56 protein-coding genes and 4 pseudogenes are annotated in these 55,587 nt (G+C 59.6%); 41 read left to right on the forward strand and 19 right to left on the reverse strand.

Going from position 1 to position 55,587, the window contains the following annotated elements; all coding sequences use genetic code 11:
* The 8 genes and pseudogenes from ACQKPC_RS23640 to flhB form a co-directional block, all read left to right on the forward strand.
* A pseudogene (locus ACQKPC_RS23640) lies at window positions 1–94 on the forward strand (hypothetical protein); the annotation flags it as partial.
* Between the two features lie 4 nt (window positions 95–98).
* Window positions 99–524 (forward strand): annotated as a pseudogene (locus ACQKPC_RS23645) (FliM/FliN family flagellar motor switch protein); the annotation flags it as partial.
* Between the two features lie 66 nt (window positions 525–590).
* Window positions 591–1,049: a flagellar motor switch protein FliN gene (fliN, locus tag ACQKPC_RS23650; RefSeq protein WP_008072631.1), complete on the forward strand. Its 459-nt coding sequence runs from the start codon at window positions 591–593 to the stop codon at window positions 1,047–1,049.
* Window positions 1,050–1,508, forward strand: coding sequence for a flagellar biosynthetic protein FliO (gene fliO, locus ACQKPC_RS23655; protein WP_427626680.1), 459 nt, complete (start codon window positions 1,050–1,052; stop codon window positions 1,506–1,508). It abuts the gene before it with no gap.
* On the forward strand, window positions 1,508–2,266 hold the full coding sequence (fliP, locus tag ACQKPC_RS23660; protein ID WP_427626682.1) for a flagellar type III secretion system pore protein FliP: 759 nt from the start codon (window positions 1,508–1,510) through the stop codon (window positions 2,264–2,266). The genes fliO and fliP overlap by 1 nt, the downstream gene beginning before the upstream one ends.
* A complete protein-coding gene (fliQ, locus tag ACQKPC_RS23665) occupies window positions 2,263–2,532 on the forward strand; it encodes a flagellar biosynthesis protein FliQ (RefSeq protein WP_007948918.1) in 270 nt (89 codons plus the stop codon). The genes fliP and fliQ overlap by 4 nt, the downstream gene beginning before the upstream one ends.
* A gap of 3 nt (window positions 2,533–2,535) precedes the next feature.
* Window positions 2,536–3,318, forward strand: a complete 783-nt coding sequence (gene fliR / locus ACQKPC_RS23670) for a flagellar biosynthetic protein FliR (RefSeq protein WP_427626685.1) — start codon at window positions 2,536–2,538, stop codon at window positions 3,316–3,318.
* Window positions 3,319–3,321: 3 nt separating this feature from the next.
* Complete coding sequence (gene flhB / locus ACQKPC_RS23675) at window positions 3,322–4,461, forward strand: flagellar biosynthesis protein FlhB (RefSeq protein WP_063342918.1); 1,140 nt, start codon at window positions 3,322–3,324, stop codon at window positions 4,459–4,461.
* A gap of 4 nt (window positions 4,462–4,465) precedes the next feature.
* Here the strand turns inward: flhB and ACQKPC_RS23680 are convergent, their stop codons facing one another.
* Window positions 4,466–4,633, reverse strand: coding sequence for a hypothetical protein (locus ACQKPC_RS23680; RefSeq protein WP_427626687.1), 168 nt, complete (start codon window positions 4,631–4,633; stop codon window positions 4,466–4,468).
* Window positions 4,634–4,693: 60 nt separating this feature from the next.
* Between ACQKPC_RS23680 and flhA the strand changes: the two genes are divergently transcribed.
* The 14 genes from flhA to ACQKPC_RS23750 all read left to right on the forward strand — a co-directional run bounded on the left by flhA (window position 4,694) and on the right by ACQKPC_RS23750 (window position 19,122).
* Entirely contained in the window at window positions 4,694–6,823 is a 2,130-nt protein-coding gene (gene flhA / locus ACQKPC_RS23685) for a flagellar biosynthesis protein FlhA (RefSeq protein WP_427626689.1), read from the forward strand.
* An 11-nt stretch (window positions 6,824–6,834) separates the two neighbouring features.
* Window positions 6,835–8,163, forward strand: a complete 1,329-nt coding sequence (flhF, locus tag ACQKPC_RS23690; RefSeq protein ID WP_427626691.1) for a flagellar biosynthesis protein FlhF — start codon at window positions 6,835–6,837, stop codon at window positions 8,161–8,163.
* Between the two features lie 116 nt (window positions 8,164–8,279).
* Window positions 8,280–9,110, forward strand: coding sequence for a flagellar synthesis regulator FleN (fleN, locus tag ACQKPC_RS23695; protein ID WP_003222917.1), 831 nt, complete (start codon window positions 8,280–8,282; stop codon window positions 9,108–9,110).
* Complete coding sequence (gene fliA, locus ACQKPC_RS23700) at window positions 9,107–9,847, forward strand: RNA polymerase sigma factor FliA (RefSeq protein WP_427626694.1); 741 nt, start codon at window positions 9,107–9,109, stop codon at window positions 9,845–9,847. The genes fleN and fliA overlap by 4 nt, the downstream gene beginning before the upstream one ends.
* Before the next feature lie 168 nt (window positions 9,848–10,015).
* A complete protein-coding gene (locus ACQKPC_RS23705) occupies window positions 10,016–10,387 on the forward strand; it encodes a chemotaxis response regulator CheY (RefSeq protein ID WP_008072643.1) in 372 nt (123 codons plus the stop codon).
* Between the two features lie 30 nt (window positions 10,388–10,417).
* A complete protein-coding gene (locus tag ACQKPC_RS23710) occupies window positions 10,418–11,206 on the forward strand; it encodes a protein phosphatase CheZ (RefSeq protein ID WP_008072644.1) in 789 nt (262 codons plus the stop codon).
* A gap of 54 nt (window positions 11,207–11,260) precedes the next feature.
* Window positions 11,261–13,501, forward strand: coding sequence for a chemotaxis protein CheA (locus tag ACQKPC_RS23715; protein WP_427626697.1), 2,241 nt, complete (start codon window positions 11,261–11,263; stop codon window positions 13,499–13,501).
* A 49-nt stretch (window positions 13,502–13,550) separates the two neighbouring features.
* Window positions 13,551–14,684: a protein-glutamate methylesterase/protein-glutamine glutaminase gene (locus ACQKPC_RS23720; protein ID WP_427626699.1), complete on the forward strand. Its 1,134-nt coding sequence runs from the start codon at window positions 13,551–13,553 to the stop codon at window positions 14,682–14,684.
* The gene (locus ACQKPC_RS23725) at window positions 14,684–15,424 is read left to right on the forward strand and encodes a flagellar motor protein (protein WP_427626701.1); all 741 of its coding nucleotides are present in this window, start codon (window positions 14,684–14,686) and stop codon (window positions 15,422–15,424) included. Before ACQKPC_RS23720 ends, ACQKPC_RS23725 begins: the two co-directional genes overlap by 1 nt.
* A 12-nt stretch (window positions 15,425–15,436) precedes the next feature.
* Window positions 15,437–16,330, forward strand: coding sequence for a flagellar motor protein MotD (gene motD / locus ACQKPC_RS23730; protein WP_427626703.1), 894 nt, complete (start codon window positions 15,437–15,439; stop codon window positions 16,328–16,330).
* Window positions 16,331–16,373: 43 nt separating this feature from the next.
* Window positions 16,374–17,162, forward strand: a complete 789-nt coding sequence (locus ACQKPC_RS23735) for a ParA family protein (RefSeq protein WP_030130563.1) — start codon at window positions 16,374–16,376, stop codon at window positions 17,160–17,162.
* 117 nt (window positions 17,163–17,279) lie between these two features.
* A complete protein-coding gene (locus ACQKPC_RS23740; RefSeq protein WP_427626705.1) occupies window positions 17,280–18,155 on the forward strand; it encodes a CheW domain-containing protein in 876 nt (291 codons plus the stop codon).
* An 88-nt stretch (window positions 18,156–18,243) separates the two neighbouring features.
* Entirely contained in the window at window positions 18,244–18,729 is a 486-nt protein-coding gene (locus ACQKPC_RS23745) for a chemotaxis protein CheW (RefSeq protein ID WP_008072653.1), read from the forward strand.
* On the forward strand, window positions 18,730–19,122 hold the full coding sequence (locus tag ACQKPC_RS23750) for a DUF2802 domain-containing protein (RefSeq protein WP_427626708.1): 393 nt from the start codon (window positions 18,730–18,732) through the stop codon (window positions 19,120–19,122).
* A gap of 90 nt (window positions 19,123–19,212) precedes the next feature.
* Here the strand turns inward: ACQKPC_RS23750 and ACQKPC_RS23755 are convergent, their stop codons facing one another.
* Complete coding sequence (locus ACQKPC_RS23755; protein WP_427626710.1) at window positions 19,213–19,542, reverse strand: EscU/YscU/HrcU family type III secretion system export apparatus switch protein; 330 nt, start codon at window positions 19,540–19,542, stop codon at window positions 19,213–19,215.
* A complete protein-coding gene (locus ACQKPC_RS23760; protein WP_427626711.1) occupies window positions 19,539–21,113 on the reverse strand; it encodes a flagellar hook-length control protein FliK in 1,575 nt (524 codons plus the stop codon). Before ACQKPC_RS23760 ends, ACQKPC_RS23755 begins: the two co-directional genes overlap by 4 nt.
* 196 nt (window positions 21,114–21,309) lie before the next feature.
* Between ACQKPC_RS23760 and ccmA the strand changes: the two genes are divergently transcribed.
* The 10 genes from ccmA (at window position 21,310) to ACQKPC_RS23810 (ending at window position 28,675) form a co-directional block, all read left to right on the forward strand.
* Window positions 21,310–21,945 (forward strand): cytochrome c biogenesis heme-transporting ATPase CcmA, encoded by a 636-nt coding sequence (gene ccmA, locus ACQKPC_RS23765; RefSeq protein ID WP_427626713.1) that lies wholly within the window; start codon window positions 21,310–21,312, stop codon window positions 21,943–21,945.
* Window positions 21,942–22,610, forward strand: a complete 669-nt coding sequence (gene ccmB / locus ACQKPC_RS23770) for a heme exporter protein CcmB (RefSeq protein ID WP_427626715.1) — start codon at window positions 21,942–21,944, stop codon at window positions 22,608–22,610. Before ccmA ends, ccmB begins: the two co-directional genes overlap by 4 nt.
* Before the next feature lie 75 nt (window positions 22,611–22,685).
* Window positions 22,686–23,441 carry a heme ABC transporter permease gene (locus tag ACQKPC_RS23775; RefSeq protein WP_063342926.1) on the forward strand — a complete coding sequence of 252 codons (756 nt, stop codon included), beginning with the start codon at window positions 22,686–22,688 and terminating at the stop codon, window positions 23,439–23,441.
* Window positions 23,438–23,614 (forward strand): heme exporter protein CcmD, encoded by a 177-nt coding sequence (gene ccmD / locus ACQKPC_RS23780; RefSeq protein WP_007894243.1) that lies wholly within the window; start codon window positions 23,438–23,440, stop codon window positions 23,612–23,614. The genes ACQKPC_RS23775 and ccmD overlap by 4 nt, the downstream gene beginning before the upstream one ends.
* Window positions 23,611–24,066: a cytochrome c maturation protein CcmE gene (gene ccmE / locus ACQKPC_RS23785; RefSeq protein ID WP_008026817.1), complete on the forward strand. Its 456-nt coding sequence runs from the start codon at window positions 23,611–23,613 to the stop codon at window positions 24,064–24,066. The genes ccmD and ccmE overlap by 4 nt, the downstream gene beginning before the upstream one ends.
* Window positions 24,067–24,069: 3 nt before the next feature.
* Window positions 24,070–26,058: a heme lyase CcmF/NrfE family subunit gene (locus ACQKPC_RS23790; RefSeq protein WP_427626718.1), complete on the forward strand. Its 1,989-nt coding sequence runs from the start codon at window positions 24,070–24,072 to the stop codon at window positions 26,056–26,058.
* Window positions 26,055–26,591, forward strand: a complete 537-nt coding sequence (locus ACQKPC_RS23795; protein WP_427626720.1) for a DsbE family thiol:disulfide interchange protein — start codon at window positions 26,055–26,057, stop codon at window positions 26,589–26,591. The genes ACQKPC_RS23790 and ACQKPC_RS23795 overlap by 4 nt, the downstream gene beginning before the upstream one ends.
* Window positions 26,588–27,061, forward strand: a complete 474-nt coding sequence (locus tag ACQKPC_RS23800; RefSeq protein WP_007894247.1) for a cytochrome c-type biogenesis protein — start codon at window positions 26,588–26,590, stop codon at window positions 27,059–27,061. The genes ACQKPC_RS23795 and ACQKPC_RS23800 overlap by 4 nt, the downstream gene beginning before the upstream one ends.
* Window positions 27,054–28,256 carry a c-type cytochrome biogenesis protein CcmI gene (gene ccmI, locus ACQKPC_RS23805; protein ID WP_427626723.1) on the forward strand — a complete coding sequence of 401 codons (1,203 nt, stop codon included), beginning with the start codon at window positions 27,054–27,056 and terminating at the stop codon, window positions 28,254–28,256. The genes ACQKPC_RS23800 and ccmI overlap by 8 nt, the downstream gene beginning before the upstream one ends.
* Before the next feature lie 14 nt (window positions 28,257–28,270).
* Window positions 28,271–28,675: a hypothetical protein gene (locus tag ACQKPC_RS23810; protein ID WP_008073026.1), complete on the forward strand. Its 405-nt coding sequence runs from the start codon at window positions 28,271–28,273 to the stop codon at window positions 28,673–28,675.
* A gap of 56 nt (window positions 28,676–28,731) precedes the next feature.
* On the opposite strand, the pseudogene ACQKPC_RS23815 reads toward ACQKPC_RS23810, so the two are convergent.
* Window positions 28,732–29,251, reverse strand: a pseudogene (locus ACQKPC_RS23815) (PIN domain-containing protein); the annotation flags it as partial.
* A gap of 317 nt (window positions 29,252–29,568) precedes the next feature.
* On the reverse strand, window positions 29,569–30,036 hold the full coding sequence (locus ACQKPC_RS23820) for a helix-turn-helix domain-containing protein (protein WP_192345737.1): 468 nt from the start codon (window positions 30,034–30,036) through the stop codon (window positions 29,569–29,571).
* A 270-nt stretch (window positions 30,037–30,306) separates the two neighbouring features.
* Here ACQKPC_RS23820 and ACQKPC_RS23825 point away from each other — a divergent pair, with 270 nt between their 5' ends.
* The gene (locus ACQKPC_RS23825) at window positions 30,307–30,519 is read left to right on the forward strand and encodes a type II toxin-antitoxin system HicA family toxin (protein ID WP_427626725.1); all 213 of its coding nucleotides are present in this window, start codon (window positions 30,307–30,309) and stop codon (window positions 30,517–30,519) included.
* Window positions 30,519–30,923, forward strand: a complete 405-nt coding sequence (locus ACQKPC_RS23830; RefSeq protein ID WP_007894254.1) for a type II toxin-antitoxin system HicB family antitoxin — start codon at window positions 30,519–30,521, stop codon at window positions 30,921–30,923. Before ACQKPC_RS23825 ends, ACQKPC_RS23830 begins: the two co-directional genes overlap by 1 nt.
* A 90-nt stretch (window positions 30,924–31,013) precedes the next feature.
* On the opposite strand, the gene ACQKPC_RS23835 is transcribed toward ACQKPC_RS23830, so the two are convergent.
* The 9 genes from ACQKPC_RS23835 to gcl form a co-directional block, all read right to left on the reverse strand.
* Window positions 31,014–32,219 (reverse strand): MFS transporter, encoded by a 1,206-nt coding sequence (locus ACQKPC_RS23835; protein ID WP_063342933.1) that lies wholly within the window; start codon window positions 32,217–32,219, stop codon window positions 31,014–31,016.
* Window positions 32,220–32,404: 185 nt separating this feature from the next.
* Entirely contained in the window at window positions 32,405–33,403 is a 999-nt protein-coding gene (locus tag ACQKPC_RS23840) for a sulfate ABC transporter substrate-binding protein (protein WP_008073033.1), read from the reverse strand.
* 106 nt (window positions 33,404–33,509) lie between these two features.
* A complete protein-coding gene (locus ACQKPC_RS23845) occupies window positions 33,510–34,334 on the reverse strand; it encodes an ion transporter (protein WP_427626728.1) in 825 nt (274 codons plus the stop codon).
* Between the two features lie 21 nt (window positions 34,335–34,355).
* Window positions 34,356–35,270, reverse strand: coding sequence for an urea transporter (locus ACQKPC_RS23850; protein ID WP_427626730.1), 915 nt, complete (start codon window positions 35,268–35,270; stop codon window positions 34,356–34,358).
* Between the two features lie 139 nt (window positions 35,271–35,409).
* Complete coding sequence (gene pyk, locus ACQKPC_RS23855) at window positions 35,410–36,825, reverse strand: pyruvate kinase (RefSeq protein WP_427626732.1); 1,416 nt, start codon at window positions 36,823–36,825, stop codon at window positions 35,410–35,412.
* A complete protein-coding gene (locus ACQKPC_RS23860; RefSeq protein ID WP_427626734.1) occupies window positions 36,815–38,095 on the reverse strand; it encodes a glycerate kinase type-2 family protein in 1,281 nt (426 codons plus the stop codon). The genes pyk and ACQKPC_RS23860 overlap by 11 nt, the downstream gene beginning before the upstream one ends.
* Window positions 38,096–38,266: 171 nt before the next feature.
* The gene (locus tag ACQKPC_RS23865) at window positions 38,267–39,157 is read right to left on the reverse strand and encodes a 2-hydroxy-3-oxopropionate reductase (protein WP_008073038.1); all 891 of its coding nucleotides are present in this window, start codon (window positions 39,155–39,157) and stop codon (window positions 38,267–38,269) included.
* Between the two features lie 211 nt (window positions 39,158–39,368).
* Window positions 39,369–40,151, reverse strand: coding sequence for a hydroxypyruvate isomerase (gene hyi, locus ACQKPC_RS23870; RefSeq protein WP_427626736.1), 783 nt, complete (start codon window positions 40,149–40,151; stop codon window positions 39,369–39,371).
* Window positions 40,152–40,289: 138 nt separating this feature from the next.
* Window positions 40,290–42,065 carry a glyoxylate carboligase gene (gene gcl / locus ACQKPC_RS23875; protein ID WP_007894263.1) on the reverse strand — a complete coding sequence of 592 codons (1,776 nt, stop codon included), beginning with the start codon at window positions 42,063–42,065 and terminating at the stop codon, window positions 40,290–40,292.
* A 266-nt stretch (window positions 42,066–42,331) separates the two neighbouring features.
* Here gcl and ACQKPC_RS23880 point away from each other — a divergent pair, with 266 nt between their 5' ends.
* Entirely contained in the window at window positions 42,332–42,772 is a 441-nt protein-coding gene (locus ACQKPC_RS23880) for a GlcG/HbpS family heme-binding protein (RefSeq protein ID WP_427626738.1), read from the forward strand.
* A 210-nt stretch (window positions 42,773–42,982) separates the two neighbouring features.
* A pseudogene (locus tag ACQKPC_RS23885) lies at window positions 42,983–43,441 on the forward strand (REP-associated tyrosine transposase).
* Window positions 43,442–43,554: 113 nt separating this feature from the next.
* Here ACQKPC_RS23885 and ACQKPC_RS23890 read toward each other — a convergent pair.
* Window positions 43,555–44,160, reverse strand: coding sequence for a TetR/AcrR family transcriptional regulator (locus ACQKPC_RS23890; RefSeq protein ID WP_427626740.1), 606 nt, complete (start codon window positions 44,158–44,160; stop codon window positions 43,555–43,557).
* Window positions 44,161–44,294: 134 nt separating this feature from the next.
* On the opposite strand from ACQKPC_RS23890, the gene ACQKPC_RS23895 reads away from it, so the two are divergent.
* Window positions 44,295–45,209, forward strand: a complete 915-nt coding sequence (locus ACQKPC_RS23895; RefSeq protein WP_427626742.1) for a DUF808 domain-containing protein — start codon at window positions 44,295–44,297, stop codon at window positions 45,207–45,209.
* A gap of 174 nt (window positions 45,210–45,383) precedes the next feature.
* On the opposite strand, the gene ACQKPC_RS23900 is transcribed toward ACQKPC_RS23895, so the two are convergent.
* On the reverse strand, window positions 45,384–46,172 hold the full coding sequence (locus ACQKPC_RS23900; RefSeq protein ID WP_218394209.1) for an MlaA family lipoprotein: 789 nt from the start codon (window positions 46,170–46,172) through the stop codon (window positions 45,384–45,386).
* The gene (locus ACQKPC_RS23905) at window positions 46,165–47,463 is read right to left on the reverse strand and encodes a serine/threonine protein kinase (protein WP_192345748.1); all 1,299 of its coding nucleotides are present in this window, start codon (window positions 47,461–47,463) and stop codon (window positions 46,165–46,167) included. The genes ACQKPC_RS23900 and ACQKPC_RS23905 overlap by 8 nt, the downstream gene beginning before the upstream one ends.
* Before the next feature lie 223 nt (window positions 47,464–47,686).
* Between ACQKPC_RS23905 and ACQKPC_RS23910 the strand changes: the two genes are divergently transcribed.
* Window positions 47,687–48,055: a hypothetical protein gene (locus tag ACQKPC_RS23910; RefSeq protein WP_427626745.1), complete on the forward strand. Its 369-nt coding sequence runs from the start codon at window positions 47,687–47,689 to the stop codon at window positions 48,053–48,055.
* 83 nt (window positions 48,056–48,138) lie between these two features.
* Here ACQKPC_RS23910 and ACQKPC_RS23915 read toward each other — a convergent pair whose 3' ends face one another.
* Window positions 48,139–49,734, reverse strand: coding sequence for a beta (1-6) glucans synthase (locus ACQKPC_RS23915; protein ID WP_427626747.1), 1,596 nt, complete (start codon window positions 49,732–49,734; stop codon window positions 48,139–48,141).
* A gap of 286 nt (window positions 49,735–50,020) precedes the next feature.
* On the opposite strand from ACQKPC_RS23915, the gene ACQKPC_RS23920 reads away from it, so the two are divergent.
* The 3 genes from ACQKPC_RS23920 (at window position 50,021) to ACQKPC_RS23930 (ending at window position 53,045) form a co-directional block, all read left to right on the forward strand.
* Window positions 50,021–50,872: a glycine betaine ABC transporter substrate-binding protein gene (locus ACQKPC_RS23920; protein WP_427626748.1), complete on the forward strand. Its 852-nt coding sequence runs from the start codon at window positions 50,021–50,023 to the stop codon at window positions 50,870–50,872.
* Between the two features lie 206 nt (window positions 50,873–51,078).
* Window positions 51,079–51,390, forward strand: coding sequence for a DUF485 domain-containing protein (locus ACQKPC_RS23925; protein WP_008026759.1), 312 nt, complete (start codon window positions 51,079–51,081; stop codon window positions 51,388–51,390).
* Window positions 51,387–53,045: a cation acetate symporter gene (locus tag ACQKPC_RS23930; protein WP_427626751.1), complete on the forward strand. Its 1,659-nt coding sequence runs from the start codon at window positions 51,387–51,389 to the stop codon at window positions 53,043–53,045. Before ACQKPC_RS23925 ends, ACQKPC_RS23930 begins: the two co-directional genes overlap by 4 nt.
* 1,004 nt (window positions 53,046–54,049) lie before the next feature.
* On the opposite strand, the gene gltA is transcribed toward ACQKPC_RS23930, so the two are convergent.
* A complete protein-coding gene (gene gltA / locus ACQKPC_RS23935) occupies window positions 54,050–55,336 on the reverse strand; it encodes a citrate synthase (protein WP_008071464.1) in 1,287 nt (428 codons plus the stop codon).
* Window positions 55,337–55,587: the final 251 nt, after the last annotated feature.

Consider the following 55,587-nt stretch of genomic DNA (forward strand, 5'->3'; position numbering starts at 1 on the left):
GGACGGTGAAAACCGTCGCGAAGCGGTGGCGTCGATGCCGGGCGTCGAGCGCCTGACCATCGACCTGTTGCTGGAAGAAGCGGCCAAGTGGGTTGGGGGAAGTGAACCCGGCCATGGCCAACATCGTCGGCCCGAGCGAAGCCGTTGTGGTGTCGACGTTCCATATCGAGCTCGATGGTGGTGGCGGCGACCTGCACGTGACCATGCCGTACTCAATGATCGAGCCGGTGCGCGAAATGCTCGACGCCGGCTTCCAGTCGGACCTCGACGATCAGGACGAGCGCTGGATCAACGCCTTGCGCCAGGACGTGCTGGACGTCGATGTACCCATCGGTGCCACCGTTGCCCGCCGCCAGCTGCGCCTGCGCGACATCCTGCACATGCAGCCGGGGGATGTGATCCCGGTCGAGATGCCGGAAGAAATGATCATGCGCGCCAACGGCGTACCGGCCTTCAAGGTCAAGATGGGCTCGCACAAGGGCAACCTCGCGTTGCAAGTGATCGAGCCGATCGAGCGCCGCTGACCGGCGCTCCACCCCCCCCTTTAATTGACTGCTCTTGATTGAGCAGGTGCCCGCCGAGGACAAATGATGAACGACGATATGAACGCCCAGGACGACCAGGCACTGGCTGATGAATGGGCAGCGGCCCTGGAAGAAACCGGTGACGCCGGGCAGGACGATATCGATGCCTTGCTGGCCGCCGACGCCGCCGGTTCGCCGTCCAACCGTCTGCCGATGGAAGAGTTTGGCAGCGTGCCGAGGAACAACGATCCGGTGACGCTGGACGGTCCGAACCTGGACGTGATCCTCGATATTCCGGTGTCGATTTCCATGGAAGTCGGCAGCACCGATATCAACATCCGCAACCTGCTGCAACTCAACCAGGGTTCGGTGATCGAGCTTGACCGTCTGGCCGGCGAGCCGCTCGACGTGTTGGTTAATGGCACGCTCATCGCCCACGGTGAAGTGGTGGTGGTCAACGAAAAGTTCGGCATCCGCCTGACCGACGTGATCAGCCCAAGCGAACGCATCAAGAAGCTGCGCTGAGTGAAAAAGGTTCTGGGTTTTGTGCTGGGGTTAGCGCTGGCCTTGCCGTTCAGTGTTCTGGCTGCCGAACCGGTTGCGACTGCGACAGCGGCCGCTGCACCGGCTGTCAGCAGCGGTGTGGCCGGACAATTGACGCAACTGGTGTTCGGCTTGCTGCTGGTGCTGGGGTTGATCTTCTTCCTCGCCTGGTTGCTGCGCCGGGTCCAACAGGCCGGACCGGCCGGCAAGGGGCAGGTGATCGAGCTGATCGGTTCCCGCGCGCTAGGTCCTCGTGACCGTTTGATGCTGGTGCAGGTCGGCAACGAACAAATCCTGCTCGGCCTGAGCCCTGGCACCATTACCGCGTTGCATGTACTCAAGGAACCGGTGCAGGTGCCGGAAAATGCCGAGAAAGCCACGCCGGAATTTGCCCAGCATCTGCTGAAGATGCTCGGCAAGGATCAGAAGGATAAGAAGTAATGGGTGCGTTACGCATCGTCTTGACGCTGGCCCTGATGCTGGCCGCGCCGCTGGCGTTCGCCGCCGATCCGTTGTCGATCCCGGCAATCACCTTGGGCACTAACGCCGAAGGCGCTCAGGAATATTCGGTCAGCCTGCAAATTCTGCTGATCATGACTGCGCTGAGCTTCATCCCGGCGTTCGTCATGCTGATGACCAGTTTCACCCGGATCATCATCGTGTTCTCGATCCTGCGTCAGGCCCTGGGCTTGCAGCAGACTCCGTCGAACCAGATCCTCACCGGCATGGCGTTGTTCCTCACCATGTTCATCATGGCGCCGGTGTTCGATCGCGTGAATCAGGATGCCTTGCAGCCGTATCTGGCGGAGAAACTCACCGCTCAGGATGCCGTGGCCAAGGCCCAGGTGCCGATCAAGGACTTCATGCTGGCCCAGACTCGCAGTAGCGATCTGGAGTTGTTCATGCGCCTTTCCAAACGCACCGACATCGTTTCGCCTGATCAGGCGCCGCTGACGATTCTGGTTCCGGCGTTTGTCACCTCGGAGCTTAAAACCGCGTTCCAGATCGGCTTCATGATCTTCATCCCGTTCCTGATCATCGACCTGGTCGTGGCCAGTGTGCTGATGGCCATGGGTATGATGATGCTCTCGCCACTGATCATTTCCCTGCCGTTCAAGATCATGCTGTTCGTGCTGGTGGATGGGTGGGCGTTGATCATTGGCACGTTGGCCAGCAGCTTCGGCGGCGTTTCACCATGACGCCGGAAGTTGCCGTAGACATCTTTCGCGAAGCGTTGTGGCTGACCACCATGATGGTCGCCGTGCTGGTGATCCCGAGCTTGTTGGTGGGGCTGTTGGTGGCGATGTTCCAGGCGGCCACCCAGATCAACGAACAGACCCTGAGCTTCCTGCCGCGCCTGCTGGTGATGCTGGTGACGCTGATCGTTGCCGGTCCGTGGCTGGTGCAGACTTTCATGGAATACATCCTGCAGCTGTACGGCAGTATTCCTCAGGTCATCGGCTAAACCATGTCGCTGCTGCAGTTGACCGATACCCAGATCAGCACCTGGGTGGCAACGTTCATGTTGCCGTTGTTTCGCATCGGTTCGCTGCTGATGGTCATGCCGATTTTCGGCACGACGCTGGTGCCCACGCGCGTGCGTTTGTACTTCGCGCTGGCGATCACCGTGGTCATTGCGCCGGGGCTGCCGCCCATGCCCGCCGTCAATGCGCTGGACTTGAGTGCGCTGCTGCTGATTGCCGAACAGATCATCATCGGTGCGGTACTGGGATTCTCCTTGCAGCTGTTCTTCCAGGCTTTCGTGGTTGCCGGGCAAATTGTTGCGATCCAGATGGGCATGGGCTTCGCCTCGATGGTCGACCCTACGAACGGTGTGTCGGTGGCGGTGATCGGGCAGTTTTTCACCATGCTGGTGACCCTGCTGTTCCTGTCAATGAACGGCCATCTGGTGGTGTTCGAAGTGCTCACCGAAAGCTTCACCACGCTGCCGGTCGGCGGCGGCTTGATGGTCCATCATTTCTGGGAATTGGCCGGCAAACTCGGCTGGGTACTGGGTGCGGCGCTGTTACTGGTGCTGCCTGCGATCACGGCGTTGCTGGTGGTCAACATTGCGTTTGGCGTGATGACCCGTGCGGCGCCGCAGTTGAACATCTTCTCGATCGGCTTCCCGCTGACGCTGGTGCTCGGGCTGTTCATTGTCTGGGTCGGTCTGGCAGACATTCTCAATCAGTATCAACCGCTGGCCTCCGAGGCTTTGCAGTTGTTACGCGAACTGGCACGGGCGCGCTGAGTCATGGCTGAGAGCGAAAGCGGTCAGGACAAAACAGAAGACCCCACGGAGAAACGTAAAAAGGACTCCCGTGAGAAGGGCGAAATTGCGCGCTCCAAGGAGCTCAATACCTTGGCGGTCATGCTCGCCGGCGCCGGTGCGCTGCTGATTTTCGGTGGTGCATTGGCGCAGGATATGATGGAACTGATGCGGATGAACTTCACGCTCTCGCGGGAAGTGATTCTGGATCAGCGCAACATGGGTACCTTCTTGCTGCACTCGGGACAGATTGCCCTGTTGGCGATTCAGCCGGTGATGATCACTTTGCTGTTGGCTGCGTTGATCGGCCCGATCTCTCTCGGTGGCTGGCTGTTCGCGGCCGGCTCCATGGCGCCCAAGTTCAGTCGCATGAACCCCGGCGCGGGCCTGAAACGGATGTTCTCGGCCAAGGCTTTGGTTGAGCTGCTCAAGGCTCTGGCGAAGTTTTTCATCGTCTTGTTCGTGGCGTTGGCGGTCCTGTCGTCGGACATCGATGATCTGTTGCGCATCGCCCACGAGCCATTGGACATGGCGATCATTCACAGCTTGCAGGTGGTCGGCTGGAGTACCTTGTGGATGGCTTGCGGGCTGATCATCATCGCGGTGGTCGACGTGCCGGTGCAGCTCTGGGAAAGCCACAAGAAGCTGCAGATGACCAAGCAGGAAGTGCGTGACGAGCACAAGGATCAGGAAGGTAAACCAGAGGTCAAGCAGCGCATTCGCCAGTTGCAACGCGAGATGTCGCAGCGGCGGATGATGGCGGCCATTCCCGAGGCCGACGTGGTCATCACCAACCCGACTCACTATGCCGTGGCGCTCAAGTACGACCCGGACAAAGGCAATGCGCCGGTGCTGTTGGCCAAGGGTAGCGATTTCCTTGCCTTGAAAATCCGCGAAATCGCCGTGGCCAACAATGTGCTGCTACTCGAATCGCCGGCGCTGGCGCGTTCGATCTACTACTCCACCGAGCTGGAGCAGGAAATCCCCGGCGGGCTTTATCTGGCGGTCGCCCAAGTACTGGCCTACGTCTACCAGATTCGCCAGTACCGCGCCGGCAAGGGCAAGCGTCCGGATCCGCTCCAGGATGATTTGCCGATTCCACCGGATTTGCGCCGCGATTCCTGACAGATCAAAAGATCGCAGCCTTCGGCAGCTCCTGCACGGATCGTGATTTACCCGCGATGTTGCGGTGTGAACCTAATCCGTAGGCGCTGCCGAAGGCTGCGATCTTTTGATCTTCCGCACTTGAAAACACCTCTATTCCAAACCCCGGCAAAAGTTGGAAGGCTTCTTGCAATAGCCGCCCTGCGCCTGCTTCAGGCGTCAAAAGTTTGCTTTAAAGGAACGGGGAAAACCGGTGGATCGCACTCAGTTAATCAACACTGCACGCACAAACGTTGCCGACCTCAGTCGGGGCAATCTGGGCGTGCCGCTGTTGCTGCTGGTCATGCTGGCCATGATGATGTTGCCGGTGCCGCCGTTCCTGCTGGACGTGTTTTTCACGTTCAACATTGCCTTGTCCATCGTCGTATTGCTGGTCTGCGTGTACGCCTTGCGGCCGCTGGATTTTGCCGTGTTCCCGACCATTCTGCTGGTGGCGACGTTGTTGCGACTGGCGCTGAACGTGGCCTCGACACGGGTGGTAATGCTCCACGGTCAAGATGGCCATGCCGCCGCCGGTAAGGTGATCCAGGCCTTCGGTGAGGTGGTGATCGGCGGTAACTACGTGGTTGGTATCGTGGTCTTCGCGATTTTGATGATCATCAACTTCGTCGTAGTGACCAAGGGTGCCGGGCGGATTTCCGAGGTGAGCGCGCGTTTCACCCTCGACGCAATGCCGGGCAAACAAATGGCCATCGACGCCGACTTGAACGCCGGCCTGATCGATCAGAACCAGGCGAAACTGCGCCGGATGGAAGTGGCCCAGGAAGCCGAGTTCTACGGTTCGATGGACGGTGCCAGCAAGTTCGTGCGCGGTGACGCCATCGCCGGCCTGCTGATTCTGTTCATCAACCTGATCGGCGGCATGGCGGTCGGTATCTTCCAGCACGGCATGACCTTTGGCGATGCCGGTCGGGTGTATGCCTTGTTGACCATCGGTGACGGTTTGGTGGCGCAATTGCCATCACTGCTGTTGTCGACTGCCGCCGCGATCATGGTGACCCGGGCTTCCGGCTCGGAAGACATGGGCAAGCAGATCAATCGTCAGATGTTCGCCTCGCCGAAAGCCTTGGCAGTGGCCGCTGGCTTGATGGCGGTGATGGGCCTGGTGCCGGGCATGCCGCACTTCTCCTTTTTGAGCATGGCGGCCCTGGCGGCCGGCGGCGCTTACCTGTTCTGGAAGAAGCAGAACACGGTCAAGGTTCAGGCCCTGCAAGAGGTCAAGCGTCAGCAGGAACTGTTGCCATCGCCGGCCCGCGCCCAGGAAACCAAGGAGCTTGGCTGGGATGACGTGACCCCGATCGACATGATCGGCCTGGAAGTCGGCTACCGCCTGATCCCGCTGGTGGATCGCAACCAGGGTGGTCAGTTGCTGGCACGGATCAAGGGTGTGCGTAAAAAGCTGTCCCAGGACCTGGGCTTTCTGATGCCGACTGTGCATATCCGCGACAACCTCGACCTGGCGCCAAGCGCCTACCGCCTGACCCTGATGGGCGTGATCCTGGCCGAGGCCGAGATTTACCCGGACCGCGAACTGGCGATCAACCCGGGGCAGGTCTACGGCACGCTCAACGGCATTACCGCCAAAGATCCGGCTTTTGGTCTGGAGGCGGTCTGGATCGAAATCAGCCAGCGTGCCCAGGCGCAATCCCTCGGCTACACCGTGGTCGATGCCAGTACAGTCGTGGCAACCCACTTGAACCAGATTTTGTACAAGCACTCCAGCGAGCTGATCGGCCACGAAGAAGTCCAGCAACTCATGCAATTGCTGGCCAAAAGCTCACCGAAACTGGCTGAGGAGCTGGTGCCGGGGGTGGTTTCGCTGTCGCAGTTGCTCAAGGTCTTGCAGGCATTGCTGGCCGAACAGGTGCCGGTACGGGACATTCGCAGCATCGCCGAAGCCATCGCGAATAACGCCGCCAAGAGTCAAGATACTGCCGCTTTGGTGGCCGCGGTGCGCGTCGGCGTATCCCGCGCAATCGTCCAAAGCATTGTAGGCACTGAGTCGGAGCTGCCTGTGATCACCTTGGAGCCAAGGTTGGAACAAATATTGCTCAATAGTCTTCAGAAGGCAGGACAAGGCTCGGAAGAGGGCGTTCTGCTGGAGCCAAGCATGGCAGAGAAACTGCAACGTTCGTTGATCGAAGCGGCGCAGCGTCAGGAAATGCAAGGTCAACCGGTGATTCTGCTGGTGGCCGGTCCGGTTCGCGCGATGCTCTCGCGATTCGGCCGACTGGCAGTCCCGGGTTTGCATGTGTTGGCTTACCAGGAAATCCCTGACAACAAGCAAGTGACCATCGTTGCGACAGTAGGGCCCAACGGCTGAGGTAGTGGTTTATGCAAGTTAAGCGTTTTTTCGCCGCCGATATGCGTCAGGCCATGAAACTGGTTCGTGATGAGCTGGGCGCTGATGCCGCCATCATTGGCAATCGCCGGATTGCCGGCGGTGTCGAGCTGACGGCTGCCCTGGATTACAAATTGTCGGCGCTGGCCCCGCGTGTTCCGAACATGGAGCTCGAGGACGAACTGCGCAAGACCCAGTCGCGGATCGTCACCGCCCAGGCCGAGCTGAGCCTGCGTGGCGATGGCGAGAGCGACAACAGCACCAATCGCCAATTGTTCGCCGGCCTGCCGCTGACCGCCGCCGAGCCACTGATCGAACCGACTTACGCTGAACCTCGTCGTGCTGCACCAGCCCCCGCACCAGCCTCCGGTGGAGTTGACCCGCGAGCCTTCGATTCGATGCGTTTCGAGCTCAACAGCTTGCGTGAACTGATGGAAGTGCAACTTGGCTCGCTGGCCTGGAATCAGCTGCAAGGCAGCCGTCCGGCCCAGGCTAACCTCTGGCGTCGCCTGCAACGCATCGGTCTGTCCGGCCCGTTGTCGCGCGATTTGCTGGCACTGATTACCGATATTGAAGAACCCCGTCAGGCCTGGCGCATGTTGCTCGCGCACCTGGCGCGGATGATCGCCACGCCGGAAGTCGAGCCACTGGAAGAGGGTGGTGTGATTGCCATGGTTGGCCCGGCAGGCATGGGCAAGACCACCACGCTGGCCAAGCTCGCAGCGCGTTATGTGCTCAAGTACGGCGCGCAAAACATCGCGCTGGTGAGCATGGACAGCTATCGCATCGGCGCTCAGGAACAGCTCAAGACCCTGGGCCGCATCCTCAACGTGTCGGTCACCCATGTCGACCCGGGTCAATCGCTGGTGCAGGCGCTGGAACCTTTGCTGCGCAAACGCGTGGTGCTGATCGATACCGCCGGCCTTCAGGCCAGCGACCCGGCATTGCGCATGCAGCTCGAAAGCCTGGCTGGACGTGGCATCAAATCAAAAAATTATCTGGTCTTGGCAACCACCAGCCAGAAACAGGTTCTAACTGCCGCTTATCACAGTTACAAACGTTGCGGCCTCGCCGGCTGCATCCTGACTAAACTGGATGAAACGGCAAGTCTGGGCGAGGTGTTGAGCCTGGCTATCAGCCATGAGTTGCCGGTGGCTTACCTGACCGATGGTCCGCGGATTCCGGATGATTTGCATCTGCCGCGTCGTCATCAGTTGGTCAGCCGCGCCGTTAGCGTGCAAATGCAGGAAGAACCCAGCGAAGAAGCCATGGCTGACATGTTCGCTGATATTTACCACAGTCCGACCAAGCAGGTTGGCTGAGGTACTAATGAACAGTTTTTGTACCTACATCGATGGTCTGCCATGCATTGTTCCGTTGATGAACGCGCAGCCAGTAATGTGGCCTCCGTCTAAGTAAGACAAGGTAAAGAAATAACATGGGCAGCATGCATCCCGTACAGGTGATCGCGGTGACCGGCGGCAAAGGTGGCGTCGGGAAGACTAACGTGTCAGTGAACTTGTCCCTGGCTCTAGCTGAGCTCGGCCGGCGCGTCATGCTGCTGGATGCCGATCTGGGACTGGCGAACGTCGACGTCCTGCTGGGACTGACACCCAAACGCACCTTGGCCGACGTGATCGAAGGCCGCTGTGAGCTGCGCGACGTACTGTTGCAAGGGCCCGGCGGCATCCGCATCGTCCCGGCGGCGTCCGGCACCCAGAGCATGGTTCATTTGAGCCCGGCCCAGCATGCCGGCCTGATCCAGGCCTTCAGCGACATCGGCGACAACCTCGACGTATTGGTGATCGACACCGCTGCGGGTATTGGTGACTCGGTAGTCAGTTTCGTTCGCGCAGCCCAGGAAGTGCTGCTGGTGGTGTGCGATGAGCCGACCTCGATTACCGACGCCTACGCGCTGATCAAATTGCTGAATCGCGACTACGGCATGAACCGCTTCCGCGTCCTGGCCAACATGGCGCAGAGCCCGCAGGAAGGCCGCAATCTGTTCGCCAAGTTGACCAAGGTCACGGATCGTTTCCTCGACGTCGCCTTACAATACGTCGGTGCCGTGCCTTACGACGAAAGCGTGCGCAAGGCCGTGCAGAAGCAGCGTGCTGTCTACGAAGCCTTCCCGCGTTCCAAGTGCGCCCTGGCGTTCAAGGCCATTGCGCAGAAGGTCGATACCTGGCCACTGCCGGCCAACCCGCGCGGGCACCTGGAGTTTTTCGTCGAGCGCCTCGTGCAACAGACCGCAGGACCCGTCCTATGACAGCCAGTGGTTACAACCTCTACAAGAAGTCGGCACGTGACGCGCAGTACGAGCTGATCGAGCGTTACGCGCCACTGGTCAAACGCATTGCCTATCACTTGCTGGCGCGTTTGCCGGCCAGTGTCCAGGTCGAAGACCTGATCCAGGCCGGGATGATCGGCCTGCTTGAAGTATCAACCAAATACGACGCCAGCAAAGGCGCGAGCTTCGAGACGTACGCGGGCATTCGAATCCGCGGCGCGATGCTCGATGAAGTGCGCAAGGGGGACTGGGCGCCACGTTCGGTTCACCGCAATACCCGCATGGTCAGCGACGCAATTCGCTCGATTGAAGCTAAAACCGGCCGTGACGCTAAAGATCACGAAGTTGCGGCCGAACTCCAATTGAGTCTTGACGATTATTACGGGATTTTGAACGACACCCTCGGTAGCCGGTTATTCAGTTTCGACGATCTGTTGCAGGACGGCGAACACGAAGGGCTGCTCGAGGATGGCGCCAGTGCTCATCTCGAGCCGTCGCGCGATCTGGAAGATGAACGCTTCCAGGCAGCGCTGGCGGACGCGATTGCCAATTTGCCGGAGCGTGAGCGACTGGTGTTGGCGCTGTACTACGACGAAGAGTTGAATCTCAAGGAAATCGGTGAGGTCCTGGGGGTCAGCGAATCGCGGGTCAGCCAGTTACACAGCCAGTGCGCGGCCCGTTTGCGGGGGCGTTTGGGGGAGTGGCGAGCGCGCTGACAGGCAGTGTGGGGACACTGCGAACGAGGTGGGTACGGCATTTTGCTGCATCGGCCACGGCCCGTTGTAATCCATACAACTGTTGAGTGTTACGCCGAATTGATTGAACGGCGCGTTCAGGTGCTGCGCGCGTTTTAAGACTGCTTGGAGGTCGAATTGGACAAGAATATGAAAATCCTCATCGTTGATGACTTCTCAACGATGCGGCGGATCATAAAAAACCTGTTGCGTGACCTTGGGTTCACCAACACGGTCGAGGCGGATGACGGTATTACCGCGATTCCGGTCCTCAACAGCGGGAGCATCGACTTTCTGGTAACGGACTGGAACATGCCCGGCATGACCGGTATTGATCTGCTGCGCCACGTGCGTGCCGATGAAAAACTCAAACACCTGCCGGTGTTGATGGTCACGGCCGAAGCCAAGCGCGAGCAAATCATCGAAGCCGCTCAGGCGGGCGTGAACGGCTATGTGGTCAAGCCATTCACGGCTCAAGCGTTGAAAGACAAGATTGAAAAGATCTTCGAACGCATCGGTTGATGTGCAAAGCCAGTCCGTCACGGGGGAGCTATGGAGCATAACGAATCTTCACAGGGCGATTTTGAGTCGACCCTGAAAAAACACGCGGTCGAACTGGTCGAAAGCCTTGAAAAAGGCAGGTTCGGCGACGCTGTGCAACTGATCCATGAGCTCAACCAGACCCGTGACCGCGGCCTGTATCAGGAAGTGGGCAAGCTCACCCGCGAGCTGCATAGCGCGATCGTCAATTTCCAGATTGACCCGCACATGCCGCAAGCCGAGGAAGTGTCTCAGATCACGGATGCCACCGAGCGCCTGGGTTATGTGGTCAAGCTGACCGAGGCCGCGGCCAACCGCACCATGGACCTGGTGGAAAACGCCACGCCGCTGATCAACAGCCTGAGCGACGAAGCTCAGGCGCTGAGCACGGATTGGGGACGGTTCATGCGTCGCGAAGTCGGGGCCGAAGAGTTCCGCGAGCTGGCCCGGCGGGTCGATGGTTTCCTGACCCGCAGCAGTGAAGACAACCGCGTCGTGTCGAGCAACCTCAACGACATTCTGCTGGCCCAGGATTATCAGGACCTCACCGGTCAGGTGATCAAGCGCGTGACCCAGTTGGTCACCGAAGTTGAAAGCAACCTGCTCAAGCTCGTGCTCATGGCCAGTCAGGTCGACCGCTTTGCGGGCATCGAACATGACCGTGAAGCGATGCTGGCTGAAAAAGATCCGCAAAAACATCTCTCTCAGGGTGAAGGTCCGCAGATTCATGCCGATAAAAGAGAAGACGTTGTGTCCGGTCAGGACGATGTGGACGATTTGTTATCCAGCCTAGGATTCTAGAGTTTTAGCATTTTAGGTTTTTTAGGTTTTTAGACCTCAGGAGCACCCCCCTTAATGAGCTTCGGCGCCGATGAAGAGATCCTTCAGGATTTCCTGGTTGAGGCCGGCGAGATTCTAGAGCAACTGTCCGAACAGCTGGTCGAGCTTGAAAGCCGACCGGATGATGCGGATTTGCTCAATGCAATTTTTCGCGGTTTTCACACTGTAAAAGGGGGCGCCGGCTTCCTCCAGCTCAACGAGCTGGTGGAGTGCTGTCACATCGCCGAGAACGTGTTCGACATCCTGCGCAAGGGTGAACGACGCGTCGACTCGGAACTGATGGACGTGGTTCTCGAGGCACTGGACGCGGTGAACGGCATGTTCAGCGAAGTCCGCGAACGCAGCCCGATCACGGCTGCCACGCCTGAGTTGCTTGCCGCGTTGGCCCGTCTGGCCGAGCCGCAAACCGCCGATGAGTCGGCACCGGTCGCCGAGGTGGTGGAAGAACCTGCCGCTGAAGAATCGGGCGACATCACGGATAACGAATTCGAACAACTGCTGGACTCGCTGAATGCCGTCAAGGCTCAAGCCGAGGCTCCAGCGGCTGCGCCAGTGCCGACCAGCGATGCCTCGGCCAGCGACGAAATCACCGATGCCGAGTTCGAGTCGTTGCTCGATCAATTGCACGGCAAAGGCCAGTTCGCCCCCGATGCAGTGGTTGCGGCGCCCACCGCACCGGCGGCCCCGAAAGCGCCAGGCGACAGCTCCGATATTACCGACGACGAGTTCGAAGCACTGCTCGATCAGTTGCACGGCAAAGGCAACTTTGCGGTCGATGCATTGGAGTCGGCGATTGCTTCGGCTCCGGCGCCGGCTGCGCCAACCGCTAAAGCGGCCGGCGACGATCTGATCTCCGATCACGAGTTCGAATCACTGCTCGACGAATTGCATGGCAAAGGCAAGTTTACCGAGGTTGGCACTGGCGCAGTGGTTTCTGCTCCTGTCGCCAAGGCGCCAGCACCGGTTGCGAAACCTGTGGCCAAAGCGCCCGAGCCAAAAGCCGAAGCGCCGAAACCGGCCGCCGCTGCTGCACCGGCACCTGCTCGTGCCCCGGCCGCACCGCCACCGGAAAAACCGGCCAGCGAAGCCGAGACCACCGTGCGGGTCGATACCGCGCGTCTCGACGAGATCATGAACATGGTCGGCGAGCTGGTACTGGTGCGTAACCGCCTGGTCCGCTTGGGCCTCAACAGTGGCGACGAAGCCATGTCCAAGGCCGTGTCGAACCTCGACGTGGTCACGGCCGACCTGCAAACCGCGGTCATGAAGACCCGGATGCAGCCGATCAAGAAAGTCTTCGGGCGCTTCCCGCGTCTGGTTCGCGACCTGGCTCGCCAGCTCAAGAAAGAGATCAACCTGGAGCTGGTCGGCGAAGAAACCGACCTCGACAAGAACCTCGTCGAAGCCCTGGCCGACCCGCTGGTCCACTTGGTGCGCAACTCGGTCGACCACGGTATCGAAGAGCCGGCTGAGCGCGAAGCGATGGGCAAGCCTCGCAGCGGCAAGGTGATTCTGTCCGCGGAACAGGAAGGTGACCACATCCTGCTGTCCATCTCCGATGATGGTAAAGGCATGGACGCCGATGTCCTGCGCGGTATCGCCGTGAAGAAAGGCCTGATGGACAAGGATGCGGCGGACCGTCTCAGCGAGACCGATTGCTTCAACCTGATCTTCGCGCCGGGGTTCTCGACCAAGACCGAGATTTCCGACGTCTCCGGGCGCGGCGTGGGCATGGACGTGGTGAAAACCAAGATCGCCCAGCTCAACGGCACCATCAATATCTACTCGACCAAGGGCAAGGGCTCGAAGATCGTCATCAAGGTCCCGTTGACCCTGGCGATCATGCCGACGCTGATGGTCATGCTCGGCAACCAGGCGTTCGCGTTCCCGCTGGTGAACGTCAACGAGATCTTCCACCTCGACCTGTCGCGCACCAACGTGGTGGACGGCCAGGAAGTGGTGATCGTGCGGGACAAGGCGCTGCCGCTGTTCTACCTCAAGCGCTGGCTGGTCAGCTCCGCCGCTCACGAAGAGCAGCGCGAAGGCCATGTGGTGATCCTTTCGGTGGGCACTCAGCGGATCGGCTTCGTCGTCGATCAACTGGTGGGCCAGGAAGAAGTGGTCATCAAGCCATTGGGCAAAATGCTCCAGGGAACCCCGGGCATGTCCGGCGCCACCATTACCGGTGACGGCCGCATTGCGCTGATTCTCGATGTTCCGAGCATGCTCAAGCGTTACGCCGCACGGCGTATTTGATTCTGCGGGAGCGGGGCGACTGAGCCTCGCCCCGTCTAACGGAGTGTTTATGGCAGTCAAAGTCCTGGTGGTGGACGATTCGGGGTTTTTCCGCCGCCGCGTCTCGGAAATTCTTTCAGCGGATTCCAATATCCAGGTCGTCGGTACGGCGACCAACGGCAAAGAGGCGATCGATCAGGCGCTGGCGCTCAAGCCAGACGTGATCACCATGGACTACGAGATGCCGATGATGGATGGCATCACCGCAGTGCGGCACATCATGCAGCGCTGCCCGACCCCGGTGTTGATGTTCTCCTCGCTGACTCACGAAGGCGCGCGGGTTACCCTCGATGCGCTGGACGCTGGTGCGGTGGATTTCCTGCCGAAGAATTTCGAAGACATCTCGCGTAACCCGGAGAAGGTCAAGCAACTGCTGTGCGAGAAGATTCTCAGTATCTCGCGCAGTAACCGTCGTGTCGGCGCCTACAGTGCCCCGGCTCCAGTGGCCGCACCAGCCCCGACGCCTGCGCCTTCGAGCGTCAGCAGCTACGGCAGCAGCAGTGCGCCTGCGCGTCCGGCCCCGGCACCGATTCCGGCTCGCAGCCATGCAGCGACGTCGGCGTCGCCAGCGCCGAAACGCAAAGCTTACAAACTGGTCGCCATCGGTACCTCCACCGGCGGCCCGGTTGCCCTGCAACGGGTACTGACGCAGTTGCCGGCCAACTTCCCGGCACCGATCGTATTGATCCAGCACATGCCGGCAGCCTTCACCAAGGCCTTCGCCGAGCGTCTGGACAAGCTGTGCCGCATCAGCGTCAAGGAAGCCGAGGATGGCGACATCCTGCGTCCGGGCCTGGCGCTGCTGGCGCCGGGTGGCAAGCAGATGATGATCGACGGCCGTGGTGCGGTGAAAATCCTGCCGGGCGATGAACGTCTGAACTACAAGCCTTGCGTGGATATCACCTTCGGTTCCGCGGCCAAATCCTACGGCGACAAAGTTCTGGCGGTGGTACTCACCGGCATGGGCGCCGACGGTCGCGAAGGCGCACGTCTGCTCAAGCAGGGCGGCAGTGCGATCTGGGCTCAGGATGAAGCCAGCTGCGTGATCTACGGCATGCCCATGGCGATCGTCAAAGCCGAGCTCGCGGACGCGGTGTACAGCCTGGACGATATCGGCCGTCACCTGGTCGAGGCGTGTCTCTGATGGATGTACTCAGCCTTATCGGGATCATCATGGCGTTTGTCGCCATCATTGGCGGCAACTACCTTGAAGGCGGTCACCTCGGCGCGTTGGCCAACGGCCCGGCAGCGTTGATCGTACTCGGCGGGACCGTTGGCGCAGCGCTGCTGCAATCACCGATGAGCGCCTTCAAGCGCGCCATGCAGATTCTCGCCTGGATTCTGTTTCCACCGCGTGTGGATCTGGCCGGCGGCATCGATCGCGTCGTGAACTGGAGCCTGACTGCCCGCAAGGAAGGTTTGCTCGGTCTGGAAGGGGTGGCCGACGCCGAGCCCGATAGCTACTCGCGCAAAGGTCTGCAACTGCTGGTGGACGGCGCCGAGCCGGAAGCGATTCGCAGCATTCTGGAAGTGGATTTCTACACCCAGGAAAGCCGTGACATCGAAGCCGCCAAAGTTTTTGAAAGCATGGGCGGCTACGCGCCGACCATTGGCATCATCGGTGCGGTGATGGGCCTGATCCATGTCATGGGCAACCTGGCCGATCCATCGCAGCTGGGCAGCGGCATTGCCGTCGCCTTTGTCGCCACCATCTATGGCGTGGCCAGTGCCAACCTGATCTTGCTGCCGATTGCCGCCAAGCTCAAATCCATCGCGTTGCGACAGTCGCGTTATCGCGAGATGTTGCTGGAAGGGATCCTGTCGATCGCCGAAGGTGAAAACCCTCGCTCTATTGAGTTGAAGCTTCAGGGCTTCATGGATTAAGGGAATAACCTCATGGCTCGTCGTCGGCAACCTGAAGAACACGTAAACCATGAACGCTGGCTCGTTTCATACGCCGACTTCATTACGTTGCTGTTCGCTTTCTTCGTGGTGATGTACTCGATTTCTTCGATCAACGAAGGCAAGTACAAGGTCATTTCCGAGGCGCTGATCGGGGTATTTACCGACTCTGATCGCGCCCTCAAGCCGATCCCGATTGGTGACGAGCGACCGAAGACCGTGACCCCGGCCAAGCCGCTGGTCAAGGACAGCGAACAGATTGACGCTGGCATCGCCCAGGCTGCCAACGATCCGCTCAAAAGCATTGCCGATGACATCAGCGCGGCGTTCGGCGACTTGATCAGTTCCAAGCAGATGACCGTGCGCGGCAATGAGTTGTGGGTCGAGATCGAGCTCAATTCCAGCCTGTTGTTCGGCAGCGGCGATGCGATGCCCAGCGACATCGCCTTCAACATTATCGATAAGGTCGCCGCGATCCTGAGGCCGTTCGACAACCCGATCCACGTCGAAGGCTTTACCGACGATCAGCCGATTCGCACCGCGCAATACCCGACCAACTGGGAACTGTCCTCGGCCCGTTCGGCAAGCATCGTGCGCATGCTGGCGATGCAGGGTGTGAACCCGGGGCGCCTGGCGTCGGTGGGTTATGGCGAGTTCCAGCCGGTGGCCAATAACGCCACCGCCGAAGGCCGGGCGCGCAACCGTCGGGTGGTGTTGGTGGTTTCACGAAATCTCGATGTACGCCGCAGCCTCACGGGTACCGGAACGGCTCATGCACAACCGGATGCCGCGTTGAAGCGGGCTGGCACACAAACTGCACCGGCTCCGGTCAAGTCGCCGGGACGAGAGAGCGCCGTCAATTCTCCGTCACCCGCATTAATACGTTGAGCTATTTCTCGGTCGACCTTTTTGACCGGGAGGAACAATCCGAATGAGAGTCTGGGCAGTCGCCAATCAAAAGGGTGGTGTCGGTAAAACCACTTCCTCCATCGCTTTAGCCGGTTTGCTGGCTGAGGCGGGCAAGCGCGTGGTTGTGGTCGATCTCGACCCCCACGGCTCCATGACCAGCTATTTCGGTTACGACCCCGACAGCCTGGAACACAGCAGCTACGACTTGTTTCTGCACAAGGGCAGTGTGCCGCAAGGCTTGCCCGGTCAGTTGCTGATGCCCACCAGTGACGAACGCATTTCCCTGTTGCCATCGAGCACCGCGCTGGCAACCCTTGAGCGCCAGTCGCCGGGCCAGAGTGGTTTGGGCCTGGTGATCGCCAAGAGCCTGGCGCAGTTGTGGCAGGACTTCGATTACGCGGTGATCGACAGCCCGCCGTTGCTCGGTGTGCTGATGGTCAATGCCTTGGCGGCCAGCCAGCAGTTGGTGATTCCGGTGCAGACCGAACACTTGGCCGTCAAAGGCCTGGAACGCATGGTCAATACCCTGGCGATGATCAACCGTTCGCGCAAACAGGCGCTGCCGTTCAGCATCGTGCCGACCCTGTTCGACCGCCGCACCCAGGCGTCCCTCGGCACCCTTCGCGTGCTGCGCGACAAGTACCCGGAAGAAATCTGGCAAGGCTACATTCCGATCGACACCCGCTTGCGTGACGCGAGCCGGGCAGGGCTGACGCCCTCACAATTCGACGGCAAGAGCCGTGGCGTTCTCGCTTATCGCGCACTGCTCAAGCATCTGCTGGCGGCGCAACTTGTTCCGCAGGTGGCGTGAGATGAACTCAATCCCTGTAGGAGCTGTCGCAGGCTGCGATCTTTTGATCTCGCTTTGTGACATCTTCGAATCCGCCAAACGATCGCAGCCTTCGGCAGCTCCTACGATGGTGTGCGCATGAATCGGCCGGTGAAGATCACCTCGCGTCCGCAACTGGCCCTCCAGTCCTATCTGGACGCATTGCTGCAGGACGCGACCGAAGAGTTGCCGCCAGAAGTGGAGGCGCTGCCCGAGGTTATCGAGGTTATCGAGGTTGAGGCCGCGCTGGATGAGTTCCAGGCTGCCGTGCTTGAAGAGCAGGCCCGTGATGCGCAGAAACCGGCCGTGGCCGCTGCACCCATCGTTGCGCCAGTGGTGAAAGCAGCGGTGGCCGTGATCGAAGCACCGGCACCGATTCTGGCGCCCGTGTCGACGATTGCACCCCTGCTGCAAGCGTTGGTGCCGCCGTTGGTTGAAGTTCATCTGCCGCCAAGCAACACGCCGCCACCGGTGGAAACCGACGGTCGTCCGGCATGGGCTGCCGAGCCCTTCGAATGCCTGTTGTTCGACGTCGCCGGGTTGACCCTGGCGGTGCCACTGGTGTGCCTGGGATCCATTTATTCCCTGGCCGGTCACGAGCTGACGCCGTTGTTCGGCCAGCCGGAATGGTTCCTCGGGATCCTGCCGAGCCAGGCCGGCAACCTGAAAGTGCTGGATACCGCGCGTTGGGTCATGCCGGACCGCTACCGCGATGATTTTCGCCAGGGCCTGCAATACGTTATTTCGGTTCAGGGCTACGAGTGGGGGCTGGCGGTGCATCAGGTCAGCCGCTCATTGCGCCTGGACCCGAACGAAATCAAATGGAGAAGTCATCGAGGTCAGCGGCCATGGCTCGCCGGCACGGTGATTGAGCACATGTGTGCGCTGCTGGACGTTTCTGCCCTGGCCGAGTTGATCGCCAGCGGCGGGGCAAAGCACATGAGCGGCAGCAAGCCACTTCACAAACCGACATAGCTGCCGACATAACAAGTATGCGACGGCATTGTTGAATGCTGCCTACAGAACACACACCGCCAGAAGCGGTTTTTCGAGGGGTCAGGGTATGAGTAGTCAAGCGACGAATGCAAAAGGTTCTGAAGATCCGATCCTGCAATGGGTAACCTTCAAGCTGGACAACGAAACCTACGGCATCAACGTGATGCGCGTTCAGGAAGTCCTGCGCTACACCGAAATCGCCCCGGTCCCGGGTGCTCCGAGCTACGTGCTGGGCATCATCAACCTGCGCGGTAACGTGGTCACCGTGATCGACACCCGTCAGCGCTTCGGCCTGATGAATGCCGAGATCAGCGACAACACCCGTATCGTCATCATCGAAGCCGACAAGCAAGTGGTCGGGATCATGGTCGACAGCGTGGCTGAAGTGGTTTACCTGCGTCAGTCGGAAATCGAGACCGCGCCGAACGTCGGTAACGAAGAGTCCGCCAAGTTCATTCAAGGCGTGTGCAACAAGAACAACGAACTGCTGATCCTGGTCGAGCTGGACAAGATGATGAGCGAAGAAGAATGGTCGGAACTGGAGAGTATCTGATTGATTCTTGAGGTGGCTGTCATTGTCCTGTTCCTTTTATGGGCAGGCACGCTGGCGATGTTCCTGGCGTACATCCGCGCTCAGCGGCAGATCGCCGCGCAACAGGTCGAGGGCGATGCGCTGCGCGATCAGCGCATCAAGGACCTGGCCAAACGCGTCGACGACTACCAGAACGGCAACGTGCGCATGGGTGAAGACCTGCACGAACTGCGCGCCGTCGTCGGGCCGTTGCCGGACAAACTGGCGCAGCTGGAGCAGCGTGATCCGTCGAGCCTTTCATTCGCCCAGGCGGCACGGCTGGTAGGAATGGGCGCGAGCGTCAGTGAGCTGACGCAGTCCTGCGGGTTGACCCAGGCTGAGGCGGAGTTGATGAGCAAGTTGCACAGAAGCTGAGAAGATCAAAAGATCGCAGCCTCGTTTCACTCGACAGCTCCTACAGGGCGTGCACAATGGAGATCGTTCCCACGCAGAGCATGGGAACGATCAGTAGTCATCCCCGCGATCAGTCACATCTTTCTCCACCATCGGCGCATGCGGATCATGCCCCTCGGGAAACTTACCCTTCAAATTCCACGCAAACGCAATGATCTCGGCAATCGTGCGGTACAACTCCTGCGGAATACTCTCCCCCAATTCCATCCGCGCCAGCAATCTCACCAGCTCGGCGTTTTCGTAGATCGGCACTTCGTAATCACGGGCAATCTGCAGAATGGCTTCGGCCAGTTCTTCATCACCTTTGGCCGTGAGGGTAGGGGCGTGGCTGCCGTCGTATTTGAGGGCGATGGCCTGGCGCGGTGCGGTGGATTTGTTCATGCGGTTTCGTCGACCCAGCGTTGTTCGAGGCGGGTTTGAGGGCCTTGTGGCGGTGTGCCGAGGTGGCAATCCAGATCGCCGACGTTCAGGCCTGACGCCAGCAGGCGTTCGCGCAGCCCGGCCAGATTGCTTTCGATCAGGCTCGCGGTGTACGGCCGCTCGGCCCACAACTGACTGGAGAGGCTGCCTTTGATCAGCTGCGCCTGAATCTGCAATGGCCCCAGCGGTTCCATGTCGAACGCCAGATCGACTCGCCACAATTGTTGCTTGGGTTCGTGTTCGTCGCGGCGTTCGTGCGGTTGTTCTTTCTCAGGTGCTTCTTCGCGCTGGAATTTGACCTGCAATGGCACGATGTCCTGCAGGTTGCGCATGGGGATTTCCAGTTGCCAGGTGCTGAGCAGCCGACCGTCGTCGGTGAGGCCGGTCTGTTCCAGGCTCGACAGTTGATGGCTTTGCAGGCGCGAGACAGCCGCTGCTGCCAGGCGCAGCAAATGTTCCAGATCGCCTTCACCGTCCTGACTTTGCAGCAGGCGCTCGGGGAGCGGGAAACTGGTCGGCAACGGTTTGGCGCTGACTTGCCCAAGCATTCCCAAGGCGCTGCGCACGAAGCTGGGCAGCGCTTGCGCCAGTGTATTGGCGGCGATGATCGCGTTGAGATTGGTATTGGCCGGCAGGCCCGGCGTCAGTTGCGCGATCAGCTTGAGCAGGTCGCCCTTCATGTCTGGCGTCAGCGTCGGGTTTTGCCCGGTCAGCAGTTTCGCTTCAAGGAACAGACCGCTGTTGGCCAACGCCTGGGCCAGACCTTTGGGTGTACTCAATTGCTGAACGTCCGGCAGGCCGGCGAGCAATTTGTCTACGGCGGCGCGCAGGTCGCTGGAGGTCTGATCCGATGGCGGCAGGTTTTGCAGGACTTTAAGCAAGCCATCCAGAGAGCCCTGGCGACTTTGCTGGCTGACCAATTGCTGCGTCACCGCCAACTGTTCCTGACGGCTGCTCAACGGGACGAATTTCAGGGTCTGGGTGTCCTGCACCAAGGCGCTCAGCAATGTACCGATGCGCAGTGGCGTCGGGCTGTCGATGCTCAGCGTGCTGCCACTCAGCGCGGTATTGAGCAGGCTCACCATCGAGCGAAACACCGTCGGCTGACCCGGCACCTGCGGCATGACCTGAGAGGTCAGTACTTTGCCTTGCAGCAAGGTGCCGACCGGCAGTTGCGCCGTGTCAATGCGGGTGAGCGTCGCGACGCTGGAGGCGATGGCCTGTTGCACCGTGACCGCCAGGTTGCCCGCCGATGGCTGGGTAATCGCCAGGCTGGTGCCCTGGGGCAACGGCTGAGCGCTGGTGGCCTGGACCGTGGTCTGGCGGCCGCTGTCGAGGGTGACCTTGAGCAACAGTTGAAAGGTCTGATCCGTCTGCTTGAGCGACAGCACTTCAGCCTTGGCGGTTTGCCCAACGGAGATCAGGCCCTCCATCGGCGTCAGCAGCTTGAGTAGATCACCACTCACCACCAGCGGCCGCGAAGTCGCGGGCGTGGTCGGCGGCAGCGGGAGGATGTTCATTTCGCCTGTCATATGCGGTCACAACCTGTGGAAATTGCGCTCTTTAGAGTAGGGCATGGCATGTATAATGCCGCCCGTCTTCGGGGAGTGGCGAAAACATTGCATTTGTTTGACCTGGCTCTCTAGAACAAGCCGCCAATGCATCTATGCTGCATCTCTTTAGCGGCCGCCCTGCCGCCGACTTGAACCGCAAAAGGCCCGTGATCTCTTGACCAGTCCTGTCCTGCAAACCGTTGCCCTTGCCTGTGAGCGAGACCTTCGGCTGCTCTTCGAAAATCTCGAATTGAGACTGGCCAGTGGCGAAATGGTACAGATCAGCGGCCCCAACGGCAGTGGCAAGACCAGTCTTTTACGTCTGCTTTGCGGCTTGATGCATCCGACTGCCGGGCAGGTGCTGCTCAACGGCTTGCCACTGAACGAACAGCGCGGCGAACTGGCGCGCAACCTGTTGTGGATCGGCCATGCCGCCGGCATCAAGGACCTGCTGACCCCTGAGGAAAACCTCAGTTGGCTCTGCGCCTTGCATCAACCGGCCTCCCATGAGGCGATCTGGCAGGCGCTGACGGCGGTGGGGCTGCGCGGTTTCGAGGATGTTCCCTGCCATACCCTGTCTGCCGGCCAGCAACGCCGCGTCGCGTTGGCGCGCTTGTATCTGGACAGCCCGCCGCTTTGGATCCTCGATGAGCCGTTTACCGCGCTCGACAAACAAGGCGTGGCGCAACTCGAAGAACACCTGGCGGCGCACTGCGAACGGGGTGGCATGGTGGTCCTCACCACTCACCACACGCTCACCCGGATGCCGGCCGGCTATCGTGACATTGATTTGGGGAACTGGGCCGTATGAGTGTTTTCGGCCTGTTGGTCGCCCGCGAGGCACGTTTGCTGTTCCGTCGTCCTGCCGAATTGGCGAATCCGCTGGTGTTCTTCGCCATCGTCGTCTCTTTGTTCCCATTGGCGGTGGGCGCCGGGACTCAATTGTTGCAAACCTTGTCCCCGGGGCTGGTCTGGGTGGCAGCACTTTTATCGGTCTTGCTCTCGCTGGACGGGCTCTTTCGCAGTGATTTCGAAGACGGATCGCTTGAGCAGTGGGTCCTTTCGCCGCACCCCCTGCCTATTCTGGTTTTGGCCAAGGTGCTGGCACACTGGGCGTTTTCCGGCCTGGCGCTGGTTTTGCTCGCACCCTTGCTGGCGCTGATGCTTGGTTTGCCTGCCGCCTGTCTGCCGGTGTTGCTGCTTTCTTTATTGCTCGGTACACCGGTGCTGAGCCTGCTCGGTGCGGTGGGCGCGGCGTTGACGGTAGGATTGAAGCGCGGTGGCCTGTTATTGGCGCTGCTGATTCTGCCGCTGTACATCCCGGTGTTGATTCTCGGCAGTGGCGCCTTGCAGGCGGCATTGCAGGGTATGCCGGCGACCGGTTATCTCTTGTGGCTTGGTAGCCTGACCGCCCTGGCGATAACCCTGACACCTTTTGCAATAGCTGCTGGCCTGAAGATCAGCGTCGGCGAATAATGAGGTCTGGTCAAATTTTGATCAGTAAAGACCCTTGGCTCTTCAAAGCGAAGAGCACCCGTGATGGAAACAGCAATGAACTGGACCTGGTTTCATAAGCTCGGCTCGCCCAAATGGTTTTACGGCATCAGTGGCAAACTGCTGCCATGGCTGAGCGTCGCGGCGTTGCTGCTGATTAGCGTCGGCGTGGTTTGGGGGCTGGCCTTCGCGCCTCCGGACTATCAGCAAGGCAACAGCTTTCGCATCATTTACATCCACGTTCCCGCCGCCATGCTGGCGCAGTCCATCTACGTGATGCTGGCCGTGTGCGGCATCGTCGGGCTGGTCTGGAAGATGAAGCTGGCCGACGTCGCCCTGCAATGCGCCGCGCCGATCGGTGCCTGGATGACTGCCGTGGCGCTGGTCACTGGTGCGATCTGGGGCAAACCGACCTGGGGTTCGTGGTGGGTCTGGGATGCGCGACTTACGTCCATGCTTATTCTGCTGTTTCTGTACTTCGGTCTTATTGCGCTGGGCAACGCCATCAGCAATCGTGACAGTGCGGCCAAGGCCTGCGCGGTGCTGGCAATCGTCGGCGTGATCAACATCCCGATCATTAAATACTCGGTGGAGTGGTGGAATACCCTGCACCAGGGCGCGACCTTCACCCTCACCGAAAAACCGGCGATGCCCGCCGAGATGTGGCTGCCGCTGCTGCTGTCGGCGCTGGGTTTCTACTGTTTCTTCGGCGCGGTGCTGTTGCTGCGCATGCGCCTTGAAGTGCTCAAGCGCGAAGCCCGGGCGAGCTGGGTGAAAACCGAAGTGCAGAACAGCCTGGAGGCCGCTCGATGAGTTTCGCTTCATTCGGCGACTTTCTCGCCATGGGCCATCACGGCCTGTATGTCTGGTCAGCCTATGGCATAAGCCTGGCGGTGCTGGCCCTCAACGTGGCGGCGCCGATCCTGGCCCGCAAGCGGTATCTGCAACAAGAGGCGCGTCGTCTGCGCCGGGAGAACGGCAAGTGAATCCGCTGCGTAAAAAGCGTCTTATCATCATTCTCGCGATCCTGGTCGGTGTCGGCGCTGCCGTCGGCCTGGCCCTGAGCGCCCTTCAGCAGAACATCAATCTGTTTTACACCCCGACCCAGATCGCCAACGGCGAAGCCCCGCAAGACACGCGTATCCGCGCGGGCGGTATGGTGGAGAAAGGTTCGCTACAACGTTCCGGCGATTCCCTGGACGTGAAATTCATCGTCACCGACTTCAACAAGTCCGTGACCATCAGCTACCGCGGCATCCTCCCGGACCTGTTCCGCGAAGGGCAGGGCATCGTCGCCCTCGGCAAGCTCAACGCTGACGGCGTGGTGGTGGCTGATGAAGTGCTGGCCAAGCACGACGAGAAGTACATGCCGCCGGAAGTGACCAAGGCGCTGAAAGACAGTGGTCAATCCGCCCCAACACCCGCGAAGGAGGGTTGATCGATGACTTCCGGCATCTTTATCCCTGAACTCGGCCACCTGGCTATGATCCTGGCGCTGTGTTTCGCGCTGGTTCAAGCCGTTGTGCCGTTGCTCGGTGCCTGGCGTGGCGACCGTCTGTGGATGAGCCTGGCTCAGCCCGCAGCATGGGGGCAGTTCGCGTTTCTGTTGTTCGCGTTTGGTTGTCTGACGTATGCCTTCATGGCGGACGACTTCTCCGTCGCTTATGTGGCCAGCAACTCCAACAGCGCCTTGCCGTGGTACTACAAATTCAGCGCCGTCTGGGGCGCTCACGAAGGTTCGTTGCTGCTGTGGGCATTGATCCTCGGCGGCTGGACCTTCGCGGTGTCGGTGTTCTCCCGACAATTGCCGCAAGTGATGCTGGCTCGCGTATTGGCAGTGATGGGCATGATCAGCACCGGCTTTTTGCTGTTCCTGATCCTGACGTCCAACCCGTTCGCCCGAATCCTGCCGCAGATGCCGACGGATGGGCGCGACCTCAATCCCTTGCTGCAAGACATCGGCCTGATCGTTCATCCGCCGATGCTGTACATGGGTTACGTCGGTTTCTCCGTGGCTTTCGCCTTCGCCATTGCCGCGCTGCTGGGCGGTCGTCTCGATGCGGCGTGGGCGCGCTGGTCGCGTCCGTGGACGATCGTCGCCTGGGCCTTCCTCGGTATCGGTATTACGTTGGGCTCCTGGTGGGCCTATTACGAACTCGGCTGGGGCGGCTGGTGGTTCTGGGACCCGGTGGAAAACGCATCCTTCATGCCTTGGCTGGTGGGCACGGCGTTGATTCACTCGTTGGCGGTCACGGAAAAACGTGGCGTGTTCAAGAGCTGGACGGTGTTGCTGGCGATCGCCGCGTTCTCGTTGAGTTTGCTCGGCACCTTCCTCGTGCGCTCCGGCGTGCTGACGTCGGTTCACGCCTTTGCGTCCGACCCTGAGCGCGGCGTATTCATCCTGATCTTCCTGCTGTTTGTGGTCGGCGGTTCGCTGACGCTGTTTGCCCTGCGCGCGCCGGTGGTCAAGAGCCATGTCGGCTTCAACCTCTGGTCCCGGGAAACCCTGCTGCTGGGCAATAACCTGGTGCTGGTGGTGGCCGCTTCGATGATCCTGCTCGGCACCTTGTATCCATTGATCCTCGACGCGATGACCGGCGCCAAACTGTCGGTCGGCCCGCCGTACTTCAACGCGCTGTTCATTCCATTGATGGCGATACTGATGGTGGTGATGGCGGTCGGCATGCTGGTGCGCTGGAAAGACACGCCGATCAAATGGCTGATGAGCATGTTGACCCCGGTGTTGCTCGGCAGCGCTGCGCTGGCCGTCGTGGCGGGTGTCGCTTACGGCGATTTCAACTGGGCGGTGCTGGCGACGTTCATGCTGGCTGCCTGGGTGTTGCTGGCCGGTGTGCGGGATATCTTCGACAAAACGCGTCACAAGGGTTTGATCAAAGGTCTGCCGACCCTGACCCGCAGCTATTGGGGGATGCAGATCGCGCATTTGGGCATTGCCGTATGCGCGCTGGGTGTCGTGTTGTCGAGCCAGAACAGTGCCGAGCGCGATCTGCGCCTGGCACCGGGTGAGTCCATGAGCCTGGCCGGTTATCAGTTTGTGTTCGACGGCGCCAAGCACTTCGAAGGGCCGAACTTCACCTCCGACAAGGGCACCGTGCGGGTGATCCGCGATGGCAAGGAAATCAGTGTGCTGCACCCGGAAAAACGCCTCTACACCGTGCAGAACTCGGTGATGACCGAAGCCGGGATCGACGCAGGTTTCACCCGTGACCTTTACGTCGCGCTGGGCGAGCCGCTCGGCGAGGGCGCCTGGGCGGTTCGGGTACACGTCAAACCGTTCGTGCGCTGGATCTGGTTCGGCGGGTTGCTCACAGGTTTCGGCGGTTTGCTGGCGGCGCTGGATCGTCGTTATCGGGTCAAGGTGAAAAGCCGCGTGCGTGAAGCACTCGGCATGACGGGAGCCACCGCATGAGACGTTGGTTGATGCTGTTGCCACTGGCGATTTTTCTGGTGGTTGCTGTTTTTCTGTATCGGGGGCTGTACCTGAACCCGGCCGAGCTGCCTTCGGCGATGATCAACAAACCGTTCCCTGAGTTTTCGCTGCCCTCGGTGCAGGGTGACAAAACCCTGACCAAAGCGGACATTCTGGGTAAACCGGCATTGGTCAACGTCTGGGGCACCTGGTGCATTTCCTGCCGGGTCGAGCACCCGGTGCTGAACAAATTAGCTCAGCAAGGCGTGGTGATCTACGGCGTCAACTACAAGGACGTCAACACCGATGCCCTGAAGTGGCTGGCCGAGTTCCACAACCCGTATCAATTGGACATCCGGGACGATGCCGGCACCCTGGGCCTGAACCTCGGCGTGTACGGCGCCCCGGAAACTTTCTTCATCGACGCCAAGGGCATCATCCGCGACAAATTCGTCGGCGTGATCGACGAACAAGTCTGGCGCGAAAAACTGGCCGCCAAGTATCAGGCGCTGGTCGACGAGGCCAAGCCATGAAGCGCTGGATTGCCGCCGCCGTGCTGGGTTTGAGCATGGCCGGTGTGGCCCACGCGGCCATCGACACCTATGAGTTCGCCAAAGAAGGCGACCGTGAGCGTTTTCGCGAGCTGACCAAAGAGTTGCGTTGCCCCAAGTGCCAGAATCAGGACATCGCCGATTCCAATGCCCCGATTGCTGCCGACCTGCGCAAAGAGATTTTTCGCATGCTCGGCGAGGGCAAGGACAACCAGCAAATCATCGATTTCATGGTCGACCGCTACGGTGATTTCGTTCGCTACAAACCTGCCCTCAACGCCAAAACCGCACTGCTCTGGTTCGGCCCCGCCGGCCTGCTGCTGGGCGGTTTTGTGATCATCGCCGTGATCGTCCGTCGTCGTCGCGTGCAACGCACTGACAGCCCGGACACGCTTTCTGCCGAGGAGCGCGAGCGCCTCGACCACCTGTTGGATAAAACCAAGAATGATTGATTTCTGGCTCGCTGCAGGCCTGCTGCTTCTGGTTGCCCTGAGTTTTCTGCTGATCCCCGTTCTGCGTGGTCGCCGCGCTCAGCTGGAAGAGGATCGCACGGCACTGAACGTCGCGCTTTATCAGGAGCGCGTGGCTGAGTTGCAGACTCAGCAGGAAGAGGGCGTACTCAACGCCGAACAAATGGACTCCGGCCGCGCGGAAGCTGCCCGTGAACTGCTCGCCGACACCGAAGGCGTCGAGGCGCCGCGCGTGTCGCGTCTGGGCAAGCCGTTGCCATTGCTGGCGGCGATTCTGGTTCCGGTGCTGGGCCTTGGGCTGTACCTGCATTTCGGCGCCAGCGACAAAGTCCAGCTGACCCGCGAATTCGCCCAGGCGCCGCAGTCGATGGAAGAAATGACCCGTCGTCTGGAGCGTGCGGTCGCCGCCCAACCGGACTCGGCCGAGGGCTTGTACTTCCTTGGCCGCACCTACATGGCTCAGGACCGTCCGGGCGATGCGGCGAAGATCTTCGAACGCACCGTGAGCCTGGCCGGTCGTCAGCCGGAACTGCTCGGGCAGTGGGCTCAGGCGCAATATTTCGCCGACGGCAAGAAGTGGTCGGACAAGGTCCAGGCCCTGACCGACGAAGCGCTCAAAGCTGATCCGAAAGAAGTCACCAGCCTCGGTCTGCTGGGCATCGCGGCCTTCGAAGGCGAGCGTTATCAGGACGCCATCGACTATTGGAATCGCCTGCTGGCGCAACTGCCGCCGGATGATAAATCCCGCGTTGCGCTGCAAGGCGGCATTACACGGGCCGCCGAGAAACTCGAAGCCAGTGGTGGCAAGGTTGCCCAAACGCCTGCGGTTAAAGCTGCGGCGCTGCTCAAAGTGCAAGTCGAACTTTCGCCAGAGCTGAAAGCCAAGGTCCTGCCGGGTGACAGCGTGTTCATCTTCGCCCGCGCCATCTCCGGCCCGCCCGCACCGCTGGCCGCCAAGCGTCTGACCGTCGCCGACTTGCCGGCAACCGTCGAACTGGGTGATGCCGACGCCATGATGCCGCAGTTGAAACTGTCGAACTTCCCTGAAGTCCAACTGGTTGCGCGCATCTCCCGCGCTGGCCAACCGACTGCCGGCGAATGGATCGGTCGCAGCCAACCCTTGGCCACCAGCACCACCGCGCAACAAAAACTGATCATCGACAGCCCGGATAAATAACAGGAAGCGCCACCATGACCGCCATCGCTCGTATCACTCTCCTCAGTATGGTTTTGGGGTTAAGCGCCTGTGCGGTCCAGCAGCCCGAGCCCACACGGCTGCCGCCAATCCCGCCTTCGGGGCCAAGCACCAAACCGCCTCCAACCACGGCCCCGAGCAAACCGAGCATCCCGGTCAAACCGTCCAAGCCGATTCCACGCACTTCCGCCAGTTTCGCCCCGCCACCGGGGGGCAACAGCCATTGGGATGCGAAACTCGGCGTTTACGTTCTCGATGATCAGACCAACACCTTCTACCGCCAGCGCACCTACTACCGCTGGAACAACGGCTGGAGCCGCTCGATCAGCCCCAACGGGCCATGGGAAGAGACGGACATCCATGGCGTGCCGGGTGGGTTGGGACGGCAATTCGGGCAGTGAATGGAAACGGCGATCTGAGGATCGCCGTTTTGCTTTTTGGGGGGGGAGGAAGGCGATTAAAGAATGGCTCGATAGTGGGTCAACGCCTTGCTCGACCGAATCAGGCCTTGGCGTAACAGCAGATCAAGATAGGTGCCGACATCCATCGGCGGCAGCTTTAGCTGTTTGCGTTGTCGTTGTGCTGCCGCGACAACCGCTGCCGGGTCCAGGTCAAAGAGGTTATCGACGAATTCGTCAGGATGTTGGGCCTCGATGCCAAAAGGTCCGAGTGTTTCATCGGGAAAGTCTTTCTGATTAAAAGTCAATGACACTGGCGTTGCAGCGTATGGCGGCAGCCAGAACATGTCGGTCATCGATGTCGGGCAGTGTGAGCCCTTCGATCAGCTTTTCGTAACCGGATACGCAAGCATCGGGTATGGCCTGATCCATCAAGTCGGACGTGCGATCCAATTGCTCTGTTGTCAGGTCCGGGCGGTTTTTCAGCAGATTGCGCTTCCATTCGTTGTGTATCTCCAGTGACCATCGTGCCCTGAAACGTCCTGAGAGCGCGAGCCACATCAGAAAGTCTCTTAGGGGGCGTTCTCAATTAGTTTCCCCGCCGCGTTGTCGCCTTAAAGCGGGCTAGGCAAGGCGCAGGCCGCTGGGAATGGTGCTCCCTTTCCAAGGCCTGCAACGCAGGCTGGCCCGCTTTAAGGCACAACCCGAAGGGGCCGGGCCTGCTGTTGTGCAGGGCTGCGTTGCTCGAAGCTTATTTGGAATGACCAAACCACACTTCTCGCGCCTTGCCCTGCACAACAGCAGACCCGGCGCGGCGGGGAAACTAATTGAGAACGCCCCCTAGGGAGCGGGGTAAAGAACACATGCGTCATATACAGCGGTAAAAGGGGAATGCCTCACTCGTATCCTGTCCTTAACGCTTGTGCTTGCTCGGCGAGAAGCGTCATTGCTTGCTCGCTGGCGGTGTCGCGCCGGTTTTTATAGTCCATCAAATCGGCAAAGCGCACACGTCGGTGCTTGCCGGTTTTGTGGTAGGACAACTCGCCGGACTCCAGCAGTTTGATCAGGTGCGGGCGTGAGACATTGAGTAAGTCCGCCGCTTCCTGGGTGGTCAGTTCCGCGTGAACCGGGACGACCTTTACCGCGTTGCCTTCTGCCAATGCAGCCAGGATGTCGACCAGCAATCGAAGGGCTGAAGTGGGCAGTTCGACGCTGTGAGCTTCATTTTGCTCATCGAAAATCTGGATGCGTTGGGTTTCGAACTGAGTCGCGAGATAGGCAGCGAGGGCGCGCTGGCCTTCGATAGCAGCCTGAACTTCGCGCGCCATGGGCAAGTTGATCGGTGGGTGGAGGACTAAGGACATGATGAAATTCCAACATTCTGAGTAGCGATGCTGGAAGGCTATTCGAATCAAGCGAAAATCGCAATAAACGAAACAAGAGCTTGTTTAAGGTTCTTTTGCCAGCAAGGTCTGGACGTAATCGACAAACGCCCGAGCCTCCACACTGGCCAGCTCCGGTCCGATCAAATCAACACCCTGTAAAACAACCGAGCGTCGTGATCCGGATTTTTGTGCTTGAGTAAAAGTAACTCTAGGGTTATTTTTTGTTGGGCCGGAGCAAGGAGGCTGGTGGTGCAGAGCAGGTTATTGATCAAAGAGCTGATAGAGGCGGGCTGGACACTGGACCGGGTCACCGGCAGTCATCACATTTTCACTCACCGTTACAACCCTTACACGATACCCGTTCCTCATCCGAAGAAGGATTTGCCGGTCGGGACGGTCAAAAGCATCAGGAGGCGAGCCGGGCTTTATTGCCCGGGAGCCAGTTTGGCAGGAGATCCATAATGCAATACCCAATCTGTATCGAGTGGGGCGACGAGAACACCGCAATCGGTATTCAGATCCCCGATATTCCTGGTGCCGTAACGGCCGGGGATACGTTTGAAGATGCTTACAACGCGGCAGTCGAAATCGCCCACATCATGCTGCAGGAGATCATGGCAGACGGGGAGTCGATTCCGATGCCGACCTCAGCGGCTGCGCACCGCGAGAATCCGGAATTTGCCGACATGGGTTGGGGAATGCTGGAACTCGACATCTCGCAATATCTGGGCAAGACCGAGAAGGTCAACGTGACACTGCCTGGCTACGTGATCCAGCGCATTGACCGTTATGTGCGAGAGCACAATGTCAAAAGCCGCTCCTCCTTTCTCGCGGATGCGGCGATGGAGAAGCTGGTTCGGCATTGAGGGGTATCAACCGAATCGCCTTCGCGGGCAAGCCTCATACCATTACCCCTAAATGTAGGAGCGAGGCTTGCCCGCGAAGCTTTTAGCGTCCTAAGCCGTTGCCAACGAACGCCTTTGCGAAACACTCAAAAACCGCAACAACGCCAACAACGGAAACGCACTACCCACAATCACGATCCACAACCAGCCGCCATGCTCATACACCGCGCTGGCCACCGAAGAACCAAACGCGCCGCCAATGAAGATGCTGGTCATGTACAGCGCATTCAGACGGCCTCGGCTTTTAGCGTCGAGGGTGTAGACCGCGCGTTGGCCGAGGACCATGTTCATTTGCACGCAGAAATCCAGCACCACCCCCGTCACGGCCAGGCCGATAACGCTGTAGACCGGGTGGATGAAGGCGGGCAGGAAGCTCAGGCTGGCGAATAGCAGGGCCAGCAGCGAGGCGATGCGGGTATGGCCAGCATCGGCCAGTCGACCGGCGATGGGTGCAGCAATCGCGCCGATGGCGCCGACCAGGGCGAAGATCGCGATCTGGGTTTGCGACAAGCCATGATTGCGCGACAGCTCCAGTGGTACTGCAGTCCAGAACAGGCTGAATGTGGCGAACATGCAGGCTTGGTAAAACGCGCGCTGACGCAATACCGGCTGCTGACGCAACAGCGTCCAGAGCGAACCCAACAACTGGCCATAAGAAGCGCTGTGATCAGGCTGGCGCTTGGGAATGGTCAGGGCCAGCACAATGCTGATGGCCGCCATCAATACCGCAGCGATGATGAACATCGCACGCCAGCCGAAGTGGTCGGCTATTACGCTGGATACCGGTCGAGCCAGCAGAATCCCCAGCAGCAAACCACCCATGATGCCGCCGACCACGCGGCCGCGCGATTCTTCCGGCGCCAGGTGGGCGGCCAGTGGAATCAGGATCTGTACCGACACCGAACTGAACCCCACCAGCAACGAGATGAGCAGAAACACGTTCGGCTGATCGGTGAACGCCGCGCCCAGCAAACTGGCAATCGCCACCACGGTGGTAATAATCATCAAGCGGCGGTTTTCCAGCAGATCACCCAACGGCACCAGGAAGAACAGACCCAACGCATAACCAATCTGTGTCAGCGAAACGATCAGGCTGGCCATGGTGTCGGTCAGGCCGATGTCCGGCGCGATCAGGCCGATGATCGGCTGGGCGTAGTAGATGTTGGCCACGATGGCGCCGCAACAGAAGGCAAAGAGCAGCACCATGCCTCGGGTCATTGTCGCGGTACCGAGGGGCACCAGAGTCGCTGGATTCATAAAGGGTCTCGTTGAACAAGAAGGAATGCGCAGAGGCTAATCGGCTGGCTAGAGCGGCGGAAGAGGGAACAGGGTGATAGTAATCATGCCTCTGAAGAATGATTGAGAGAGGCCGTTCATTGGGTCTTCAAGCTCCCACAAAAAAAGGCGACCTTCATAGGTCGCCTTTTCATTGGCCTCAGGAATTACTGACCGCTGTAAATCTGATCAAAAACCCCACCATCATTGAAGTGGGTCTTCTGCACAGTGCGCCAGTCACCAAAGGTCTTCTCCACCGAAAGGAAATCAACCTTCGGGAAGCGATCGGTGTACTTGGCCAATACCGCCGGATCACGCGGACGCAGGTAGTTGGCCGCCGCAATCTCCTGACCTTCCGGCGACCACAGGTACTTCAAATATTCCTCGGCAGCAGCGCGAGTGCCTTTTTTCTCGACCACTTTGTCGACCACGGACACCGGAGGTTCCGCTTCAGCGGAAACACTTGGGTAAATCACTTCAAACTGATCCCGACCAAATTCACGCGCAATCATTTCCGCTTCGTTTTCGAAGGTCACCAGCACGTCGCCGATCTGGTTGGTCATGAACGTTGTAGTCGCTGCACGGCCACCGGTATCCAGCACTGGCGCTTGCTTGAACAGTTTGCCGACGAAGGCTTTGGCCTTGTTCTCGTCACCGCCGTTCTTCAGCACATAGCCCCAGGCCGAGAGGTAGGTATAGCGGCCGTTGCCCGAGGTTTTCGGGTTGGGGACGATCACTTGCACGCCGTCCTTGAGCAGATCTGGCCAGTCTTTCAATGCTTTCGGGTTGCCTTTGCGCACGATGAACACTGTGGCCGAGGTGAATGGCGCGCTGTTGTTTGGCAGGCGCGTGACCCAGTTGTCCGGGACCAGTTTGCCGTTGTCCGCCAAGGCGTTGATGTCGGTGGCCATGTTCATGGTGATGACGTCAGCCGGCAGGCCATCGATCACTGAGCGCGCCTGCTTGCTGGAACCGCCGAAGGACATTTGCAGTGTGATGTTTTCGTTGTGCTCGGCTTGCCAGTGTTTCTGGAAGGCAGCGTTGTAGTCCTTGTAGAAATCTCGCATCACGTCGTAGGAAACGTTAAGCAGGGTCGGTGCAGCCTGTGCCACGCTGCCCAAGGCCAGGCCCGCGGCCAGAAGTGAGGCGCCAAAGAGTTTTTTCACTGCGCATTCCTTGTTTTATCAAACATGTTCTATGGAAAGTGTTGGCAATTTGCCAGCGACTATAGCCGGGCTCGCATAGTCCTTTAAAGATTAAAAAGCACTTTGCTTATTCCAGTTTCTTGAACAGCGCATTGCCGCAACGCGAGCAAAATGCTGCGCCGTGTTCGTGACTGTTTTTCTGGCAGGTCGGGCAATCGTGTTGCAGTTGTTCGCCGCGCATGGCGTTGGCCAGTTCCGCGGTAAAGATCCCTGTTGGCACGGCGATGATCGAGTAACCGGTGATCATCACCAGCGACGAAATCACCTGACCCAACGGCGTCCTGGGCACGATGTCGCCAAAGCCCACGGTGGTCAGTGTGACGATGGCCCAATAGATGCCTTTCGGGATGCTGGTGAAGCCGTGTTCCGGGCCTTCGATCACGTACATCAAGGTGCCGAACACCGTCACCAGGGTGCTGACGCTGAGCAGAAACACCACGATCTTCTGCTTGCTGCCGCGCAACGCCGTCATCAAATAGTTGGCTTGCTTCAGATATGGGCTGAGCTTGAGCACGCGGAAAATCCGCAGCATCCGAATGATCCGGATAATCAGCAGGTACTGCGCATCGCTGTAATACAGCGCAAGAATGCCGGGCACGATCGCCAGCAAATCCACCAGCCCATAGAAGCTGAACGCGTAGCGCAGCGGCTTGGGCGAGCAGTACAGGCGCAGACCGTATTCGATGGCGAAAACGATGGTGAAGCCCCATTCGATGTACGCCAGTATGTCGGCGTAGTTCTGATGAACGCTGTCGATACTGTCCAGAATCACGATCACCAGGCTCGCCAGGATGATCAACAACAGAATGCTGTCGAAGCGGCGACCGGCCGGGGTATCGGCTTGGAAAATGATGACGTAAAGGTCTTCACGCCAGTTTTTATTGCTGTCCATGGAGAACGCCTGAACCAAGAATCAGCGAAGCCTAGGTCGATTCTCCCCGGTAGCGCAAGGCGCGCTGTCCATGGCGGCCTGACGCAACACCCGCATACCTGCGCGAATCATCCAGCAGGCGAGGATGAAGGGGGCCGTCAACGTGGCCAGGCCGAGTGCGGCGAACCCCGGTGTGAGCAACACCGCCAGCAGGATTCCCAACAATGGCAGCCAAGGCTGGCGACGATTTTGGCTGAAGGCGAGGGCGGCGAGCACGGCGTTGTAGCCGCTCAAGCCCTGTAAGGCGCTTGAAGTGTCGTGGTGCAGCAAGGCGAAGATGAGACCAGCAGCGGAGCCGAGCAGCGCCCACAGGAAGGCACGACGGTCAGCGATCATCAAACCTGTGGCAATCAGAGCACCGGCCAGCGGATGACCGAGAAACAGCACCTGACCGAGCCCTTTCAATGACGCGGCGAGCAAATTGAGTGTGGTCATTTCGATCAGCGGCGCGGGTTGCTGGGGAGCGGCAAACGACAGTAGCAACCAGCTCATCCCGACAAAGGGCGCGGTGTAGGCGGGCAGGCAATGAAGATCGCGCGAATGCTTGAGCCATTGCTGAGTGAGCATCGCGCTCAGCCCCCCAGCGGCAATGATCAGCGGTGGCAACAGCACCGACCATGGGAAATAAAGGCTCAGCAGCAGACCGAGCAGAATACCGTTGTAACTGAACAGGCCGGCCTGACGATCAACCTTGGTGTACCCGCGACGTTGCGCGGTGAGCAACCCGGCGACCCCTCCCAGCAACGCACCGCCGAGCAGGGCCGGGGCGCTGAGCAGAATCGCCAACAGACACAGGAGACCGCACAGGGGATGGCACTGGAGGAATACCTGGCTGAAGCCGTTGAGCAGAGCGGTGGCCCAGTCGGGGCAGTGGGTGTTGAAGTGGTTGGCAGGCATGTTAAGGGTCGTTCAGTACAGATCGTTCCCACGCTCTGCGTGGGAATGCCGCAATGGACGCTCTGCGTCTGCTCTTGGGACGCAGAGCGTCCCGGGCTGCATTCCCACGCAGAGCGTGGGAACGATCATCGTGTAGGGGTTAAATCAGGGTTTCGATACGCAACGAATTGGTCGACCCCGGCTGCCCGAACGGCACTCCCGCCGTGATCAACAACGTATCCCCCCGCTGAGCCATGCCCTGTGCCTGGGCAATCTCCAGCGCCGTCGAGCACACTTCGTCCACCTGGCGTAGCCGATCGTTGACCACCGAGTGCACGCCCCACGCCACCGTCAAACGCCGTGCAGTTTGCAAATTCGGCGTCAGGTTGAGGATCGGCACCGTTGGCCGTTCCCGCGCAGCCCGCAGGCTCGAGGTGCCGGACTCGCTGTAATTCACCAGCACCGCCACCGGTAGCACGTTGCTGATGCGACGTATCGCGCAACTGATCGCGTCCGACACCGTGGCCTCGGCTTTCGGTCGGCTCACGTCCAGTTGGGCCTGATAGTCCGGGCCGTTTTCCACCTGACGGATGATCTTGCTCATCATCTGCACCGCTTCCAGCGGATACTCGCCGGACGCGGTTTCCGCCGACAGCATCACCGCGTCCGCGCCTTCGGCCACCGCGTTGGCGACGTCAGTGACTTCGGCGCGGGTCGGGGCGGGAGAGAAGCGCATCGACTCCAGCATCTGCGTCGCCACCACTACCGGTTTGCCGAGTTGGCGGCAGGTGCTGATGATGTTTTTCTGGATTTGCGGCACGCTTTCGGCCGGCACTTCCACGCCCAGGTCACCGCGAGCGACCATGATCGCATCGCTCAATTCGGCGATTTCCCGCAGTTGAGTCACGGCCGATGGCTTCTCGATCTTGGCCATCAGGAAGGCCTTGTCGCCGATCAGTGCGCGGGCTTCGAGAATGTCTTCCGGACGTTGCACGAACGACAGCGCGACCCAGTCCACCCCCAGCTCCAGACCGAAGCTCAAATCGCGACGATCCTTGGCGGTCAGCGGGCTCAGGTCGAGCACCGCTTGCGGCACGTTGACGCCTTTGCGATCCGACAGCTCGCCGCCATTGAGCACCGTGGTGTCGATGGCATCGGCGTACTTGGTCACCACCCGCAGGCGTAGCTTGCCGTCGTCCAGCAGCAGGTCCATGCCAGGCGTAAGCGCAGCGATGATTTCCGGGTGAGGCAGGTTGACCCGGCGCTCATCGCCCGGCGTCGGGTCGAGGTCCAGACGCAAGGCCTGACCACGATGCAACTGCACTTTGCCTTGGGAGAATTTGCCGACCCGCAGTTTCGGGCCTTGCAGGTCCATCAGTATCCCCAACGGGTAATTCAGTTGGCGCTCGACTTCACGAATCCACTGATAGCGCTGGGCGTGGTCGGCGTGATCGCCGTGGCTGAAGTTCAGGCGAAAAATATTGACCCCGGCCTGCACCAGCTCACGGATGTCGTCGATCCCGTTGGTGGCCGGGCCAAGGGTGGCGAGAATTTTGACCTTCTTATCAGGCGTCATGTTTAGTGCTCTCGAGAATCAGGATGGCGCGGAAGTCGTTGACGTTGGTGCGGGTCGGCTCGGTGACGATCAGCGCATCCAGCGCGGCGAAATAGCCGTAGCCATTGTTGTTGTCCAGTTCATCGCAGGCAGCGAGGCCGAGGGCGGCAGCGCGGGCGTAACTGTCTGGGGTCATGATGGCGCCGGCGTTGTCTTCGGAGCCGTCGATGCCGTCGGTGTCGCCGGCCAGTGCGTAGACGCCGGGCAGGCCTTTGAGGCTGTCGGTCAGGCTCAGCAGGAATTCGGCGTTGCGCCCGCCACGGCCATTGCCGCGCACAGTGACGGTGGTTTCGCCGCCGGACAGAATCACGCACGGCGCTGCCAGCGGCTGGCCGTGCTGGACGATCTGCCGGGCAATGCCGGCATGGACTTTCGCCACGTCCCGGGATTCACCTTCCAGGTCGCCAAGAATCAACGGACTGAAACCGGCCTGACGGGCTTTCACCGCTGCCGCTTCGAGCGATTGCTGTGGGCGTGCGATCAACTGGAAATGACTGCGGGCCAGGCTCGGATCGCCGGGTTTGACCGTTTCCGATTCCGGGCTTTGCAGCCAGTGACGCACCGAGGCCGGAACTTCGATGTCGTAACGCTTGAGGATCGCCAGCGCTTCGGCCGAGGTGCTCGGGTCGGCCACGGTGGGGCCGGACGCGATGACTGTGGCGAGGTCGCCCGGTACATCGGAAATCGCATAGGTATAAACCGTTGCCGGCCAGCAGGCTTTGCCCAGACGACCACCCTTGATTGCCGAGAGGTGCTTGCGCACGCAATTCATCTCGCCAATGGTCGCGCCGGATTTGAGCAGGGCTTTGTTGATCGACTGTTTGTCGGCGAGGGTGATGCCGGCGGCGGGCAAGGCGAGGAGGGCAGAGCCACCGCCCGAGAGCAGGAAGATCACGCGGTCGTCTTCGCTCAGGTCGCTGACCAGTTCCAGTACCCGTTTTGCCACGGCCAGGCCGGCAGCATCCGGCACTGGGTGTGCGGCTTCGACCACTTCGATTTTTTCGCACGGGGCGCCGTGGCCGTAACGGGTCACCACCAGGCCGGACACTTCGCCCTGCCAGCAGCGCTCGACCACCTGGGCCATGGCGGCTGCGGCTTTACCGGCGCCGATGACGATCACCCGACCGCTGCGATCTTGGGGCAAATGGGCTTCGAGGACGTGCTGCGGATGGGCCGCGTCGATGGCTGTGGCAAACAGTTCGCGCAGCAATTGTTGCGGATCGACCGACATGGCGGGCTCCCAATCTTATTGTTCTTGGTTTACGCAGATGATCGTTCCCACGCTCTGCGTGGGAATGCCTCAATGGACGCTCCGCGTCCGCTTCGGCAGGGACGCGGAGCGTCCCGGGCTGCATTCCCACGCGGAGCGTGGGAACGATCAGCACAGGGTTTTGTGCAGGTTTTACTTATCGCGAATCGAGAAATTCGCCATGTGTTCCAGGCCTTTGATCAGCGCAGAGTGGTCCCAGTTGCTGCCACCGATGGCCGCGCAGGTGCTGAACACTTGCTGGGTATTGGCGGTGTTCGGCAGGTTGATGCCCAATTCGCGAGCGCCGGCCAGGGCCAGGTTCAGGTCCTTCTGGTGCAGGCTGATGCGGAAGCCCGGGTCGAAGGTGCCCTTGATCATGCGTTCGCCGTGAACTTCAAGGATCTTCGATGATGCGAAACCGCCCATCAGCGCTTCACGCACCTTGGCCGGATCGGCACCGTTTTTCGAGGCGAACAGCAGGGCTTCGGCCACGGCCTGGATGTTCAGCGCAACGATGATCTGGTTAGCCACTTTCGCGGTTTGACCGTCGCCGTTGCCACCAACCAGGGTGATGTTCTTGCCCATGGCCTGGAACAGCGGCAGGGCGCGTTCGAAGGCATCGGCATCGCCGCCGACCATGATGCTCAGGGTCGCAGCCTTGGCGCCGACTTCGCCGCCGGAAACCGGGGCGTCGAGGTACTGCGCGCCTTTCTCGTTGATTTTGGCTGCGAAGGCTTTAGTGGCAGTCGGCGAGATCGAACTCATGTCGATCACGACTTTGCCCTTGCTCACGCCAGCCGCAACGCCATCGGCGCGGAACAGCACGTCATCGACCTGCGGGGTATCCGGGACCATGACGATGATGAATTCAGCTTCCTGGGCCACTTCTTTCGGGTTCGCCAGGGCGACGGCACCAGCGGCCACCAGGTCGGCAGGCGCGGGGTCGTGGTGCGCCGACAGGAACAGGCTGTGACCGGCTTTCTGCAGGTTCAACGCCATTGGGTGGCCCATGATGCCGGTGCCGATAAATCCGATTTTAGCCATGAGAAAATCCTCTTGTTTTTGTGTAGCCAAATAATGTGCGCGTGGCTGAGGTAGACACATCCTGTGGCGAGGGAGCTTGCTCCCGCTGGGTTGCGAAGCGACCCCAAAACAGCCACTGCGGTGTGTCAGGTAGAACTCGCTCGCAGGTTTTACGTCTGCTTCGCAGCCGAGCGGGAGCAAGCTCCCTCGCCACAATGGTTCTGTTTCAACTTCAAATCGCGTTATGGGTTTTAAGCCAGCCCAAGCCCGCTTCAGTGGTGGTCAGCGGCTTGTATTCACAGCCAACCCAACCTTGATAACCGATACGGTCCAGGTGTTCGAACAGGAAGCGGTAGTTGATTTCACCGGTGCCCGGTTCGTTGCGCCCTGGGTTGTCGGCCAACTGGATGTGGTTGATCTCGCCCAGGTGCGCAGCCATGGTCCGGGCCAGGTCGCCCTCCATGATTTGCATGTGATAGATGTCGTATTGCAGGAACAGGTTGGCGCTGCCGACCTGCTCGCGAATCGACAGGGCTTGCGCCGTGTTGTTCAAGTAGAAGCCTGGGATGTCCCGGGTATTGATCGCTTCCATCACCAGTTTGATACCCGCCGCTTGCAGCTTGTCGGCCGCGTATTTGAGGTTGGCGACGAAGGTCTTTTCCACGGTGGCATCGTCGACACCTTGCGGACGAATACCGGCCAGGCAGTTGATCTGGGTGTTGCCCAGCACTTTGGCGTAAGCGATGGCCAGATCGACACCGGCGCGGAATTCTTCGACCCGATCCGGTAGGCACGCGATACCGCGCTCGCCCTTGGCCCAGTCACCGGCCGGCAGGTTGAACAGCACCTGGGTCAAGCCATTGGCATCGAGCCTGGCCTTGATTTCGGCGGAGCTGAAATCGTAGGGGAACAGGTATTCGACACCACTGAAGCCGGCCTTGGCGGCAGCGTCGAAACGGGCAAGAAAATCCTGCTCGGTGAACAGCATGGACAGGTTGGCTGCGAAACGCGGCATGGTGGTCTCCTGTAAATATGTGCAGATCCCCTGTGGGAGCCAGCCTGCTGGCGATAGCGGTGGGGCAGTCAACATCAATGTTGAATGTGCCGGCCTCATCGCGAGCAGGCTCGCTCCCACAGGGGTATCGATCAGCAGTTAGTCGAGCAACGAAATCGCCGTTGGCGCATCGTTGCCGACCAGCGCCAGGTCTTCGAATTCGTTGACGGCGTTGATCTCGGTGCCCATGGAAATGTTGGTCACGCGCTCCAGAATGATTTCGACGATCACCGGCACTTTGAACTCCTCGATCAGTTCCTGAGCCTTGCGCAGGGCAGGCTGGATCTGAGCCGGTTCGAACACCCGCAACGCCTTGCAACCCAGGCCTTCGGCGACAGCGACGTGGTCGACACCGTAACCGTTGAGTTCCGGAGCGTTGAGGTTGTCGAAAGACAACTGCACGCAGTAGTCCATGTCGAAACCGCGCTGGGCCTGACGGATCAGCCCCAGGTATGAGTTGTTCACGACAACGTGGATGTATGGCAGCTTGAACTGCGCGCCTACGGCCAGTTCTTCGATCATGAACTGGAAGTCATAGTCCCCAGACAGCGCCACAACCTTGCGGGTCGGATCAGCCTTGACCACGCCGAGTGCGGCCGGAATGGTCCAGCCCAACGGACCGGCTTGACCGCAGTTGATCCAGTGACGCGGTTTGTAGACGTGCAGGAACTGCGCGCCGGCAATCTGCGACAGACCGATGGTGCTGACGTAGCAGGTGTCTTTGCCGAACACCTGGTTCATCTCTTCGTAAACGCGTTGCGGCTTGACCGGTACGTTGTCGAAGTGAGTCTTGCGCTGCAGGCTGGCTTTGCGTTGCTGGCAGTCTTGCAGCCAGGCGCTACGGTTTTTCAACTTGCCGGCGGCTTGCCATTCACGAGCGACTTCGATGAACACGGTCAACGCGGCTGCAGCGTCGGACACGATGCCCAGGTCCGGGGTGAACACCCGGCCGATCTGGGTCGGTTCGATGTCGACGTGAATGAACTTGCGGCCTTCGGTATAAACGTCGACCGAACCGGTGTGACGGTTCGCCCAACGGTTACCGACACCCAGCACCACATCGGACTTCAGCATCGTGGCGTTGCCGTAACGGTGTGAGGTTTGCAGACCGACCATGCCAACCATCAGCGGGTGATCGTCCGGGATGGTGCCCCAGCCCATCAGGGTCGGGATCACTGGAATGCCGGTCAGCTCGGCGAACTCCACCAACAGTTCGCTGGCGTCGGCATTGATGATGCCACCACCGGCCACCAACAGTGGGCGCTCAGCCTGATCGAGCATGGCCAGGGCCTTCTCGATCTGCACGCGGTTAGCGGTCGGCTTGGCCAGCGGCAGCGGTTCATAGGCGTCGATGTCGAATTCGATTTCGGCCATCTGCACGTCGAACGGCAGGTCAATCAGCACTGGGCCAGGGCGGCCGGAGCGCATTTCATAGAAGGCTTTCTGGAACGCGTAAGGCACCTGGCCCGGCTCCATGACGGTGGTCGACCACTTGGTGACCGGCTTGACTATGCTGGTGATATCGACGGCCTGGAAGTCTTCCTTGTGCATCCGGGCCCGGGGTGCCTGGCCGGTGATGCACAGGATCGGGATCGAGTCGGCCGAGGCGCTGTAGAGCCCGGTGACCATGTCGGTACCGGCCGGGCCGGACGTGCCGATGCACACGCCGATGTTACCGGCCTTGGTGCGGGTGTAGCCCTCGGCCATGTGCGAGGCGCCTTCAACGTGGCGAGCGAGGACGTGATCGATGCCACCGACCTTTTGCAAGGCGGAGTACAGCGGGTTGATCGCGGCGCCCGGGATGCCAAAAGCGGTATCAACCCCTTCACGGCGCATCACCAGAACGGCGGCTTCGATTGCTCTCATTTTGCTCATGGTTTTGTGCCTCTTACGTTTTATAATTGTATACAAGTGGCTTTGCGCAGAGTGTATTCACGGCGGACGGCGCAGGTCAATCCATTTTCTCAAGCAGCTGTTTCATTCGTCGGAAGCCCGAAGGACTGTGGCTTTTCGTCGCATGTGGCGCTTTTCGAGAATTATTGTATACAAAAAAATAATTCATTGTGTTCTATTTGTTGCATCGGATTGCGCAACAGAAGGTAATCCAACGGCTTTCCCAATAACAAAATGAGGACGGCACCATGAGCGCTTTAACCTTGAACGTTGCAGTCAACCTGGCCAACCAGGCCATCTCCGCAGGCCGCGCAATCTCTGCCGCGCCCTTGACCGTTGCCGTGCTGGACGCCGGCGGGCACTTGATAACGCTGCAGCGCGAAGACGGCGCCAGCCTGCTACGCCCGCAGATCGCCATCGGCAAAGCCTGGGGCGCCATCGCCCTGGGTAAGGGCTCACGCCTGCTGGCCCAGGACGCCCAACAACGCCCGGCGTTCTTCGCCGCGCTGAATAGCCTGGGGCAGGGCAGCGTCGTCCCGGTACCGGGGGGCGTGTTGATTCGGGATCAGGATGGGAGTGTGTTGGGGGCGGTGGGGATCAGCGGTGATTTGTCTGATGTGGATGAGCAGTGTGCGATCAGAGCGATCGAGACGCAGGGGTTGAGGGCGGATGCGGGGGTGATTGGTTGATCTTCAGCGTCTGAACAGTCGCCATCGCGAGCAGGCTCGCTCCCACAGGGATGTTTGTTCACACGTATTTTGTGTTCACAGAGATCCAATGTGGGAGCTAGCCTGCTAGCGATTGCTATCTCCCGGACACATCCTGCCAACAGTCTGTACATCTCAATCGAGTCAGCCGAGCTAGCCTTCCCAGGATCAATTCATGGGAGAGGCAAAGGAATGTCTGGCTTACCTGCTTCACATCGCCTACGACGCGGTCGCTATGCTGAAACCAACCGAATTTATCTGCTGACTACCAATACGTTTGGACGAACACCGATATTCAAAAATTTTGCGCTGGGTCGTTTGGTCGTGGATCAGTTCAGAACTGCGCAGCATCAAGGCATCGCAAATTCATTGGCCTGGGTTGTAATGCCCGATCATTTCCATTGGTTGGTTGAGTTATAGCAGGGATCATTGAGTGACCTCATGCAGAAGACCAAGTCGATGAGCACCAAAACGGTAAATCGTTTTACTGGTCACAAGACCACTCTTTGGCAGAAAGGCTTTCATGACCGGGCTCTGCGGCGAGAGGAGGATCTGGTGACGGTGGCGCGATATGTCGTGGCCAATCCATTGCGGGCTGGTCTGGTGAAAAAGCTTGGCGACTATCCGCTGTGGGATGCCATTTGGGTTTGAACTGACATCGAGTTGTCTTCATCGCTAGCAGGCTAGCTCCCACAGGGGATTTTGTTTACGCCATCGATCAAATGTGGGAGCTAGCCTGCTGGCGATAAATGCACCGCGGTCTATCAGTCCAGCTCACACCCCTTAAGCACCAACCGGATAATCGTCTGCGCCGCCGCCTCATAGTCGGCCTCATCCAGCTTGGCTTTACCGGTAACCGCAGAGATCTGCCAGTCGAAGTCGGCATAGGTCTGGGTCGCGGCCCAGATGCTGAACATCAGGTGGTTGGGGTTGATCGGGGCGATCTGGCCGCGGTCGATCCAGGTCTGGATGCAGTCGATGTTGTGCCTGGCCTGGCCGTTGAGCTGCTCGACCAGGTCGGGGCTCAGGTGCGGGGCGCCGTGCATGATTTCGCTGGCGAACACCTTGGAGGCGAAGGGCAGGTCACGGGAGATGCGGATTTTCGAGCGAATGTAGCCGCTCAGCACTTCGCTGGGCACGCCGTCGGCGTTGAACGGCGTCGAGGCCTGCAGGATTGGCTCGATGATGCTTTCCAGGACCTCGCGGTAGAGATTTTCCTTGGATTTGAAGTAGTAGTAGACGTTGGGCTTGGGCAGCCCGGCCTTGGCCGCGATGTCACTGGTTTTGGTCGCAGCGAAGCCCTTGTCGGCAAATTCTTCACTGGCGGCACGCAGGATCAGTTCTTTGTTGCGCTCGCGGATGGTGCTCATAAACCAAGGAGTTCCTTGCCTGTTCTGGCGGTTGCGCATGGTAGCACCGGCCTCGCGCGGCGCTCAAGAATGCCCCGTCTGGCCTCGGGTCGCGCTATGCTGCGCACCATTCATTCAAGAAGGAAACCTGATTCATGGCAGGAAGCAGTTTGCTGGTGCTGATCGACGACATCGCCACCGTACTGGACGATGTGGCGTTGATGACCAAAATGGCCGCGAAGAAGACCGCCGGCGTGCTTGGCGACGATCTGGCGCTCAATGCCCAGCAGGTTTCCGGCGTGCGTGCCGAGCGGGAAATCCCGGTGGTGTGGGCCGTGGCCAAAGGCTCGTTCCTCAACAAGCTGATCCTGGTGCCGTCGGCCTTGGCCATCAGTGCGTTCATTCCGTGGCTGGTCACGCCGTTGTTGATGGTCGGTGGCGCTTACCTGTGCTTTGAAGGCTTTGAGAAACTCGCCCACAAGTTCCTGCACAGCAAAGCTGAAGATCAGGCCGAACACGCAGAATTGGTCGAGGCCGTGGCCAACCCGGCGGTCGATCTGGTGGCGTTCGAGAAGGACAAGATCAAAGGGGCGATCCGTACCGACTTCATCCTCTCGGCGGAAATCATCGCCATCACCTTAGGTACCGTGGCTGCCGCTTCGCTGACCCAGCAAGTGATCGTGCTCTCGGGCATCGCCATCGTCATGACCATCGGCGTCTACGGCCTGGTAGCCGGCATCGTCAAACTCGATGACCTCGGTCTGTGGCTGACCCAGAAGCCCGGTCAAATGGCCAAAAGCATCGGCGGCGGGATTCTGCGTGCAGCGCCGTACATGATGAAAAGCCTGTCGGTGATCGGTACCGCGGCGATGTTCCTGGTCGGCGGCGGGATTCTGACCCACGGCGTGCCGGTGGTTCATCACTGGATCGAGAGTGTCAGCGCGGGTGCTGGTGGGGCCGGGTTTATCGTGCCGACGTTGCTGAATGCTGTGGCCGGGATTATTGCCGGTGCGGCGGTTTTGGTGGGCGTAATGGCTGTCGGCAAGCTTTGGAAAACGGTGAAAGCCTGAACCTGTGGGAGCGAGCCTGCTCGCGATAGCGGTCTAGCAGTCAACATTGATGGTGAATGTGATGGCCTCATCGCGAGCAGGCTCGCTCCCACAGTTGATTGGTGGTGTTTGAGACGCCGCGCATAAAAAGGCCATTCGACGCAAATCGAATGGCCTTTTTTATTGTCGACAGAATTACTCGGCGACCTGCAGCTTGCGCGACTCGGTGTACACGTAACGCACTTTTTCATACTCGAACGGCGTGTTCAGTTGGCCGTAACGGAAGCTGTTCTGATAGCGCTTGTCGATGACGCGAAGTGCCCAGACTTCCGGATGGTTGGAGCTGACTTCGGCCACGTTCAGGAAGTTGATCGCCGATTCGCCGGTGTAATCCACCACCAGGCCTGCAGTGTCACGCAGGTTTGACGGGCCGAGGATCGGCAGCACGAAGTAGGCGCCACCCGGTACGCCGTAGAAGCCCAGTGTCTGACCGAAGTCTTCGCTCTGGCGCGGCAGCCCCATGGCGGTGGCCGGGTCCCACAGGCCAGCGACACCGATGGTGGTGTTGAGCAGCAGGCGCGCGGTGGTTTCCATCGAACGCTGACCTTTGAATTGCAGCAAGCTGTTCACCAGGTTTGGCACATCGCCGACGTTGTTGAAGAAGTTGCTGACGCCGGTGCGCAGGAAGCTTGGGGTGATGTAGCGATAGCCGTTGACCACGGGCAGGAACACCCATTGGTCGAAACGGTAGTTGAAGTGGTAGACGCGGCGGTTCCATTCTTCCAGCGGGTCGTAGACGTTCAGCGCGTTGAGCGTCGAACGTTCGAACTCGCGCTGATCCAGCCCCGGGTTGAATTTGAGTTTGCTCAGCGGTTCCTTGAAGCCGTCACTATCGACCACCACAGGTGCATTGGCTTTGCTGTTGTCGGCATTGGCGACGCCTGCACAGAGTAACGCTGCGATCAGCAAGGGGTATTTAGCCACGGAAAAACTCCAGCATGGCGTCGCTGTTGACGCGATAGTTGAGGTTGCCGCAATGGCCGCCCAATGGATAAACAGTCAAACGGTCGCCGAAGGTGCGGCGCAGAAACCCCAGGTCGCCAGGGCCGAGGATCACGTCGTCGGCGTTGTGCATGACGGCGATTTTCGGGCTGTCGTGCAGGTAGTCCTTGAGTGCATACAGGCTGACCTGATCGATCAGTTGCAGCAGGCTGCCGCCGTCGGTGCGGGCGCGCCACATCGGAATGACCTGTTCGGTCAGGTAGCAGTCGAAGTCGCATTGCAGTGCGCGTTTGAGAAACGGCGTGAGGGTGGTGCCTTCGGTGATCGGGTATTTCGGTGGCGTGATCAGGCCGCGGCGGTTGATCAGGTCCGAGGTGAAGGCGATGTCCGCTGCCGAGAAACGGAACGAAGTGCCAATCAGCATGGCCATCTGTTCGTTGCTCAAGTGCTGCTTGGACTGCTGGAAGTCGTAGAGCAGGGCATCGTTGAGGTCGATGTAGCCCTTCTGCTGGAAGTAGCGGGTCAGTTTGTCCAGTACCAGTTCATAGAAGGTGGTGCTGTTGTTGATGCCCTTTACCTCTGTCTGTACCAGCTTGTCCAGGTTGGTGACCGAGGTGTAAAGGTTGACCGGTGGGTTGAGCAGCAAGACTTTCTTGAAATTGAAGCTGCGACGGGTTTCATCCAGGTGCGCGACAAATGCCGCATCCAGTGCGCCAAGGCTGTAACCGGTCAGGAAATAATCGGTGACCGGCAGCTTCGGGTTCTGCGCCCGCACGGCCTGCATCACCCGGTACATGTCTTCGGCATCCTCCTTGGTCACGCCCGGTGTGGCGAAACGCGAAGCGGCGGTCATGAAGTCGAAGCTGGTCGGCGACGACAGCTGCACCACGTGATAGCCGGCCTTGTAGTAGAGCTTTTTCAGGTACTCGTTGAGGGTGCTGTCATAGCGTGCACCCGTGCCGGAAATCAGGAAGATCAACGGTGCCGCTTGATCTTGCGTGGCGATGCGGTAGGTGAGTTTCTTTACCGGCCAGAAGTTGTCCGGCAGGCTGAATTCACGCTCGGGGCGCAACGTGACGCTGCGATCCTCCTGATTGATATCGTCGTCGAGCGGCAACTCCGGGCGTAACTCCGGCGGTGTTGTGGCGATAGTCGCCTCGAACGGGTTGGTCAGGGGGTAGCCGTAACTGGCGGCATCAATGTCGGCCGCCAGTGCGGACGCACTTAAAATCAAGCCGCCAAACAGGGCGGCGCAGCGCAAGGAACGGAGCATGACTAGATCCCTTAGAGGAAGGTGCCGGATGAAGTTCGCAGGCTATGACCACAGGATTTGCGCCAAAGTGCCATGATGGGCACCAATCAGGCCTGATTTCGGAGCAACGGTAGCTGGACGATACACTTTGCAGCTATTTGATGAACAGTTATCTGTTGATGTCACTTGCTTACCGCGGGCGGGGGATTAAGCTGGCCGCCGATTTCGTTTATTGGAGTGTTGCATGTCCCGCCGTCTGCCCGTGATCCTGTTGCTCGTTCTTCTGCCATTATGGCTGGCCGCCAGTTATGGCGCGCGTTATGGCTTCATGGAGGATGCGCAATGGGTCGGCATCTGCGTGGATGAGGCCAGTCGTTGGGAATGCCAGATTCGGTCGAACCTGGGCTTGATGATTCATTTCAAGGTGTTGGGCTGGACGGCAATGGCCGCCGCCGTGATTGGTTTTGTTCTACCAGGGCGAGCGGGGTGGTGGCTGGCGGTGCTGGCGCTGGTGTTCGGGTTTCCGGCGCTGGCGTTGTACAACACCACGTTGGCGGTGTTTGCGGTGGTGATTGCTGCTTTGCGTCTGGTCCGGGCTTCTCGTAGCGCCTGATAAAAAAGATCCCAGTCTGCGGCAGCGCCCACAGGCGCGTAGGAGCTGCCGAAGGCTGCGATCTTTTGATCTTGCTTTGTTGATCAGCCCTTGCGAACCCGCAAGCTGCGCCACAACGCCGCCACCATCAACACACTCACCAGCGCCCAACCCCAGGCCTGCTGGTTCTGCAAACCTTCTTGATACAACTGTGGCGCAATGCCGGCGCCGATGATGAAGGTCAGCAGGGCGATTTCCCGGCGCGGCACACTGACCGGACGGCACAGGTACACCAGCGCCGGCAGGATGAACGCGACACTCGGGAAGCTGCGATAACGCGGGTCGAACACCAGTTCCAGCATTATCACCGCCGCGGCAAAACCTGCCGCGGCCAGCCACCAGCCAGCGCGACGCTCCAGTGCATTGAAGGCGCGTTCACGCCAGCCAGTACGAGCGCTCAAGGTCAGCGCAGCATGGGCCAGCACCAACAGATTCAACCCCGTCAGCAAAGCGACCCATAGCCATTCACTGGCAAACCGTGTGGTGACCCGAGCCAGATCGCCCCAGGCGCCAATCGAACAGGCCGCCAGCGCGCCGAGCAGCGGCAGTACCAGCGCCGCGCGGGTGCTGCGAACGCGACCGCCGAGGATCAGTGTGCCGATGAAGATCAACCCACCCAGCGCCAGCCATTGCGACCAGTACGGCACGTTCGATACCGGTCCGGCGAGTACGCCTTTATCCTGACGATCGGCGTCGAACAATCCCCAGTAACCTCCGACCGCACCTTCGCTGGCGCGTTTCCAGGGCTGGTCGAATGCCTCGATCAGGTTGTAATGCCAGCCTTGCTGTTCGGCCATGATCACAAAGCTACGAATAAACTTGGCTTCATTGACCCGGCTCGGCAGCGCGGTTTCGCGCTGACGGCCTTCGCTCGGCCAACCGGTTTCGCCAATCATCACGTCTTTGGGCGCGAATTTGTTGCCGAACACCTGACGCACTTCGGCCACATGCTGCAGCGCGGCGTCGATGTTCGACGGATCGTCTTCCCAGTACGGCAGCAAATGAATGGTCAGGAAGTCCACCGCCGGAGCGATTTCGGGATGCTTGAGCCAGAATTCCCAGACGTCGGCGTAGGTCACCGGTTGTTTGACCTGACTTTTGACCTTGTTAATCAGCGTCGCCAACTGTGCGCCGGTGACTTCCTTGCGCAGCAGGGTTTCATTACCTACGATCACCGAGGTCACTACATCGGCGTTGGCATTGGCCGAGGCGATCAGCAGGTCGACCTCCTTGGCGGTGTCCACCGGGTTGCTGTTGACCCAGGCGCCGATCATCAGCTTCAAGCCGTGCTTGCGTGCCAGGTCGGGCAGGGCCTCAAGGCCAGTCATGGAATAAGTACGGATGCATTCGAAACGGGTTGCCAGCAGTGCGAGGTCGGCGTCCATGCGCTCGGGGCGCAGTTTGAACGGCACATCGAACGGCGATTGGTCTTTGTCGAACGGGGTGTAGGAGGCGCATTGCAGCTTGTGTGTTGCGCTGGCCACGTCCGGCAGGATCACCGGTTTGCCGAGTCCATACCAGAAGCCACCGAGGGCAAAAAGCCCCAACAGGCAGGCAAATAAATAAGCAAGAAGAGGAAAGCGGGATGTCGCGGGCATGGTCAGGCCGTCTGGGAACAAAGCCGCGCATGTTACCTGCATTTGTCCCGCGCTTGGTGGCCCGCATAATTTTGACATGCAAAGTTTGGGCGGGGTGGCGGATGGATTTGCGACGGTTGCAATTAATGGCCTTCTGATGTCGTTTCTCGATGCCTTGAGGTCGCTGGCAGAGCAGGTCGTCGTTGGCGTCAGGTTGATTATCGTGGCGTCAGTACTCCGCTGATGTTTGAACGAGTTTGCGGTGAGGCGTGATGGGGGCGCTGTGCACCATAACAATACGTTGAGCGGCTCGGCATCCGTCGAGCGCAGCACTTTCGGGGAAGTAACGATGAAGATGCGACGACTCTTGGGCGCAGGTGCCGCTTTGGTGCTGGCGATCAGTTCTACGATGGCCAGTGCTGAAGGCAAGGCAGTGACGATCGGTTATGTAGACGGCTGGTCGGACAGCGTCGCCACGACCAACGTGGCCGCGGAAGTGATCAGACAGAAACTCGGTTATGACGTGAAGCTGCAAGCGGTTGCCACCGGGATCATGTGGCAGGGTGTGGCCACTGGCAAACTCGACGCCATGCTGTCGGCGTGGCTGCCCGTGACTCACGGTGAATACTGGACCAAGAACAAGGATCAGGTCGTCGATTACGGCCCGAACTTCAAGGATGCGAAAATCGGTCTGATCGTGCCGGAGTACGTCAAGGCCAAGTCGATTGCCGATCTGAAAACCGACGACAGCTTCAAAAATCGTATCGTCGGTATCGATGCCGGTTCAGGCGTGATGCTCAAGTCCGAGCAGGCGATCAAGGACTATGGCCTGGACGGCTATACCCTCAAGGCCAGTTCCGGCGCCGGCATGATTGCCGAGCTGACCCGTGCCGAGAAGAAAAACGAATCCATTGCCGTCACCGGTTGGGTGCCGCACTGGATGTTCGCCAAGTGGAAACTGCGCTTCCTGGAAGACCCGAAAGGCGTTTACGGCGCAGCTGAAACCGTGAACAGCATCGGCAGCAAAGAACTGGCAACCAAAGCGCCTGAAGTTGCGAAGTTCCTGAAGAACTTCCAGTGGGCGTCGAAAGACGAAATCGGCCAAGTCATGTTGGCGATTCAGGACGGTGCCAAGCCTGAAGCAGCAGCGAAGGATTGGGTGGCCAAACACCCGGATCGCGTTGCCGACTGGGTCAAATGATTTGATCTGAAGCGTCTAGTCAGCACCTATCGAGGCCCCTTGGCATTTATGCCAAGGGGCCTTTTGCTTTTTTATGTGTTTAACGCATGCATGAGAAATGGCGACTCTGTCATGTCGTTCTAATACTAAGGTCGTCTGGAACCTGTCCGGCAGCCGCATAGAGTGGATACCGTTCCAACTAAATCTGTGCTGCGAGGATAAAAACAATGAACGACAGCATTTACCTCTCGATTCAAAACAGCCCGCGCTTCAAGGAGCTGGTCAGCAAGAGAGAACGATTCGCCTGGATTCTTTCAGCGATCATGCTTGGGCTGTACTCCGGATTCATTCTTTTGATTGCTTACGGGCCGCATATCCTGGGCGCAAAAATCAGCCCCGAGTCCTCAATTACCTGGGGCATTCCGATCGGTGTCGGGCTGATTGTTTCGGCCTTTATCCTGACGGGCATCTACGTGCGACGCGCCAATGGCGAATTCGACGACTTGAACAATGCGATTCTCAAGGAGGCTCAGCAATGATCCGGCGTCTAATGGCTCTATTGAGCATCGCAGCCTTCGCACCTGGCGCCTGGGCGGCTGAAGCCCTGACGGGTGCGGTACAGAAACAACCACTCAACATTTCCGCGATCCTGATGTTCGTGGCATTCGTGGGTGCAACCCTGTGCATCACTTACTGGGCTTCCAAGAAAAACAACTCGGCCGCCGACTACTATGCGGCGGGCGGCAAGATCACCGGTTTCCAGAACGGCTTGGCGATTGCCGGTGACTACATGTCCGCGGCGTCCTTCCTGGGTATTTCCGCCCTGGTGTTCACCTCCGGCTACGATGGCCTGATCTACTCGATCGGCTTCCTGGTGGGTTGGCCGATTATTCTGTTCCTGATCGCCGAGCGCCTGCGGAACCTGGGCAAATACACCTTTGCCGACGTGGCGTCCTACCGCCTCGGGCAAACCCAGATCCGCTCGCTGTCGGCATGCGGTTCGCTGGTGGTGGTGGCGTTCTACCTGATCGCGCAAATGGTGGGTGCTGGCAAGCTGATTCAGCTGTTGTTCGGTCTCGACTATCACGTTGCGGTGATCCTGGTCGGTATCCTGATGTGCATGTACGTGCTGTTCGGCGGCATGCTGGCGACCACGTGGGTGCAGATCATCAAGGCGGTGCTGTTGCTGTCCGGTGCCTCGTTCATGGCACTGATGGTGATGAAGCACGTCAACTTCGACTTCAATGCGCTGTTCTCCGAGGCGATCAAGGTTCACCCTAAAGGTGAAGCAATCATGAGCCCGGGCGGCCTGGTGAAAGATCCAGTTTCGGCGTTCTCCCTCGGCCTGGCACTGATGTTCGGTACCGCTGGTCTGCCGCACATCCTGATGCGCTTCTTCACCGTGAGCGACGCTAAAGAAGCGCGTAAAAGCGTGCTGTATGCAACTGGCTTCATCGGCTACTTCTACATCCTGACCTTCATCATCGGCTTCGGCGCGATCTTGCTGGTCAGCACTAACCCGGCCTTTAAAGATGCGGCTGGCGCGCTGATGGGCGGCAACAACATGGCGGCGGTGCATTTGGCCAACGCGGTGGGTGGCAGCATCTTCCTGGGCTTCATCTCGGCGGTGGCGTTCGCAACCATCCTGGCGGTGGTGGCTGGTCTGACCCTGGCCGGTGCTTCGGCAGTGTCCCATGACCTGTACGCCAGTGTGATCAAGAAGGGCAAGGCCAACGAGAAGGACGAGATCCGTGTCTCGAAAATCACCACCATCGCTCTGGCGGTGCTGGCGATCGGCTTGGGCATACTGTTCGAGAAGCAGAACATCGCGTTCATGGTGGGCCTGGCGTTCTCCATCGCGGCAAGCTGCAACTTCCCGGTACTGCTGCTTTCCATGTACTGGAAGAAGCTGACGACTCGTGGTGCGATGATCGGCGGCTGGCTGGGTCTGGTCAGTGCTGTTGGCTTGATGGTGCTGGGGCCAACCATCTGGGTGCAGATCCTGGGTCACGAGAAGGCGATCTTCCCGTATGAATACCCGGCGTTGTTCTCCATGGCCATTGCGTTTGTCGGGATCTGGTTCTTCTCGGTCACTGACAAGTCGGCCGAAGGTGTGAACGAGCGGGCGCTGTTCTTCCCGCAGTTTGTCCGTTCGCAGACCGGGTTGGGGGCGAGTGGGGCGGTTTCGCACTAAGGCTTTGAGTTTCTATATATAAGCTGAGCTACACAAAATGCCCTGGTCGAGAGATTGGGGCATTTTTTATTGGGCGGTTATCGGACTCTGTTCGGCTTGCTCGCGAAGGCGGCCTGATAGCGCGCCGGGCTCTTTGATCGTTTACATATCCGTTTCTGCGGTAACGGCCACTTATGGTTTCGTTTTTACAACGAGTCACTTTGGAAAAGCCCCAAAGTAACCAAAGGGCTTCTGCCCCGCCATTCGGTGCCTCGCCTAGGCTCGGCATGCCCTCACTCCGGCATTGCTCCGGGGGCCCGCCGCCATCGGCCATCCATGGCCGGGGGCGGCTACCGCGGCATCCTTGCCGCGGTGCCCCCTACGCAACGCCTGCGTTCGGCCTCTGGGAAAGGGGCGGCAGATCAAGATCAAAAGCCAAAGCCAAAGCAACGGCAACGGCAAGATCAACAGCTTCGCGAGCAAGCCCGCTCCCACAGGGATGATGTGCATCTGCAAGAGGCTGGTCGGCTGTCAGGCCGCCATCGCAGGCAAGCCAGCTCCCACAATGGAGCGGCGTACCACGGCGCTTTTCACTACTCTATAGGCCGAGCGTTAGCTCGCCTGCAGCTGTTGATTTTGATGCACCGCCCCCTCGTGAGGCCGAGTGGAGGTTCTGCGCAGTGGGCAACCCGGCATGGATGCCGGGTTAGCCGCGCACGGCCATGGATGGCCGATCGCGGCGGGCCCACGGAGCAGGACCGGAGCGAGGGCATGCCGAGCCTGGGCGAGGCACCGAACGACAGGGGCAAAAGCCCTTGGTTACTTGGGGCTTTTCCAAGTGACCCGCTGTAAGAGCGGAACCGTCAGCCGGCGCAACCGAAGAAACGGATATGTACACAACCATAGAGCCCGGTCGGCCCTCAGGCCGTCGCGTAACTCAACGTCAGGCACAAACAAAAACGGCCCCTATCTAAATAGAGGCCGTTTCCGGTACAGCTCAAGACGTTATCGCAAGACGGCTCTTATCAGCGGTCTTCAAGCCGGGTGATATCACGCGACTCATAGCCAGTGTACAGCTGACGCGGACGGCCAATCTTGTACGGGCTGGAGAGCATTTCTTTCCAGTGGGAAATCCAGCCGACAGTCCGCGCCAGAGCGAAGATCACGGTGAACATGCTGGTCGGAATGCCGATCGCCTTGAGGATGATCCCCGAGTAGAAGTCGACGTTCGGGTACAGCGAGCGTTCGATGAAGTACGGATCGGTCAGGGCGATCTCTTCCAGGCGCATGGCCAGTTCGAGTTGCGGATCGTTGGTGATGCCCAGCTCTTTCAGCACTTCGTCGCAGGTTTGCTTCATGACGGTGGCGCGTGGGTCGCGGTTTTTGTAAACCCGGTGACCGAAGCCCATCAGTTTGAACGGATCGTTCTTGTCCTTGGCCTTGGCGATGTACTTGTCGATGTTCGAAACATCGCCAATCTCGTCAAGCATGGTCAGAACGGCTTCGTTCGCACCGCCGTGGGCAGGGCCCCACAGTGCAGCGATACCGGCAGCGATACAGGCGAACGGGTTGGCACCCGACGAGCCGGCCAGGCGTACGGTAGAAGTCGATGCGTTCTGCTCGTGGTCGGCATGGAGGATGAAGATCCGGTCCATGGCCTTGGCGAGTACCGGGCTGATCGGTTTGATCTCGCACGGGGTGTTGAACATCATGTGCAGGAAGTTTTCCGCGTACGACAGGTCGTTGCGCGGGTACATCATGGGTTGGCCCATGGAGTACTTGTAAACCATTGCGGCCAGGGTCGGCATCTTGGCAACCAGGCGGATCGCGGAGATTTCGCGATGCTGCGGGTTATTGATGTCGAGGGAGTCGTGGTAGAAGGCCGAGAGGGCACCCACTACGCCGCACATGACGGCCATCGGGTGAGCGTCGCGACGGAAGCCGTTGAAGAAGGTCTTCAATTGCTCGTGAACCATGGTGTGGTTCTTCACGGTGCCGACGAACTGGGCCTTCTGTTCTGCGGTCGGCAATTCGCCGTTGAGCAGCAGATAGCAGGTTTCCAGGTAGTCCGACTTTTCAGCCAACTGTTCGATCGGGTAGCCGCGGTGCAGCAGAATGCCGTTGTCGCCGTCGATATAGGTGATCTTCGACTCGCAGGAGGCAGTCGACATGAAACCAGGGTCAAAGGTGAAACGGCCCGTGGCCGTCAGGCCCCGAACGTCGATAACATCGGGACCAACGGTGCCGGTTAAAATGGGCAGCTCGACGGGGGCTGCGCCCTCGATGATCAACTGCGCTTTTTTGTCAGCCATGTGGCCTCCTATTTATGCTTGAAATCATCAGACAGACCCCCCACGCAGGGCCCGCACCACTATAGTGAGATAAATTCGAATGTCAATTTGCCTAAAGTCTTGCTCCAGAAGGCTTTAACCGGACTTTTTCCTCGAAATTGACTGCCATTTACGCCTTTTATGTCACTTGTGCAATCAGCTATTAGGGGAAGGTGAACGCGTTGTCATTAGTAGCCTAACTGTCTATACTCGGCCACCGACCGCCAGGGGCT

The sequence above is a fragment of the Pseudomonas sp. NPDC089918 genome, assembly GCF_050280605.1.
Lineage (GTDB): Bacteria > Pseudomonadota > Gammaproteobacteria > Pseudomonadales > Pseudomonadaceae > Aquipseudomonas.

Bases quoted from the DNA above. Each gene is read 5' to 3' on its own strand.
- ACQKPC_RS23915 (WP_427626747.1), bottom strand. From the start codon at position 49,734: ATGCAGGTAACATGCGCGGCTTTGTTCCCAGACGGCCTGACCATGCCC.
- gltA (WP_008071464.1), bottom strand. From the start codon at position 55,336: ATGGCTGACAAAAAAGCGCAGTTGATCATCGAGGGCGCAGCCCCCGTC.
- ACQKPC_RS23925 (WP_008026759.1), top strand. From the start codon at position 51,079: ATGAACGACAGCATTTACCTCTCGATTCAAAACAGCCCGCGCTTCAAG.
- ACQKPC_RS23720 (WP_427626699.1), top strand. From the start codon at position 13,551: ATGGCAGTCAAAGTCCTGGTGGTGGACGATTCGGGGTTTTTCCGCCGC.
- ACQKPC_RS23745 (WP_008072653.1), top strand. From the start codon at position 18,244: ATGAGTAGTCAAGCGACGAATGCAAAAGGTTCTGAAGATCCGATCCTG.
- ACQKPC_RS23790 (WP_427626718.1), top strand. From the start codon at position 24,070: ATGACTTCCGGCATCTTTATCCCTGAACTCGGCCACCTGGCTATGATC.
- ACQKPC_RS23820 (WP_192345737.1), bottom strand. From the start codon at position 30,036: ATGTCCTTAGTCCTCCACCCACCGATCAACTTGCCCATGGCGCGCGAA.
- ACQKPC_RS23775 (WP_063342926.1), top strand. From the start codon at position 22,686: ATGAACTGGACCTGGTTTCATAAGCTCGGCTCGCCCAAATGGTTTTAC.
- ACQKPC_RS23755 (WP_427626710.1), bottom strand. From the start codon at position 19,542: ATGAACAAATCCACCGCACCGCGCCAGGCCATCGCCCTCAAATACGAC.
- ccmD (WP_007894243.1), top strand. From the start codon at position 23,438: ATGAGTTTCGCTTCATTCGGCGACTTTCTCGCCATGGGCCATCACGGC.
- motD (WP_427626703.1), top strand. From the start codon at position 15,437: ATGGCTCGTCGTCGGCAACCTGAAGAACACGTAAACCATGAACGCTGG.
- ACQKPC_RS23890 (WP_427626740.1), bottom strand. From the start codon at position 44,160: ATGAGCACCATCCGCGAGCGCAACAAAGAACTGATCCTGCGTGCCGCC.
- ACQKPC_RS23800 (WP_007894247.1), top strand. From the start codon at position 26,588: ATGAAGCGCTGGATTGCCGCCGCCGTGCTGGGTTTGAGCATGGCCGGT.
- ACQKPC_RS23735 (WP_030130563.1), top strand. From the start codon at position 16,374: ATGAGAGTCTGGGCAGTCGCCAATCAAAAGGGTGGTGTCGGTAAAACC.
- flhB (WP_063342918.1), top strand. From the start codon at position 3,322: ATGGCTGAGAGCGAAAGCGGTCAGGACAAAACAGAAGACCCCACGGAG.
- ccmI (WP_427626723.1), top strand. From the start codon at position 27,054: ATGATTGATTTCTGGCTCGCTGCAGGCCTGCTGCTTCTGGTTGCCCTG.
- ACQKPC_RS23795 (WP_427626720.1), top strand. From the start codon at position 26,055: ATGAGACGTTGGTTGATGCTGTTGCCACTGGCGATTTTTCTGGTGGTT.
- ACQKPC_RS23705 (WP_008072643.1), top strand. From the start codon at position 10,016: ATGAAAATCCTCATCGTTGATGACTTCTCAACGATGCGGCGGATCATA.
- ACQKPC_RS23835 (WP_063342933.1), bottom strand. From the start codon at position 32,219: ATGAATCCAGCGACTCTGGTGCCCCTCGGTACCGCGACAATGACCCGA.
- ACQKPC_RS23710 (WP_008072644.1), top strand. From the start codon at position 10,418: ATGGAGCATAACGAATCTTCACAGGGCGATTTTGAGTCGACCCTGAAA.
- ACQKPC_RS23725 (WP_427626701.1), top strand. From the start codon at position 14,684: ATGGATGTACTCAGCCTTATCGGGATCATCATGGCGTTTGTCGCCATC.
- fliP (WP_427626682.1), top strand. From the start codon at position 1,508: ATGGGTGCGTTACGCATCGTCTTGACGCTGGCCCTGATGCTGGCCGCG.
- fliR (WP_427626685.1), top strand. From the start codon at position 2,536: ATGTCGCTGCTGCAGTTGACCGATACCCAGATCAGCACCTGGGTGGCA.
- ACQKPC_RS23845 (WP_427626728.1), bottom strand. From the start codon at position 34,334: ATGGACAGCAATAAAAACTGGCGTGAAGACCTTTACGTCATCATTTTC.
- gcl (WP_007894263.1), bottom strand. From the start codon at position 42,065: ATGAGCAAAATGAGAGCAATCGAAGCCGCCGTTCTGGTGATGCGCCGT.
- fliA (WP_427626694.1), top strand. From the start codon at position 9,107: ATGACAGCCAGTGGTTACAACCTCTACAAGAAGTCGGCACGTGACGCG.
- ACQKPC_RS23930 (WP_427626751.1), top strand. From the start codon at position 51,387: ATGATCCGGCGTCTAATGGCTCTATTGAGCATCGCAGCCTTCGCACCT.
- ACQKPC_RS23830 (WP_007894254.1), top strand. From the start codon at position 30,519: ATGCAATACCCAATCTGTATCGAGTGGGGCGACGAGAACACCGCAATC.
- hyi (WP_427626736.1), bottom strand. From the start codon at position 40,151: ATGCCGCGTTTCGCAGCCAACCTGTCCATGCTGTTCACCGAGCAGGAT.
- ACQKPC_RS23715 (WP_427626697.1), top strand. From the start codon at position 11,261: ATGAGCTTCGGCGCCGATGAAGAGATCCTTCAGGATTTCCTGGTTGAG.
- fliN (WP_008072631.1), top strand. From the start codon at position 591: ATGAACGACGATATGAACGCCCAGGACGACCAGGCACTGGCTGATGAA.
- ACQKPC_RS23740 (WP_427626705.1), top strand. From the start codon at position 17,280: ATGAATCGGCCGGTGAAGATCACCTCGCGTCCGCAACTGGCCCTCCAG.
- ACQKPC_RS23850 (WP_427626730.1), bottom strand. From the start codon at position 35,270: ATGCCTGCCAACCACTTCAACACCCACTGCCCCGACTGGGCCACCGCT.
- fleN (WP_003222917.1), top strand. From the start codon at position 8,280: ATGGGCAGCATGCATCCCGTACAGGTGATCGCGGTGACCGGCGGCAAA.
- ACQKPC_RS23860 (WP_427626734.1), bottom strand. From the start codon at position 38,095: ATGTCGGTCGATCCGCAACAATTGCTGCGCGAACTGTTTGCCACAGCC.
- ACQKPC_RS23760 (WP_427626711.1), bottom strand. From the start codon at position 21,113: ATGACAGGCGAAATGAACATCCTCCCGCTGCCGCCGACCACGCCCGCG.
- ACQKPC_RS23810 (WP_008073026.1), top strand. From the start codon at position 28,271: ATGACCGCCATCGCTCGTATCACTCTCCTCAGTATGGTTTTGGGGTTA.
- ACQKPC_RS23865 (WP_008073038.1), bottom strand. From the start codon at position 39,157: ATGGCTAAAATCGGATTTATCGGCACCGGCATCATGGGCCACCCAATG.
- flhF (WP_427626691.1), top strand. From the start codon at position 6,835: ATGCAAGTTAAGCGTTTTTTCGCCGCCGATATGCGTCAGGCCATGAAA.
- ACQKPC_RS23880 (WP_427626738.1), top strand. From the start codon at position 42,332: ATGAGCGCTTTAACCTTGAACGTTGCAGTCAACCTGGCCAACCAGGCC.
- fliQ (WP_007948918.1), top strand. From the start codon at position 2,263: ATGACGCCGGAAGTTGCCGTAGACATCTTTCGCGAAGCGTTGTGGCTG.
- ACQKPC_RS23905 (WP_192345748.1), bottom strand. From the start codon at position 47,463: ATGCTCCGTTCCTTGCGCTGCGCCGCCCTGTTTGGCGGCTTGATTTTA.
- ACQKPC_RS23920 (WP_427626748.1), top strand. From the start codon at position 50,021: ATGAAGATGCGACGACTCTTGGGCGCAGGTGCCGCTTTGGTGCTGGCG.
- ACQKPC_RS23910 (WP_427626745.1), top strand. From the start codon at position 47,687: ATGTCCCGCCGTCTGCCCGTGATCCTGTTGCTCGTTCTTCTGCCATTA.
- pyk (WP_427626732.1), bottom strand. From the start codon at position 36,825: ATGACGCCTGATAAGAAGGTCAAAATTCTCGCCACCCTTGGCCCGGCC.
- ccmB (WP_427626715.1), top strand. From the start codon at position 21,942: ATGAGTGTTTTCGGCCTGTTGGTCGCCCGCGAGGCACGTTTGCTGTTC.
- ACQKPC_RS23895 (WP_427626742.1), top strand. From the start codon at position 44,295: ATGGCAGGAAGCAGTTTGCTGGTGCTGATCGACGACATCGCCACCGTA.